Source organism: Pseudomonas frederiksbergensis (assembly GCF_001874645.1).
Lineage (GTDB): Bacteria > Pseudomonadota > Gammaproteobacteria > Pseudomonadales > Pseudomonadaceae > Aquipseudomonas > Aquipseudomonas frederiksbergensis_B.
Genome location: NZ_CP017886.1, coordinates 4449972 through 4507642, shown reverse-complemented (window position 1 = coordinate 4507642; position 57671 = coordinate 4449972). Strand labels below are relative to the sequence as shown.

Annotated in this window: 51 protein-coding genes, 4 tRNA genes and 1 pseudogene (2 of these 56 cut by a window edge); 25 read left to right on the top strand and 31 right to left on the bottom strand. The window is 59.1% G+C overall.

The genetic code is table 11. The features are described from left to right. The 7 genes from minD to BLL42_RS21525 all read left to right on the top strand — a co-directional run. Positions 1–26 carry the 3' portion of a septum site-determining protein MinD gene (gene minD / locus BLL42_RS21550; protein WP_054593514.1) on the top strand. 787 nt of this gene lie to the left of the window's left edge, so only the last 26 of its 813 coding nucleotides appear in the window; the start codon falls outside the window, past its left edge; the stop codon is at positions 24–26. Further along, positions 26–280: a cell division topological specificity factor MinE gene (minE, locus tag BLL42_RS21545; protein WP_019693048.1), complete on the top strand. Its 255-nt coding sequence runs from the start codon at positions 26–28 to the stop codon at positions 278–280. Before minD ends, minE begins: the two co-directional genes overlap by 1 nt. A gap of 187 nt (positions 281–467) precedes the next feature. Further along, the gene (locus BLL42_RS21540; RefSeq protein WP_071553988.1) at positions 468–1103 is read left to right on the top strand and encodes an RluA family pseudouridine synthase; all 636 of its coding nucleotides are present in this window, start codon (positions 468–470) and stop codon (positions 1101–1103) included. Between the two features lie 57 nt (positions 1104–1160). Further along, positions 1161–2267, top strand: a complete 1107-nt coding sequence (locus tag BLL42_RS21535; RefSeq protein ID WP_071553986.1) for a hypothetical protein — start codon at positions 1161–1163, stop codon at positions 2265–2267. Positions 2268–2359: 92 nt separating this feature from the next. Beyond that, positions 2360–3649 carry a M18 family aminopeptidase gene (locus BLL42_RS21530; RefSeq protein ID WP_071553984.1) on the top strand — a complete coding sequence of 430 codons (1290 nt, stop codon included), beginning with the start codon at positions 2360–2362 and terminating at the stop codon, positions 3647–3649. Positions 3650–3776: 127 nt separating this feature from the next. Continuing rightward, on the top strand, positions 3777–3953 hold the full coding sequence (locus BLL42_RS30225; protein ID WP_167368545.1) for a hypothetical protein: 177 nt from the start codon (positions 3777–3779) through the stop codon (positions 3951–3953). A 78-nt stretch (positions 3954–4031) separates the two neighbouring features. Next, the gene (locus BLL42_RS21525) at positions 4032–6188 is read left to right on the top strand and encodes a mechanosensitive ion channel family protein (RefSeq protein ID WP_071553982.1); all 2157 of its coding nucleotides are present in this window, start codon (positions 4032–4034) and stop codon (positions 6186–6188) included. Positions 6189–6615: 427 nt separating this feature from the next. On the opposite strand, the gene phnR is transcribed toward BLL42_RS21525, so the two are convergent. After that, positions 6616–7329 (bottom strand): phosphonate utilization transcriptional regulator PhnR, encoded by a 714-nt coding sequence (gene phnR, locus BLL42_RS21520; protein WP_071553980.1) that lies wholly within the window; start codon positions 7327–7329, stop codon positions 6616–6618. Positions 7330–7690: 361 nt separating this feature from the next. On the opposite strand from phnR, the gene BLL42_RS21515 reads away from it, so the two are divergent. The 6 genes from BLL42_RS21515 to BLL42_RS21490 all read left to right on the top strand — a co-directional run bounded on the left by BLL42_RS21515 (position 7691) and on the right by BLL42_RS21490 (position 13031). Then, on the top strand, positions 7691–8767 hold the full coding sequence (locus BLL42_RS21515) for an ABC transporter substrate-binding protein (protein WP_071553978.1): 1077 nt from the start codon (positions 7691–7693) through the stop codon (positions 8765–8767). A gap of 130 nt (positions 8768–8897) precedes the next feature. Then, positions 8898–9704, top strand: coding sequence for an alkaline phosphatase family protein (locus tag BLL42_RS21510; RefSeq protein ID WP_071553977.1), 807 nt, complete (start codon positions 8898–8900; stop codon positions 9702–9704). After that, on the top strand, positions 9701–10546 hold the full coding sequence (locus BLL42_RS21505; protein ID WP_071553975.1) for an ABC transporter permease: 846 nt from the start codon (positions 9701–9703) through the stop codon (positions 10544–10546). The genes BLL42_RS21510 and BLL42_RS21505 overlap by 4 nt, the downstream gene beginning before the upstream one ends. Next, positions 10533–11333: an ABC transporter permease gene (locus tag BLL42_RS21500; RefSeq protein WP_071553973.1), complete on the top strand. Its 801-nt coding sequence runs from the start codon at positions 10533–10535 to the stop codon at positions 11331–11333. The genes BLL42_RS21505 and BLL42_RS21500 overlap by 14 nt, the downstream gene beginning before the upstream one ends. Further along, positions 11330–12334, top strand: a complete 1005-nt coding sequence (locus BLL42_RS21495; protein WP_071553971.1) for an ABC transporter ATP-binding protein — start codon at positions 11330–11332, stop codon at positions 12332–12334. Before BLL42_RS21500 ends, BLL42_RS21495 begins: the two co-directional genes overlap by 4 nt. A 43-nt stretch (positions 12335–12377) precedes the next feature. After that, positions 12378–13031 (top strand): HAD family hydrolase, encoded by a 654-nt coding sequence (locus BLL42_RS21490; RefSeq protein WP_071553969.1) that lies wholly within the window; start codon positions 12378–12380, stop codon positions 13029–13031. A 100-nt stretch (positions 13032–13131) separates the two neighbouring features. Here the strand turns inward: BLL42_RS21490 and BLL42_RS21485 are convergent, their stop codons facing one another. Beyond that, entirely contained in the window at positions 13132–14094 is a 963-nt protein-coding gene (locus BLL42_RS21485; RefSeq protein ID WP_071553967.1) for a zinc-binding dehydrogenase, read from the bottom strand. A gap of 221 nt (positions 14095–14315) precedes the next feature. Between BLL42_RS21485 and BLL42_RS21480 the strand changes: the two genes are divergently transcribed. Further along, positions 14316–16403, top strand: a complete 2088-nt coding sequence (locus tag BLL42_RS21480; RefSeq protein WP_167368544.1) for a carboxy terminal-processing peptidase — start codon at positions 14316–14318, stop codon at positions 16401–16403. Between the two features lie 127 nt (positions 16404–16530). Then, positions 16531–18305: pseudogene (locus tag BLL42_RS21475) on the top strand (bifunctional diguanylate cyclase/phosphodiesterase). A gap of 78 nt (positions 18306–18383) precedes the next feature. Here BLL42_RS21475 and BLL42_RS21470 read toward each other — a convergent pair. The 7 genes from BLL42_RS21470 to bamJ form a co-directional block, all read right to left on the bottom strand. Continuing rightward, positions 18384–18782, bottom strand: a complete 399-nt coding sequence (locus tag BLL42_RS21470) for a hypothetical protein (protein WP_071553963.1) — start codon at positions 18780–18782, stop codon at positions 18384–18386. Positions 18783–18785: 3 nt separating this feature from the next. After that, complete coding sequence (locus BLL42_RS21465) at positions 18786–23648, bottom strand: RHS repeat-associated core domain-containing protein (RefSeq protein WP_071553961.1); 4863 nt, start codon at positions 23646–23648, stop codon at positions 18786–18788. Positions 23649–23877: 229 nt separating this feature from the next. After that, positions 23878–24279, bottom strand: coding sequence for an SEL1-like repeat protein (locus BLL42_RS21460; RefSeq protein ID WP_071553959.1), 402 nt, complete (start codon positions 24277–24279; stop codon positions 23878–23880). Then, on the bottom strand, positions 24280–24651 hold the full coding sequence (locus BLL42_RS21455) for a hypothetical protein (RefSeq protein WP_019693066.1): 372 nt from the start codon (positions 24649–24651) through the stop codon (positions 24280–24282). Continuing rightward, positions 24648–24989 carry a helix-turn-helix domain-containing protein gene (locus BLL42_RS21450; protein ID WP_071553958.1) on the bottom strand — a complete coding sequence of 114 codons (342 nt, stop codon included), beginning with the start codon at positions 24987–24989 and terminating at the stop codon, positions 24648–24650. The genes BLL42_RS21455 and BLL42_RS21450 overlap by 4 nt, the downstream gene beginning before the upstream one ends. A 115-nt stretch (positions 24990–25104) precedes the next feature. After that, positions 25105–25560, bottom strand: a complete 456-nt coding sequence (locus BLL42_RS21445; protein WP_071553956.1) for a YkvA family protein — start codon at positions 25558–25560, stop codon at positions 25105–25107. Between the two features lie 293 nt (positions 25561–25853). Next, positions 25854–26567, bottom strand: a complete 714-nt coding sequence (gene bamJ / locus BLL42_RS21440) for a BamJ family beta-barrel-assembly machinery protein (RefSeq protein WP_071553954.1) — start codon at positions 26565–26567, stop codon at positions 25854–25856. 270 nt (positions 26568–26837) lie between these two features. Here bamJ and BLL42_RS21435 point away from each other — a divergent pair, with 270 nt between their 5' ends. Then, positions 26838–28646 carry a di-heme-cytochrome C peroxidase gene (locus BLL42_RS21435; protein WP_081427318.1) on the top strand — a complete coding sequence of 603 codons (1809 nt, stop codon included), beginning with the start codon at positions 26838–26840 and terminating at the stop codon, positions 28644–28646. Positions 28647–28674: 28 nt separating this feature from the next. After that, positions 28675–29811, top strand: a complete 1137-nt coding sequence (locus tag BLL42_RS21430) for a catalase family protein (RefSeq protein ID WP_071553950.1) — start codon at positions 28675–28677, stop codon at positions 29809–29811. Positions 29812–29947: 136 nt separating this feature from the next. Here the strand turns inward: BLL42_RS21430 and BLL42_RS21425 are convergent. From BLL42_RS21425 to BLL42_RS21410, 4 genes are all read right to left on the bottom strand, one after another. Next, positions 29948–30024 (bottom strand) — tRNA-Asp (locus tag BLL42_RS21425). Positions 30025–30043: 19 nt separating this feature from the next. Beyond that, a tRNA-Val gene (locus BLL42_RS21420) sits at positions 30044–30119 on the bottom strand. 186 nt (positions 30120–30305) lie between these two features. After that, positions 30306–30382 (bottom strand) — tRNA-Asp (locus tag BLL42_RS21415). A gap of 19 nt (positions 30383–30401) precedes the next feature. Further along, positions 30402–30477 (bottom strand) — tRNA-Val (locus BLL42_RS21410). 160 nt (positions 30478–30637) lie between these two features. Here BLL42_RS21410 and rdgC point away from each other — a divergent pair. From rdgC to sugE, 3 genes are all read left to right on the top strand, one after another. After that, a complete protein-coding gene (gene rdgC, locus BLL42_RS21405; RefSeq protein WP_071553948.1) occupies positions 30638–31558 on the top strand; it encodes a recombination-associated protein RdgC in 921 nt (306 codons plus the stop codon). A 146-nt stretch (positions 31559–31704) separates the two neighbouring features. After that, positions 31705–32670, top strand: a complete 966-nt coding sequence (locus BLL42_RS21400; protein ID WP_071553946.1) for a bile acid:sodium symporter family protein — start codon at positions 31705–31707, stop codon at positions 32668–32670. A gap of 118 nt (positions 32671–32788) precedes the next feature. Beyond that, positions 32789–33106 carry a quaternary ammonium compound efflux SMR transporter SugE gene (sugE, locus tag BLL42_RS21395; protein WP_071553944.1) on the top strand — a complete coding sequence of 106 codons (318 nt, stop codon included), beginning with the start codon at positions 32789–32791 and terminating at the stop codon, positions 33104–33106. A gap of 61 nt (positions 33107–33167) precedes the next feature. Here sugE and BLL42_RS21390 read toward each other — a convergent pair whose 3' ends face one another. The 4 genes from BLL42_RS21390 to BLL42_RS21375 all read right to left on the bottom strand — a co-directional run bounded on the left by BLL42_RS21390 (position 33168) and on the right by BLL42_RS21375 (position 37981). Then, entirely contained in the window at positions 33168–35042 is a 1875-nt protein-coding gene (locus tag BLL42_RS21390) for an MFS transporter (protein ID WP_071553942.1), read from the bottom strand. A gap of 84 nt (positions 35043–35126) precedes the next feature. After that, on the bottom strand, positions 35127–36278 hold the full coding sequence (locus BLL42_RS21385; protein WP_071553940.1) for a TDT family transporter: 1152 nt from the start codon (positions 36276–36278) through the stop codon (positions 35127–35129). A 106-nt stretch (positions 36279–36384) separates the two neighbouring features. Continuing rightward, positions 36385–36696 carry a cupin domain-containing protein gene (locus BLL42_RS21380; RefSeq protein ID WP_071553938.1) on the bottom strand — a complete coding sequence of 104 codons (312 nt, stop codon included), beginning with the start codon at positions 36694–36696 and terminating at the stop codon, positions 36385–36387. Between the two features lie 88 nt (positions 36697–36784). Next, positions 36785–37981 carry an MFS transporter gene (locus BLL42_RS21375; RefSeq protein ID WP_071553936.1) on the bottom strand — a complete coding sequence of 399 codons (1197 nt, stop codon included), beginning with the start codon at positions 37979–37981 and terminating at the stop codon, positions 36785–36787. Positions 37982–38072: 91 nt separating this feature from the next. On the opposite strand from BLL42_RS21375, the gene BLL42_RS21370 reads away from it, so the two are divergent. Together BLL42_RS21370 and BLL42_RS21365 are read left to right on the top strand one after the other, a co-directional pair. Next, positions 38073–38612, top strand: coding sequence for a TetR/AcrR family transcriptional regulator (locus BLL42_RS21370; protein ID WP_071553934.1), 540 nt, complete (start codon positions 38073–38075; stop codon positions 38610–38612). A 229-nt stretch (positions 38613–38841) separates the two neighbouring features. Continuing rightward, positions 38842–42312: a hybrid sensor histidine kinase/response regulator gene (locus tag BLL42_RS21365; protein ID WP_071553932.1), complete on the top strand. Its 3471-nt coding sequence runs from the start codon at positions 38842–38844 to the stop codon at positions 42310–42312. A gap of 49 nt (positions 42313–42361) precedes the next feature. Here the strand turns inward: BLL42_RS21365 and BLL42_RS21360 are convergent, their stop codons facing one another. Then, positions 42362–43726 (bottom strand): DNA recombination protein RmuC, encoded by a 1365-nt coding sequence (locus BLL42_RS21360; RefSeq protein WP_167368571.1) that lies wholly within the window; start codon positions 43724–43726, stop codon positions 42362–42364. A gap of 175 nt (positions 43727–43901) precedes the next feature. Next, positions 43902–44225, bottom strand: a complete 324-nt coding sequence (locus BLL42_RS21355) for a hypothetical protein (protein ID WP_071553929.1) — start codon at positions 44223–44225, stop codon at positions 43902–43904. A 1019-nt stretch (positions 44226–45244) separates the two neighbouring features. Between BLL42_RS21355 and BLL42_RS21345 the strand changes: the two genes are divergently transcribed. The 3 genes from BLL42_RS21345 to BLL42_RS21335 all read left to right on the top strand — a co-directional run bounded on the left by BLL42_RS21345 (position 45245) and on the right by BLL42_RS21335 (position 47646). Further along, positions 45245–45469: a hypothetical protein gene (locus BLL42_RS21345; RefSeq protein ID WP_007898912.1), complete on the top strand. Its 225-nt coding sequence runs from the start codon at positions 45245–45247 to the stop codon at positions 45467–45469. A gap of 277 nt (positions 45470–45746) precedes the next feature. Then, positions 45747–46229, top strand: a complete 483-nt coding sequence (locus BLL42_RS21340) for a hypothetical protein (RefSeq protein ID WP_071553927.1) — start codon at positions 45747–45749, stop codon at positions 46227–46229. 145 nt (positions 46230–46374) lie between these two features. After that, positions 46375–47646 (top strand): OmpP1/FadL family transporter, encoded by a 1272-nt coding sequence (locus BLL42_RS21335; protein WP_071553925.1) that lies wholly within the window; start codon positions 46375–46377, stop codon positions 47644–47646. Positions 47647–47733: 87 nt separating this feature from the next. Here the strand turns inward: BLL42_RS21335 and BLL42_RS30790 are convergent, their stop codons facing one another. The 12 genes from BLL42_RS30790 to BLL42_RS21280 form a co-directional block, all read right to left on the bottom strand. Then, positions 47734–47856 carry a hypothetical protein gene (locus BLL42_RS30790; protein ID WP_269086201.1) on the bottom strand — a complete coding sequence of 41 codons (123 nt, stop codon included), beginning with the start codon at positions 47854–47856 and terminating at the stop codon, positions 47734–47736. Beyond that, positions 47853–49061 (bottom strand): MFS transporter, encoded by a 1209-nt coding sequence (locus BLL42_RS21330; RefSeq protein WP_071553924.1) that lies wholly within the window; start codon positions 49059–49061, stop codon positions 47853–47855. Before BLL42_RS21330 ends, BLL42_RS30790 begins: the two co-directional genes overlap by 4 nt. A gap of 67 nt (positions 49062–49128) precedes the next feature. Beyond that, positions 49129–49533, bottom strand: a complete 405-nt coding sequence (locus tag BLL42_RS21325; protein ID WP_071553922.1) for a MarR family winged helix-turn-helix transcriptional regulator — start codon at positions 49531–49533, stop codon at positions 49129–49131. Positions 49534–49602: 69 nt separating this feature from the next. Further along, positions 49603–50334: an adenosylcobinamide-GDP ribazoletransferase gene (locus BLL42_RS21320; RefSeq protein ID WP_071553920.1), complete on the bottom strand. Its 732-nt coding sequence runs from the start codon at positions 50332–50334 to the stop codon at positions 49603–49605. 2 nt (positions 50335–50336) lie between these two features. Then, the gene (gene cobC, locus BLL42_RS21315) at positions 50337–50912 is read right to left on the bottom strand and encodes an alpha-ribazole phosphatase family protein (RefSeq protein ID WP_071553918.1); all 576 of its coding nucleotides are present in this window, start codon (positions 50910–50912) and stop codon (positions 50337–50339) included. Beyond that, positions 50909–51964 (bottom strand): nicotinate-nucleotide--dimethylbenzimidazole phosphoribosyltransferase, encoded by a 1056-nt coding sequence (gene cobT, locus BLL42_RS21310; protein ID WP_071553916.1) that lies wholly within the window; start codon positions 51962–51964, stop codon positions 50909–50911. The genes cobC and cobT overlap by 4 nt, the downstream gene beginning before the upstream one ends. Next, the gene (gene cobU, locus BLL42_RS21305; RefSeq protein ID WP_071553914.1) at positions 51961–52482 is read right to left on the bottom strand and encodes a bifunctional adenosylcobinamide kinase/adenosylcobinamide-phosphate guanylyltransferase; all 522 of its coding nucleotides are present in this window, start codon (positions 52480–52482) and stop codon (positions 51961–51963) included. Before cobU ends, cobT begins: the two co-directional genes overlap by 4 nt. Before the next feature lie 37 nt (positions 52483–52519). Continuing rightward, on the bottom strand, positions 52520–53971 hold the full coding sequence (locus tag BLL42_RS21300) for a cobyric acid synthase (RefSeq protein ID WP_071553912.1): 1452 nt from the start codon (positions 53969–53971) through the stop codon (positions 52520–52522). Continuing rightward, the gene (gene cobD / locus BLL42_RS21295; protein WP_071553910.1) at positions 53968–54960 is read right to left on the bottom strand and encodes a threonine-phosphate decarboxylase CobD; all 993 of its coding nucleotides are present in this window, start codon (positions 54958–54960) and stop codon (positions 53968–53970) included. The genes BLL42_RS21300 and cobD overlap by 4 nt, the downstream gene beginning before the upstream one ends. Next, positions 54953–55861 (bottom strand): adenosylcobinamide-phosphate synthase CbiB, encoded by a 909-nt coding sequence (gene cbiB / locus BLL42_RS21290; protein ID WP_071553908.1) that lies wholly within the window; start codon positions 55859–55861, stop codon positions 54953–54955. Before cbiB ends, cobD begins: the two co-directional genes overlap by 8 nt. Further along, the gene (gene bluB, locus BLL42_RS21285; RefSeq protein ID WP_071553906.1) at positions 55858–56508 is read right to left on the bottom strand and encodes a 5,6-dimethylbenzimidazole synthase; all 651 of its coding nucleotides are present in this window, start codon (positions 56506–56508) and stop codon (positions 55858–55860) included. The genes cbiB and bluB overlap by 4 nt, the downstream gene beginning before the upstream one ends. Then, positions 56505–57671: the 3' portion of a cobyrinic acid a,c-diamide synthase CobB gene (locus tag BLL42_RS21280; protein ID WP_071553904.1), read on the bottom strand. The gene runs 171 nt beyond the window's last position; 1167 of the gene's 1338 nt are visible here — the last part of the coding sequence; its start codon lies off the right edge, out of view — the gene reads right to left on this strand; it ends in the stop codon at positions 56505–56507. The genes bluB and BLL42_RS21280 overlap by 4 nt, the downstream gene beginning before the upstream one ends.

Here is a 57671-nt window from a genome sequence, read left to right as displayed (position 1 = left end):
TCGAGCGCCTGTTTGGAGGTAGATAATGAATCTTTTTGACTTCTTTCGTGCCAACAAAAAAGTAAGCACCGCGTCGGTAGCGAAAGAGCGTCTACAGATCATCGTGGCGCATGAACGCGGCCAGCGCAGTACCCCTGATTACCTGCCAGCCTTGCAGAAGGAACTGGTCGAGGTGATCCGCAAGTACGTCAATATCGGGTCCGACGACGTGCACGTTGCACTGGAAAACCAGGGCAGTTGCTCGATTCTGGAACTCAATATCACCCTGCCAGATCGCTGAGTCGATTCGGCTGGAGCCACGGCGGCTCAGACTCTTCAGTCTCCCTGTAGGAGCTGCCGCAGGCTGCGATCTTTTGATCTTCTCTTGATCTAAAAAACAAGGTCAAAAGATCGCAGCCTGCGGCAGCTCCTACATTGGACATTGAGGGTTCTGAGCCGCCGTTGGCGTTTGTTACGAGGCTGTTTTAATGCCGCTGTCGAATATCCGCATCATCCATCAGGACGCCGCCGTACTGGTGGTGAACAAGCCTACCCTGCTGCTCTCCGTGCCCGGTCGCGCCGATGACAACAAGGACTGCCTGATCACCCGACTGCAAGAAAACGGCTATCCGGAAGCTCGCATCGTCCATCGACTCGACTGGGAAACCTCCGGGATCATCCTGTTGGCCCGCGACCCGGACACCCATCGCGAACTGTCTCGACAGTTTCACGACCGCGAAACCGAAAAAGCCTACACCGCACTGTGCTGGGGCCAGCCGGAACTGGACAGCGGCAGCATCGACTTACCGCTGCGCTACGACCCGCCGACCAAGCCTCGCCACGTGGTGGACCATGAATTCGGCAAACATGCGCTGACCTTCTGGCGCGTGCTGGAACGTTGCGGCGACTGGTGCCGGGTGGAACTGACGCCAATCACCGGTCGCTCGCATCAGTTGCGCGTGCACATGCTGTCTATCGGTCATCCGCTGTTGGGTGACGGACTTTACGCTCACCCTCAAGCCCTGGCTGCCTGGCCACGCTTGTGCCTGCACGCCAGTATGCTCAGCTTCACCCACCCACAAAGTGGCGAACGGCTGCGCTTCGAGTGCCCGGCACCGTTTTGAACGATAGTGATCAGCCCGTCGCAGCAGCCATCGATAATCGTAAGGACATGGAACCCGGTGACGCATAAAGCCCCCGACTCAACCGCCCTCGCAAAAGCGCCGCAACAACTGCTGTACCTGGTGTATGGCGACCAGGACGTTTACCGCAAAGAAGCCAAGTTCAGTATTCTGACCGCTTTGTCGCAGCTCAAGAAAGGCGAGTCCCTGTGCATCAGGATCTTTACTGACAGACCTGAAGACTATGCCGGCTGGCCCGTTGAAACCCTGGCCCTGAATGAGCAAACCTTGACCTCATGGCAAGGCGAGAACGGCTACCACCATCGCCGCAAGGCCTGCGCCATTGCTGCCGGGTTGAAGCTGGCTGAAAAAACCCTGTTCGTTGATACCGACACGCTGTTCCTCGAAAACCCCACTCTGATCCTCAAACGAATTCAGCCTCAGCAGTATCTGATGGATTGTTTCGAGTACGACTGGAGCTACGTCTGCAAACGCCCGGACTACGTGAAACTCGGCACGTGCCTACAGGCCCACGGCATCAGCCCCAACAACAGTTTCAAGCTTTACAACAGTGGTCTGTGCGGTGTCACGGACAGCGATACACCGTTGCTGGAAGAGACGATCAATCTGATCGATGAATGGACTCAAGGTTCGTTCGATATCCATACCATTGAACAAATTGCCCTGTCATTCGCCATGCGCGACAGCCCCGTGCAAGAGGTGAAGAAGTCCATCTATCACTACTTTGCCGAGAAAAGATTCTTTCACGCCATGCACAAGCACTTCTTTGCCCTGCATGGCGAACAGTTCAGCCCGCAGTTGCCGGGACTTTGCCGTGAGGTTCCTCGCAGTAAACCGTTCCCTTCAGCCTTGCAGCGCCTGCGAATCAAATGGCAATTGCGCAACAAGCGTGGAAGCTTGAGGAAGGTCGGTCGCGATCTTCTGTACGGAAGTGCCGTGCCTGATCACCCGTATTACGCGGTCTGCCGACATGAATGGTGGGAAAGCGCGTCTCGGGAAATTCTGCGCTGGGACGAGAGCCAAAAGAGAACGTTCTTGCCACTGGGTCAGGACCACTGGCCGAAACAATTGCCCAAGCCAACAAAACCGGGAGATAAGCAGGCAATCATTGCGTATCTGCAAAAGCGATTATCCGAAACGAGCTAGCGGGCCTGCCTCGTGACAGTCCCATCAAAGCACTTGCCCAATGCCCCGAGCCAATACGTTAAACTCGCGGCACTGCTGTCTGGAGCCACTTTATGCGCGAAGAGTTGAACCAAGGCCTGATCGACTTCCTCAAGGCCTCCCCTACCCCATTCCATGCCACCGCCAGCCTTGTTCAGCGCCTGGAAGCGGCGGGTTATCAGCGTCTTGACGAGCGCGAGCCCTGGACTACCGAAGCCAATGGTCGCTACTACGTCACGCGCAACGACTCCTCGATCGTTGCCATCAAGATGGGTCGCAACTCCCCGCTGCACGACGGCATCCGCCTGGTCGGCGCCCACACCGACAGCCCATGCCTGCGGGTCAAGCCACAACCGGAACTGCAACGTCAGGGTTTCTGGCAGTTGGGCGTCGAAGTCTATGGCGGCGCATTGCTCGCCCCCTGGTTTGACCGTGACCTGTCGCTGGCCGGTCGCGTGACCTTCCGCCGCGACGGCAAGGTCGAAAGCCAGCTGATCGATTTCAAGGCACCGATTGCCACCATTCCCAACCTGGCCATTCACCTCAACCGTGAAGCCAACATGGGCTGGGCGATCAACGCACAGACCGAGCTGCCGCCGATCCTTGCGCAATTTGCCGGTGACGAGCGTGTGGACTTCCGTGCCGTGCTCACTGATCAGTTGGCCCGGGAACACGGCCTGAATGCCGACGTGGTGCTCGATTACGAGCTGAGTTTCTACGACACCCAAAGCGCCGCCGTCATCGGCCTGCACGGCGACTTCATTGCCGGTGCGCGCCTGGACAATCTGCTGTCGTGCTACGCCGGCTTGCAAGCCTTGCTGACGGCTGAAACCGATGAGACCTGCGTGCTGGTGTGCAACGATCACGAAGAAGTCGGCTCCTGCTCGGCGTGCGGTGCCGACGGCCCGATGCTCGAACAAACCCTGCGTCGCTTGCTGCCTGAAGGCGACGAGTTCGTCCGCACCATTCAGAAATCGCTGCTGGTCTCGGCCGACAACGCCCACGGTGTGCACCCTAACTATGCCGACAAGCACGACGCCAACCACGGCCCGAAACTCAATGCCGGTCCGGTGATCAAGGTCAACAGTAACCAGCGCTACGCCACCAATAGCGAAACTGCAGGGTTCTTCCGTCATCTGTGCATGGCCGAAGAAGTTCCGGTGCAAAGCTTCGTGGTACGCAGCGACATGGGCTGTGGCTCGACCATCGGCCCCATCACCGCCAGCCATTTGGGCGTGCGCACCGTGGACATCGGCCTGCCGACGTTTGCCATGCACTCAATCCGTGAACTCTGCGGCAGCCATGACCTGGCGCACCTGGTCAAAGTGTTGAGCGCTTTCTACGCGTGCCGCGAGTTGCCGTAACCGCTTGAAAAGATCGCAGCCTTCGCCAGCGCCTACGCCGGACACAAACGCTGTAGGAGCTGCCGCAGGCTGCGATCTTTTGAAAAACACCTAGACTTACATCACCTCCCAGGACAGGGCTGTCGCCATGATCTCGATGTCTGTTTTCAACTCCATGCTCATTCCAATACTCTCGGGAATGATCCTGCTGGCCATCGGCTTCAACTTTCGCGACAAAAATGCCGGGGTGTTCTCTATGTGGATCGGCATGCTGCTGATCCTCGCCACCGTGATTTACAAAATCCTCGCCAAACTGAACGAATAAAAGCATCCACTGCGCTCGCATTGGTTCTGCCCCGCTCGTACACTCCCTCGACCTGCACCTGTTGAGGTTGACCACCTAGTGTTCGCTCGTCTTTTCGTCCTGCCGTCTACGCTGTTCATCTGCCTGTTGATGCTGCTTCCCATGGCACCTGCTCAGGCCGTCGGCCTGCCGAGCCTGCTCAACGGCTCACCAAAAGCCCAACCGGAAGCGACCGAACCGTTGGGGCAATCGCTGGACGAAGTGATCAAATCACTGGAAAACGATCAGCAACGAGCCAAGTTGCTGGCCGACCTGAAGAAACTCCGCAATGCCACTAAAAAAGCCCAGACACCCGAAGAAGACGGTGTGCTTGGCTTGATCGGTGGCACCCTGGCCAGCCTCGAAAAACAGTTTTCCGGCGCCGACAGCCCGCTCACTCGCTGGTCCGAAGAATTAGATCTGGCCAAGGATGAACTGAGCGCACTGATGCTGCCGGCCAGCGAATGGCTGCCGATGCTCTTTGCCTTCGCCCTGATTCTGATGCTTTGGAGCCTGCTCGCCGCCGCGCTGATCTGGCTCGGCCATCGCGTCAGAACGCGCTTCGGCCTTACCGAAGAACTGCCGCAGCACCCCAAGACCTGGGACATGCTGCGCTTTGCCCTGCGCAAACTCGGCCCTTGGCTGATCGCGCTGCTGATTACCGTCTACATGAGCTACGCCTTGCCATCATCGCTGGGTAAATACCTGGCCATGGTGCTGGCCTATGCGCTGGTGGTCGGAACCTGCTTCTCGGCGATCTGCGTGATCGCGTTCTCCGTGCTCGACGGCCCGCATCGGCATCGTGCCCTGTACATCCTGCGGCACCAGGCCTTTCGCCCACTGTGGCTGATCGGCAGTTTTGCGGCCTTCGGTGAAGCCTTGAACGACCCACGGATGGTCACCAGCCTCGGTATTCACCTGGCCCACACCACCGCGACCATCGCCAATGTGCTGGCAGCGATTTTCACCGGTCTGTTCATTCTGCGATTCCGCCGGCCCATTGCCCACCTGATCCGCAACCAGCCGCTGTCGCGGCGCCTGACTCGCCGCGCACTGAGCGACACGATCGAGATTCTCGGAACCTTCTGGTACCTGCCAGCGCTGGTACTGGTGGCGATTTCGCTGTTCGCCACCTTCGTCTCGGCCGGCGACACCAGCACCGCGCTGCGCCAATCGCTGATCTGCACCGTGCTGCTCGTGTTGTGCATGGTCATCAACGGATTAGTCCGCCGCCATGCACTCAAGCCGCAACGCGGGGTAAAGCGTCACGCACTTTACTCGGACCGCCTCAAGAGTTTCTTCTATACCCTAGCGCACCTTAGCGTATGGCTGGCGTTCATCGAACTTGGCTTGCGGGTCTGGGGCATGTCGCTGATCCGCTTCACCGAAGGTGAAGGCCATGAAGTCAGCGTCAAACTGTTCAGCCTGGGCGGTACGCTGATCTTCGCGTGGCTGATCTGGATTCTCAGCGACACCGCCGTGCACCACGCCCTCACCCGCTCACGCAAAGGCCAAGCCAATGCGCGGGCGCAAACCATGATGCCGCTGATCCGCAACGTGCTGTTCGTGGCGATCTTCATCATCGGGATGATTGTCGCGCTGGCCAACATGGGCATGAACGTCACGCCGCTGCTGGCGGGTGCCGGCGTGATCGGCCTGGCCATCGGTTTCGGCGCGCAGTCGCTGGTTGCCGACCTGATCACCGGGCTGTTTATCATCATCGAAGACTCCCTGGCCATTGATGACTACGTGGACGTCGGCGGCCACCTGGGCACCGTCGAAGGCCTGACTATCCGCACCGTGCGCCTGCGGGACATCGACGGCATCGTGCACACCATCCCGTTCAGTGAAATCAAAAGCATCAAGAACTACTCACGGGAATTCGGCTACGCGATCTTCCGGGTGGCGGTGCCTTACAACATGGAAATCGACGACGCGATCAAATTGATGCGCGAAGTCGGCCAGAAAATGCGCACCGACCCCATCCAGCGCCGCAACATCTGGTCGCCGCTGGAAATCCAGGGCGTCGAGAGTTTTGAATCCGGCAGTGCCATTCTGCGCGCACGGTTCAAGACTGCTCCGATCAAACAATGGGAAGTTTCAAGAGCGTTCAACCTGTCGCTCAAACGCCATCTGGATGAAGCCGGGCTGGATCTGGCGACGCCGAGGATGAGCATTCAAGTGGTGACGGCCGGCGGCGGTTTAGAGAAGGAATAACGCAAAAAGCAGACGCAGAGCGTGGGAACGATCAGCATCTAAAGCCGTACACGCCCCAACCACTCAACAGGCCGAGCGTTAGCTCGCCTGCAGCCTTTGATCTTGATCCACCCGCCCCATCGGGAGGCTGAGTGGAGGTGTTCATCAGGGGGTTGGCGCGCAGCGCCGTACGGCGCAGCCGGACACATCGAGAGGAGGTCGTCGCGAAGCAGACCGTAGGCGATGCCCCCTGATGAATGCCGGAGCGAAGGAACGCCGAGCCTAAGCGAGGGGCCGGACGCTCGGGGCGAGACCTTTTGGTTCCTTTTGTGGCGTCTGACAAAAGGGACTCGCCGTAAGGGCGAAACCATAAGCCGCCGTTACCGAAGTGCAGGATATACACACAACCCAAACCATGCCCCAGGCCGAGCGGTAGCTCGCCTAGACCTCAGACCACATCCACCCCGACATGAATCGCATCATGCCGCCAAAACTCCAGATCACAATCGATCAACCGCCCATGCTGATCATAATTGACCCGCGCAATCCGTAACCCCGGACTCCCCAGCGACACCCGCAACGCCGCCGCCGCGTCCACCGGCAACGAGGTCGGTACAATCTCGAACCGCACCCGCCCATAGTGCAAGTCGTAATGCCGCGCATACAACTCGGTAATCGACTGATTGAGATCGAACGCCAGAATCCCCGGAAAAAACTGCGGATTCAAATAGTGCTCGACATACAAAACCAACCGCCCATCAATACGCCTTGAACGGCAGATCTGAATCACGCTCGACAACGCTGGCAACTGCAACCAGGCACACACCGCCGCTGACGCCGGTTGCAAGCGCGCCGAAATCACCTCGGTCGACGGCACCCGCCCCTGCGCACTGACCATCGCGTGAAAGTGACTGCGCTGTATCAGGTTATAGGCCAGTCGCGGTGGCGAGACAAACCAGCCGCGCCGCTCCTCGCGATAAATCTGCCCCTGCGCCTCCAACTGCAACAACGCCTCACGCACGGTGATCCGCGTGGTCCCGAACAACTCACTGAGCTTGCGCTCGGCCGGCAGCTTGCTCGCGGGCGCCAACAGACCGTGGTCGATCTGCTCCTGGAGCACCTGGCCGATGGCTGTCACCGCTTTCGTTGCCTCTTCGCGCATCAACGTTACCTATCTGGACTAGACCAGCACTGTTTCGGGGCAGGACTGCGCTAAAAAACGCGTCCTGAAACGTATTGCAAGCCTAGGCAATCCATATGACTGATCGATGACAAAGTCGCCGAACGGCTGATCCAGTTCTTTGCAAATAAGCGGCCAAATCCTTGCAAACCGGCCTTCTGACCATGGTCTACGCTTAGCTCGCAGCCTGTACTCCCGAGCGAAAAGAATGCGAGCGCGCCTGATACCGACATCAAAGTGTCATCCAGCTCACCTAAATTGGCTCAGGTATTGCTGACCTAGACCAACCCAACCGCAAACGTAGATAAAAGCGCAGCGTTGAATACGCCCAAAGGAGCTTCGGATGAAACAGCTTTTCCTGGCATCACTGTTAGGCTCGACCATTGCCATGTGCACCGCAGCCATGGCGGCTGATACCGATTTAAAAGCCTTGGAAACCGCAGCGAAGGCGGAAGGCACCGTCAACAGCGTCGGCATGCCCGATGACTGGGCCAACTGGAAAGGAACCTGGGAAGACCTCTCCAAAAAGTACGGTCTCAAGCACATCGACACCGACATGAGCTCGGCCCAGGAAGTGGCCAAGTTCGCTGCCGAAAAAGACAACGCCAGTGCTGATATCGGCGACGTCGGCGCCGCCTTCGGCCCGATCGCAGTCAAGCAAGGCGTGGTTCAACCGTACAAACCAAGCACCTGGGCGCAAGTTCCGGACTGGGCCAAGGACAAGGACGGTAACTGGGCGCTGGCCTACACCGGCACCATCGCGTTCATCGTCAACAAGAAGCTGCTGCACGGTTCCGAAGCCCCGACAAAGTGGGCTGACCTGAAAACCGGTAAATACAAGGTGTCCATAGGTGACGTGAGCACCGCTGCACAAGCCGCCAACGGTGTACTGGCCGCCGCCATCGCCAACGGCGGTGATGAAAAGAACATTCAACCCGCCCTGGAGATGTTCGCCGAGATCGCCAAGCAAGGTCGCCTGTCGCTGGCCAACCCGACCATTGCCACCATGGAAAAGGGTGAAGTCGAAGTCGGTGTGGTCTGGGACTTCAACGGCCTGAGCTATAAAGCCAAGATGGTAAACCCGGATGACTACGTTGTGCTGATCCCGTCCGATGGTTCGGTGAAGTCCGGCTACACCACCATTATCAACAAATACGCCAAGAATCCGAACGCTGCCAAACTGACCCGCGAGTACATCTTCAGCGACGCCGGCCAAATCAACCTGGCGCGCGGTAATGCTCGCCCGATTCGTGCTGAAACGGGCCTGAAACTACCGGCTGATGTAGAGAAAAACCTGATCCCTGCCGCGCAATACGAAGCAGCCAAGCCTAAATCGATCAAAGATGCCGACGCCTGGGAGAAAACCTCCAAGGCCCTGCCGCAGAAGTGGCAGGAAGAAGTCATCATCAATATGCAGTAATGCTGCATCCGTAGGAGCCGCCGAAGGCTGCGATCTTTTTCTCGGGCTCTCTTGAGTTTCAAGGCAAAGATCAAAAGATCGCAGGCTTCGCCAGCTCCTACGGCCACCTGATTCTGGAGTTTCCTCCCCCATGAAGCACAACGTCATCCTTGTGGTGCTCGACGGCCTGAACTACGAGGTCGCGCGGCATGCCATGGGGCATTTGCAGGCCTACGCCAACGCCAAAAAAGCCGCACTCTACAAACTCGAATGCGAACTTCCGTCTCTCTCGCGCCCACTCTACGAATGCATTTTGACCGGCGTTACGCCGATCGACAGCGGCATCGTCCACAACAACGTGTCGCGCCTGTCCAACCAGCGCAGCGTGTTCCACTACACCACCGCCGCCGGGCTCAGCACCGCCGCTGCGGCCTACCACTGGGTCAGCGAGTTGTATAACCGCTCGCCGTTCATCGCGGCCCGCGACCGCCACACCGACAACACTGAACTGCCGATCCAGCACGCGCATTTCTACTGGTCCGATCACTACCCCGATTCGCACCTGTTCGCCGATGCCGAAAACCTGCGTCTGCGCCATACGCCGAACTTTCTGTTGGTTCACCCCATGAACATCGACGATGCCGGGCACAAGCACGGCCTCGACACTGCGCAATACCGCAACAGCGCCCGCTCGGCCGACATCATCCTCGCCGACTACCTGCAAGGCTGGCTCGACGCCGGTTATCAGGTGCTGGTGACCGCCGACCACGGCATGAACAACGACCGCTCCCACAACGGCCTGCTCGCAGAAGAACGTGAAGTACCGCTGTTCGTCATCGGTGATGCCTTCAGCTTCAATCCCGACGCCGCCCCCAAACAAACCGAACTGTGCGGCACGGTCTGCGAGTTGTTGGGTGTTGCCCACGACAAACCTGTCTGCCGGGAGCTGCTCAAGTGAACTCAATCACCCGTGGCAAATGGCTGGCGGCGTTGTGCCTGGTGCCCTTCGCCATTTTCTTCATCGTGTTCCAGATCGCCCCGCTGTGCTGGGTGCTGATCAACAGTGTGCAATCGGAAGAGTTCGGTTGGGGCCTGGCCAACTTCAACAAGATCTTCAGCTCGAAGTTCTATATGCAGGCGATCCAGTACAGCCTTGAGATCAGCTTCTGGTCCAGCGTGTTTGGTATCGTCATTGCGATCCTCGGCAGTTACTCGCTGCGCCGGGTCGACTCAAAGCTTCGCAACTTCGTCAACGCCTTCGCCAACATGACCAGCAACTTCGCCGGCGTACCACTGGCCTTTGCGTTCATCATCCTGCTGGGGTTCAACGGCAGCTTCACCATCATGCTCAAACAGGCCGGGATCATTCAGGACTTCAACCTGTACTCGAAAACCGGGCTGATCATCCTCTACACCTACTTCCAGATACCCCTTGGCGTGCTGCTGCTTTACCCGGCGTTCGACGCCCTGCGTGAAGACTGGCGCGAATCGGCGGCCCTGCTCGGCGCCAACGGCTGGCAGTTCTGGCGACACATCGGTTTGCCGGTGTTGACCCCGGCCTTGCTCGGCACATTCGTGATCCTGCTGGCCAACGCCCTCGGTGCCTATGCCACGGTTTACGCCCTAACCACCGGCAACTTCAACGTGCTGCCGATCCGCATCGCGGCGATGGTCTCGGGCGACATTTCCCTGGACCCGAACATGGCCAGTGCCCTGGCCGTTGTGCTGGTGGCGTTGATGACCCTGGTAACGGTGGTCCATCAGTTGCTGTTGAAGAGGAGCTACCATGTCTCGCGCTGAACTGGGCCCCGCCGGTGTCTATCACCGAGTGGTGGTTTACCTGCTGTTTGCCATTCTGTTGTTGCCGCTGGCCGGGACGCTGATCTATTCGATCGCCAGCAGTTGGTCGGCAACCGTTCTGCCCAGCGGCTTTACCTTCAAGTGGTACATCCAGCTGTGGAGCGACCCGCGTTTTCTCGGTGCCTTCGGCCAGTCGCTACTGGTCTGCATCGGTGCGCTGATTTTGTCAGTGGTGCTGATTCTGCCGCTGCTGTTCGTGGTGCATTACCACTTCCCGAAACTCGACGCGCTGATGAACATCCTGATCCTGCTGCCCTTCGCAGTGCCGCCGGTGGTGTCTTCGGTGGGGCTGTTGCAGCTCTATGGATCGGGACCATTCGCGATGGTCGGCACACCGTGGATTCTGGTCGGTTGCTACTTCACCGTGGCGCTGCCGTTCATGTACCGGGCGATCACTAACAACCTGCAGGCGATCAACCTGCGCGACTTGATGGACTCCGCCCAACTGCTCGGTGCCAGCACCTGGCAGGCGGCATTCCTGGTAGTGCTGCCGAACCTGCGCAAGGGCTTGATGGTGGCGTTGCTGTTGTCGTTCTCGTTCCTCTTCGGCGAGTTCGTGTTCGCCAACATCCTCGTCGGCACGCGCTACGAAACCCTGCAGGTCTACCTCAACAACATGCGTAACAGCAGCGGTCACTTCACCAGCGCACTGGTGATTTCCTACTTTTTCTTTGTGCTGGTTCTGACCTGGGCGGCCAATATCTTGAACAAGGACAAAAGCCAATGAGCTATGTCAGCGTCCAACACCTGCAAAAAAGCTATTCACAAACAGGCTCCGCCGGCACTCCGGTGTTCAGCGACATCAACTGCGAAATCCAGAAAGGCGAGTTCGTCACCCTGCTCGGCCCCTCCGGTTGCGGCAAGTCGACCCTGCTGCGCTGCATCGCCGGGCTGACAGCCGTGGACGACGGCAAGATCCTGCTCGACGGCCAGGACCTGGTGCCGCTGAGCCCGCAGAAACGCGGGATCGGCATGGTATTCCAGAGCTACGCACTGTTCCCCAACATGACCGTGGAGCAGAACGTCGCCTTCGGTTTGCGCATGCAAAAGGTCAACGCCGACGACAGCCGCAAGCGCGTGCTCGAAGTGTTGCAACTGGTGGAGCTGAACGACTTTGCCAGCCGTTACCCGCATCAATTGTCTGGCGGCCAATGCCAGCGTGTCGCCCTCGCCCGCTCGCTGGTCACCCGACCACGCTTGCTACTGCTCGATGAGCCGCTGTCGGCACTCGATGCACGAATCCGCAAACACTTGCGCGAGCAGATCCGGCAGATCCAGCGCGAGCTGGGGCTGACCACGATTTTCGTGACGCACGATCAGGAAGAAGCCCTGACCATGTCCGACCGGATCTTCCTGATGAACCAGGGCAAGATCGTCCAGAGCGGCGATGCGGAAACGCTCTACACCGCGCCGGTCGATGTGTTTGCCGCCGGCTTCATCGGCAACTACAACCTGCTCGACGCCACCAGCGCCAGCAAGCTGCTGCAACGCCCGATCAATGGCCGCATAGCGATTCGCCCGGAAGCCATCGAACTGAGCCGCCATGGCGAGCCCAATGCGCTTATCCGCAGCCACAGCCTGCTGGGCAACGTGATCCGCTATCGAGTCGAGGCCCGTGGCGTGGAACTGGTGGTGGATGTACTGAACCGTTCGGCGGCCGATCTGCATGCCGACGGTCAACGGCTGGCACTTTCCATCGATCCGACGGCCCTGTGTGAGGTAGCCTGATGTTTTCGCTGTGCACACTGATGTTAAAGAGAGAGCAGCACTGATGGCTTTGGCAATTTTTGATCTGGACGAAACCCTGATCCACGGCGACTGCGCCTCGCTGTGGAGCGAGCAGATGGTTCGCCTCGGTTGGGTCGACGGCGAATCGTTCTTGCGTCGCGACAGGGAATTGATGGATGCCTATGGCAAGGGTCATCTGGCCATGGAGGACTATATGGCCTTCAGCCTGGAACCGCTGGCCGGACGCACCCCGGAAGAAGTCGAGCACCTTGTGGCGCCATGGGTCGAGGACGTAATCGAACCGATCATCTTCAGCGACGCCTGCAAAGCCATCGCCGAGCACCGCAAGGCCGGCGACCGGATTCTGGTGATCTCCGCTTCGGGCACACACCTGGTCAAACCCATTGCCAAACGCCTCGGCATTGACGAGATCCTTGGTATAGAGCTGGAAGTGACTCACGGGGTCTACAGCGGCAACACAGTCGGCACCCTGACTTATCGCGAAGGCAAGATCACTCGCTTGCTGGAGTGGCTGGACGCCGAAGAGGAGAACCTTGAAGGCGCGAGTTTCTATTCGGACTCACGCAACGATCTGCCGTTGCTGATCAAAGTCGACCATCCGCATGTGGTCAACCCGGATCCGGTACTGCTCGAGCACGCTGAAAAGGCCGGCTGGCCGATTCATCTCTGGACGTAAAAGCAAAAGATCGTCCGAACGCGGCCCGAGCCTTCGCCAGCGCCTACGTGGACCACACTTCCTCTGTAGGAGCTGCCGCAGGCTGCGATCTTTTCGCGGCTTAGACCAGACTCTCGTCAATCACCAGCACCAACTTGCCCGACACCTGATTGGTCGCAAGCTCGGCAAATGCTGCTTCAGCGTCCTTGATCAGGAAGGTCCTGGCCAGTTGCGGGCTCAGGCGCCCTTCGGCGAACAGCGGCCAGACATGCAGGCGTAGATCGCTGAACAGATCGGCCTTGAACTGCTCGTCGCGGCTGCGCAGGGTCGAACCCAGCAACTGAATCCGTTTGGCCAGTACTTGCGCCAAATCCAGCTGCGCTTCACGCCCCCCCATCAGACCGATCAACACCCAGCGGCCGTCGCGCGCCAGTAACTTCAGGTTCAGCGCGGCGTAGTTGGCGCCAACCGGATCGAGGATCACATCGAACGGCCCCAGGTCACGCAAACCCTCCAGCCCATCGGTGCGTACCACCCCGCCTTGCGCACCCAGCGCCTCGCAGTAGGCCAGCCGATCCGCGGAACCGACGCTGACCCAACACGGGTTGCCGAATGCCTTGCATAGCTGAATGGCAGCTGAACCCACTCCACTTGCCCCGGCGTGCAGGAGAACTTTCTCACCCGGTTTGAGCGCAGCCAATTGGAACAAATTCAGCCAGGCGGTGCTGTAGACCTCTGGCAACGCTGCCGCTTCGACCAGCGACAAGCCCTCGGGCACGGGCAATACGTGACGGCCATCGACCACCACTTCTTCGGCCATCCCACCGCCCGCCAACAGTGCACAGACCCGGTCACCGACCTGCCAGGACGACCCCGCGCCGACCTCGCTGATCACGCCTGAACACTCCAGACCCAGGACCTGACTGGCTCCCGGTGGTGGTGGATAGAGCCCCGCTTTCTGTAACAAATCGGCTCGATTGAGGCCCGCTGCCACCACTCGAATGCGAACTTGTCCTACGTCACACGTCGGACTGGGCTCTTCAACCCACGCCACTCGACCTTCAACGCCTTGCAATGCTTTCACAGTGCCTCCATAGTGAGTCTGGACTGAGCCCGATGCTGTAGCGCCGGGTTTTTTTGCATTATGCGACCGACCCAAGGTCGTACGAAAACTCACCGAGTGGTGATCAGGCTGTTTTGACTCAGCATGATCGAGACGCGAGCAGTTTGCGTAGAGCCTTGTGGAACCGGCGACTTTAAAGACGGCCTAATATGCGTTATCAATTGCCCCCGCGTCGAATCAGCATGAAGCATTTGTTCCCCAGCACCGCACTCGCGCTTTTCATTGGCCTGGGCAGCTTGTCGCTGTCGCCCACTACGTTCGCAGCCAATAGCTGGGACAACCTTCAGCCCGATCGTGATGAGGTGATTGCCAGCCTTAACGTCGTCGAGTTGCTCAAGCGCCACCATTACAGCAAGCCGCCGCTCGATAACGCGCGCTCCGCGATCATCTACGACAGCTATCTGAAGCTGCTGGATCCGTCGCGCAGTTATTTTCTGGCCAGCGACATTGCCGAATTCGACAAATGGAAAAACCAGTTTGACGAGTTTCTCAAAAGCGGCGACCTGAACGCCGGGTTCACCATCTACAAGCGCTATCTGGACCGCGTCAAAGCGCGTCTGGACTTCGCCTTGGTCGAGCTGAGCAAAGGCGTCGACAAGATGGACTTCACCACCCGGGAAACCTTGCTGATCGATCGCAAGGACGCCCCGTGGCTCAAGACCACTGCCGAGCTCGACGACCTGTGGCGCAAACGCGTCAAGGACGAAGTGCTGCGGATGAAGATCGCCGGCAAAGACTCTAAACAGATTCAGGAAACCCTGACCAAGCGCTACAAGAATCAGCTGTCGCGCCTGGATCAGACCCGTCCGGAAGACATCTTCCAGGCGTACATCAACAACTTCGCCATGTCCTACGACCCGCACACCAACTATCTGTCACCGGATAACGCGGAGAATTTCGACATCAACATGAGCCTGTCGCTGGAAGGCATCGGCGCCGTGTTGCAGAGCGATAACGACCAGGTGAAAGTCGTACGTCTGGTGCCGGCAGGCCCGGCGGACAAGACCAAACAGGTTGCACCGGCCGACAAGATCATCGGCGTTGCCCAAGGCAGCAAAGAAATGGTCGACGTCGTCGGTTGGCGCCTGGACGAAGTGGTCAAGCTGATCCGTGGACCGAAAGGCACCGTGGTGCGCCTGGAAGTGATCCCGGCCAGCAATGCGCCAAACGACCAGACCACCAAGATCGTCTCGATCACCCGCGAAGCGGTAAAGCTTGAAGATCAGGCGGTGAAGAAGTCGATCCTCAGCCTCAAACAGGACGGCAAGGACTACAAGCTCGGCGTCATCGAGATCCCGGCCTTCTACCTGGACTTCAAGGCCTTCCGCGCAGGTGATCCTGATTACAAGAGCACCACCCGCGACGTCAAGAAGCTGCTGACCGAACTGCAAAAAGACAAGGTCGACGGTGTGGTCATCGACTTGCGCAACAACGGCGGCGGTTCCTTGCAGGAAGCCACCGAGCTGACCAGTCTGTTCATCGACAAAGGTCCGACCGTGCTGGTACGTAACGCCGACGGCCGGGTCGATGTACTGGAAGACGAAAGCCCGGGCGCCTTCTACAAAGGCCCGATGGCGTTGCTGGTCAACCGCCTGTCTGCTTCGGCTTCGGAGATTTTCGCCGGCGCCATGCAGGACTACCACCGCGCGCTGATCATCGGCGGCCAGACCTTCGGTAAAGGCACCGTGCAAACCATCCAGCCGCTGAACCATGGCGAGCTGAAACTGACGTTGGCCAAGTTCTACCGGGTTTCCGGGCAGAGCACCCAGCATCAGGGCGTGCTGCCGGATGTCGACTTCCCGTCGATCATCGACACCAAGGAAATCGGCGAGAGTGCCCTGCCGGAATCCATGCCGTGGGACACCATTCGCGCGGCCATCAAACCGGCAGTCGACCCGTTCAAACCGTACCTGGCGCAGCTCAAGTCCGAGCATGACGCTCGTTCGGCCAAAGACGCTGAGTTTGTATTCATTCGCGACAAACTGGCGCTGGCCCAGAAGCTGATGGCAGAAAAAACCATCAGCCTCAATGAAGCCGAACGTCGCGCGCAACACGCCGATATCGAAGCCAAGCAGCTGGTGATGGAAAACATCCGCCGCAAGGCCAAGGGCGAAGAGCCGCTCAAAGAACTGAAGAAAGAAGACGAAGACGCCATCGCGGCCGAGCCAGAAAAGACCAAACCGGAAGACGATGCCTACCTGAGCGAAACCGGGCGGATTCTGCTGGATTACTTGAAGCTGAACACCGCGGTCGCCAGCAACAAAAAGTGATGGCAATTTAATGCTGACGCTCCCCGGATCGTCATCAAACAGTCATCATTCTGTCGTGAAATAAAGGACTGGGCGCGCTCTCTGAAAAAGAGCGGGCCCAGTCCTTTTTTTATCGCCAGAGATCGCCATGACCACGACCGAACAGCTGAGTGCCTTGAGTTCAATTCTGGCTCAAAGTGGCTTGCACAGCCTGTTCCAGCCGATCGTTTCACTGTCCGAACGACGCATCCTCGGTTACGAAGCCCTCAGTCGCGGTCCCTCCAACAGCCCTCTGCATTCGCCCATCGCGTTGTTCGCCGTGGCCCGCCAGGCTGGCCGTCTCAGCGAACTGGAAATGGCCTGCCGACACAGCGCCTGTCGTCGCTTCAATGAACAACAGTTACCGGGCAAGCTCTTTCTCAATGTCTCTCCCGAATCGTTGCTCGAAGCCGGCCACCAACCCGGTAGAACCCTGCAAATGCTCCAGGACTTCGGCATCCCGCCCAGTCAGGTGGTGATCGAGCTTACCGAGCAAACCCCGACCGACGATTTTCAGTTGCTGCAAAACGCGCTGCATCACTACCGAGCCATGGGTTTTTCGATTGCATTGGATGACTTGGGGGCCGGGTATTCGAGCCTGCGACTCTGGTCGGAGTTGCGTCCGGATTATGTGAAGATCGATCGGCATTTCATCGATGGCATTCATCAGGATGCGCTCAAGCGCGAATTCGTCGGCTCGATCCTGCAGATCGCCAAAGCCTCGCGGGCACAAGTCATTGCCGAAGGTATCGAACTGCCGGAAGAACTCGCGGTGTTGACCGAGATGGGGGTCGACCTGGTGCAGGGCTATCTGCTGTGCCGTCCGCAGGAGCATCCGCCACGGGACGCCCGGACAATGATGCCCAAGCACGACAGCAGCGCAGTGGCGCTCAACGATGAAGGCAGTGACCTCAGCGCCCTGCTCAACGAACATCCGGCGGTTGACCGCGATACACCTACCGCTGACGTACTGGAAGCCTTCCGTCGTCAGGCCAACCTGAACTCGCTGGCAGTGCTCGACGAACTCGGTCAGCCCTGTGGCATCGTCCACCGTCATTCGCTGTCCGATGCGCTGCTCAAGCCGTTTGCCACCGACCTGTTCGCGCGCAAACCGATCAGCCGACTGATGAACGACGACTTCCTCGCCGTCGAGCTCAGCCAGTCGCTGCAACAGGTCAGCCGCCTGATCACCAGCCGCGCCCGGCAGCGCATCGAAGAGGATTTCATCATCACCCTCAACGGCGGCTATCTGGGCCTGGGTCGGGTAATCGACGTGCTCAAACTGATTACCGAACTGAAAATCCAACAAGCCCGCTACGCCAATCCGCTGACCCTGTTGCCGGGCAATGTGCCGATCCAGCAGTGCTTGACCCGGCTGTTGCAACAGAGCCGCGAGTCAGTGATCTGCTACGTCGACATCGACAGTTTCAAGCCGTTCAACGATATCTACGGCTACGGCCGCGGCGACGAAGTCCTGCTGTGTCTGGCGCAATGCCTGAACGACCGCGTCGACCCCAGCCGCGATTTCGTCGGCCATATCGGCGGCGATGATTTTCTGCTGGTCCTCGGCCCGGAAGACTGGCGCAAGCGCCTGAACCAGCTGCTCGAGGACTTCCACAGCCAATGCCGACGCTTCTACCGCAGCGAACACCTCGAAGCCGGCTGCTTCATCGCGCCCAATCGTCAGGGCGTGCGCCAGGAATTCGCGCTGCTGTCGCTGTCGATCGGCGTGGTGCATTTACACCCACAGGCCTGCGGACAACTCGACGCCAGCCAACTCGCAGAAATGGCCTCACAGGCCAAGCACCATGCGAAGAATGTGCAGGGGGTAGTGTTTATGTGATTGATAGTTTGGGGGTAGCACCTCAACTGCATAGTTTGTAGAAATTGGCGCGTTGGTAATCGGATGCATAGCGGTTTTAGATTAAAAAGCCCTCTCCATTTTTTATTTTTCCGGACTCGCTACTCATCCGAAATGTCTGATTCGACCCAGCGCATATAGAAGTCTCTTTGCACATTCGGGTCGTTGGTCAAATTTTCCTCTTCATAATCGAATATATTCACCACATCGCTTCTCAAAGCGTACTTCCCCATTGTGAGTTCATATGCTTTTACTCCGAGCGACATCTGAGAAGACATGCTAGAAGGATGCACGTTTATTTTGGCGCCCTTACACAAAAATACCACATCAGGGTGACCCTCTCTAACATGCCCGAAACATTTGTAAAAGTCCGTTCCAGAATAAATTTTGCTATATCCATCCGCCATAACAAAATTAATGGTCAACTTTTTCGAGTCGCAGAAAAGCTTAGCAAGCTCACGCCTACCGTTTTTGATAACTACAATCTCTACACAGTCCACTCTCTACTCCTTGTTTGGATTCAAGATAGTGTAACGCGCGCTACGACCATCAGCACCAATGGGCGTAACACCTAAAATATCCTTACGTCTAATACCACCTTGTATTGCTATCTCTCGCTCACTTGGAAATTTATACTTCTTGCCTAACTCAATCTTCAGATCTCTACCCGGGATCATCCGCATCGTGTACAAAAAGCCACTTCTCATATTGAATTTCGTCGCAAAATCTATTCCTACGTCTCTAACGGGAGAGGTACTAACAAAATTGCTCGGAGGCTTGTTACTATCAAGCGAGTGAAGCAGTAAATCATTGCTATCCCCCTTAGGTTTAAAACCTTGTTCAAAAATCTCATCGGGATGACGTCCATCCCCACGATATAAATACTTTTCTTCTGGATATGTGGGAAGTTTAGCCTCACCCTCATCAACCCCCGCCTTCCCCGCCGGATTTTCCGCCTCCCCCGGCTTCTTGCACTTACCTGCCCCCGGGCAGTCACTCAACCCCAACGGATCCACCCACCCCGTCGGATTCGGGGTGTACTGATACCCGTTAATCCCACCCGCCAGCTTGCTCGGGTCGGGTGTCAGGTAGCGGCCGATATCTGGATTGTAGTAGCGATGCCGGTTGTAATGCAGGCCTGATTCGGCGTCGAAATACTGCCCCTGAAACCGCAACGGCTGCTCACGCTGTTCTTCGCCAAAGTGCTTCAGGCTGGCGAGTTTGCCGTAGGCCTTGTAGGTCGCGGACCAGACGATCTCGCCGCTGTAGTCGGTGAGCTCTTGCGGTGTGCCGAGGTGGTCGAGTTGGTAGTAGAACGGGCAGGCCTTGCGCGGGCCTTTGCCGTCGAGCATGGCCAGGGGGCGGAAGCTTCCGGGTTCGTAGAGGTAGCTGCGGTAGTGTGCTTTGCCGCTTTCGGCGACGAGGTTGTCGCCTTGCCAGAAGAACCCGGTGGTGTGGCCGTCGACGGTTTTGGCGATGCGACGGCCAAAGGCGTCATAGCGGTAGCTGGCGGTTCTGCCGTCCGGCCGCGTGACGCCGATCAACCGGTGCTGGCAGTCGTAGCGGTATTCGGTGACGAGTTTCTGCGCGGTGCCACGACGCTCACGGATCAGGTTGCCGAAGGCGTCGTAGTCATAATGGCGGTCGCCTTGCAGCAGCAGGCGATTGCCTTTGATCGTCGCCAGCCCCGGACGATCCTGCATCTGCAGGTTGCCAGCCGGGTCATGGCCGAAGCTTTCCGGGTGTGGATCGCGGGAATGGCGTACACGAACCAGGCGGTTCAGCGGATCATAGTGATAATTGCGCTGGCCGTGACGACTGTCGGCGATGAGGTCGAGGTTGCCGTTGGCGCTGTAGACGTAATCGCGGCGATAGCGTGGTTGCTCAGCGAGAGAGACGGCGTGGGCGTGCAACCGGCCCTGTTCATCGTAATGATACCGACTGAGCAGTTGGCCCTGCTGGCGTTGCTGCTCGCGTCCAGCGTCAAAGATGTGCGTGGTCAGCCGCGTGCCGTTGAGGTCGATGGCGGTCAGCACCCCGCCCTTGGCGTGGTGGTAGTCGAGCGTACTGTTGTCCGGCAGGCGCAGCTGATCGAGTTGACCGCAAGCGTTGTAACGATAACGCAGGGTGCCCCAGCCTTGATGCTCAGTGATCAACCGGTCTTGCGGGTCGTACTCGAACTCCAGCGGCCAGTCGTTGCCGTCAATGACGCTGACCAGCCGGCCTAAGGCATCGTAGTGGTAATTGACCTGGTTGCCGTCAGCCAGGGTTTTGACCAACAGACGTCCAGCGGTATTACGTTGATAACCCGTAATCCACCGTGAACCATCGTCGCCAAACTCGGTTTTTTCCAGCAGATGGCCGTTGAGGTCATAGCGGTACGCGGTGCGTCGACCATCAAAACCGGTCTCTTGCTCGATCAGCCCGTTGACGCCGTACGCCAGCTGATACTTTTCGCCTGCTTCGTTTTCGATCTCGCTGAGCAACAGCCGTGCGTTGTCATAGCGATAGCGCAACTGAGTGCCGTCGGCGTTGATCCGACGGCTGACCAGGTGCAGGTCATCGGCGTATTCGTAGCGCGTGACCTGGCCCGACTCATCGCGCTCGGCGCTGAGCTTGCCGTAGGCGTTATAGCTGAAGGCGCGGGTGACACCACCGGGCAAGGTGGTCTGGATCAGTCGGCCGACAACGTCCCATTGATACCGGGTGACTGCACCGTGTGCGTCCTGACGATGGCTTTGCCGACCCAACGCGTCGTAAGCGAAACACCACCGACTACCGTCCGGTCGTTGCTCCTCGGTCAGTTGCCCGAGGTTGTTCCAGGTGAGGACGTGACAACTGTTATCCGGATAGCGGATCGACAACAGTCGGCCCCGATCATCGTACTGGTAATGGGTGATGTGCCCATCAGGGTCGATGTGTTCGGTGATATCACCCTGAATGTTTCGCTGGTACTTCCAACGCGCCTTGCCCCGACGCATCACCCGAACAAAACCGTTGTGATACTCGTAGTAAGTCGGTTCGTCTTCTGGCGCAATGACCTCCAGCAACCGCCCGGCTTCGTTATAGGTATATTGGGTGACGCCGCCGAGAGGATCTTTTTCGGCCACCAACTGACCGTTATCGTCGTACGCCTTAAGGTGTTCGGCACCGTCCGGCCCGACCTTGCGCACCAACCGTGCCTGCTGGTCGTGGACGTAAACCTCTTCGCTGCCATCGGCGTTGTGTACCGTGACGCTGCCGTCGTCGTCCCAGACGTAGCGCGAATCCATCTGCGCAAAACTCGCCCAGTGACGCACGCAGCGAGCGGCTTTGCCTTCGCGCTCCCACTCCCAGAAAAAACTCGCGCCGCCGGCCAGTTGCCGCTGGAGAATCACCGCCTGAGCGTCGTAGTCGTAGCGCTCGCTTTCGCCAGCGGCGTTGATGGCTTCGATCAGTCGATGGCGGTCGTCATAGCGATAGGCGACCAGGGTTAGCTCGGTGTGCCAGGCTTCATCCGGATTCGCCGCCGCACGATAGACTTGATAGTCGACGGCGATCAGATGTCGTCGGTCGTAACACAACAACAAGGCGCGACCAGCACCGTTGTCCAGCCGTTTGATCCGCGCCTGGCGATCGCGGGTGATGCGCAGACGGTTGTGGTAAGGGTCGCTGATGGCCGTGAGGTTACCGTCACGAAAATGGTAGAAACACGTCGCCTCACCGGCTTGGGCGAGGATCAGTTCATCGACGTCGTCGCCCAGGTAAATCGCCGCCCGCGACAGGCTGTTGTGGATCGTCGGACGTTCGGCGCTGGGTTTGGGGAAGCGCGTGCGGCGGTTTTCGTGGTCGATCCAGACGACGTTATCGCCGTCGATTTCCAGGCGATGCGCCAGCGAGTGGCTCCAGCCAAACCCCAGCCCGCTGTCGATCTCCACCGCGCTGGTGCGGTACAAGCGGGTGAAGGCGAACGGCAGCACGCCGTCCAGTTCGCCGTCGGTGAGGGTCAGCAGTTCTTCACCGGTGACCATCGACACCGGGCAGTTGTGGGTGGCGGTTTTATCCGTAGTGTCGGCGCTGGCACCGTTGGGATTTTTCGCCTGATCCGGGGCGTTGTCGTGATGCTCCTGCTTGCTCAGGCGGGTCCTGGGCCCAGATTTGTCGCGTGCGATGGCCGCCGGATTTTTCACGTAAAGGGTCGGCGCGTCACCAGGGCTAATCTTCAACGGCACGCGGGGCGTCGGTGCGAGCGGCGCCTTGTGTGCGCTCACCATCAGCGGCTTGAGCGCATCGGCGTGACTGTTGAAACGCTGGTTGCTCGACACCAACGCCAGCCGGACGCTCAAGGCTGCCAGCCACTTTCGAGCACGCTGTGACTTGATCTTCCCCAGCACTTTGGCGCTCACGCCTGCCCCAAGCCCCATCGGCCCGGTCACGCAAGCCAGCAGCAATCCGATCAGCACGCCCGTGCGAATCTCGGCCATCACTTCGGCTTCGTACTGCGGCGGCAGCATCCGCAGCCAACTGGTGACGGCCGTCAGATAGATGAACAGAAACGGTTCATCGCTGAGCACCAACAAGCCATTGGCAATCGCTTCTGCGGAAGCGTTGAGCAGGGTTTCGAGCTCGGCCTGGGTCAGGTACTCGAGGAGTTTTTCACTGTTGGCTTGCAGGTCGGCCAGCAGTTGATAGAGCTGCTGAACGTCATCCCAGAGGTCGAGCAAGGCGCTTTCAACACCCCGTTGATCTGCCTGCTGCAACGCGTTGTAGCGCTCGATAAAACCGCGTTGCGAAAAGCTCGCCCACAACGGCTGGAACTCGTTCGTCCACTCGCTTCGCAGCCAGTCTTCAAGATCGGCAATGGTGGTTTGATAAGAGGCGTAGAGCGCCTTGACGTGATCCTGAGAGACGTTGGGGTAAAAGGTGATTCGGTGACGCTGCCCACGCCAGCACTCGGGGACTTCAAGGAGGCCGCTGGGGCCGATAATTACGTGGATTGGCTCGCCGTCCACCTCATCCCCACCCGGCCCATCGATCAAAACTTCAAGCATCACCGGGGTATTGCCGATCGGCACGAAACGCGCAGCCTGGAACATGTGCACCAGGGTCAATGATCCGCCGGCCGGACAGGACGCAACGGTGGCGCTGATCGGTGTGGTCGAATGCTTCGGTGCGGCGAGGCTGACTTCGCTGCCGACCTTGAACACCTGCTCGACATCCAGTGCTGCGCCCGTCCAGAAACTTTCGGCCCAAGAATCGTAATCGCTGAGGCAGTGCCGAAAGTCATTGAAGACCGCCGCAATATCCGGGCTTCTCGGGTTCAGCGCAGCAATGACCAGATGGCCAATGGCGGTGTTCAAGGTCTGCAGTTTTTTTGGATCGAGCATTCACAATCCTTCGCGCGGTCGCTGTGGGACGCGAGACTGTGCGGGGATTTCGCGGGGAATGAAGTCAGGACAAACGGAGGATGATGTAGGGTATTTCGTTAAAGCCGAGGGAATGGGTCAATCAAGCAGAGCGGGCACTGCTTTATCGGCGAATACCTTACAAACGCCTGTAGGAGAGTGCTTACCCGCGATCGCGGGCAAACCGGGTCAGCCCGCGTGAGAGTGGCCGTCAAACATCACGTGACGCCAGCTCCTTGAGCTTGATCTCGGCCAGCGGATGTCCGGCCTTGGCCGCCATCTGCCACCAACGCGCTGCCTCGGCAGCGTCAGGGGCCTTGCTCGGTGTTCCGGCAAGGCTGATCACGCCGACCTGATAGGCCGCTTTACCATCCCCCGCCCGTGCGGCAAGACGCAACAAACGTACGCCCTCCTCGCGGGCACCGAGACCTTGACCACGGAACGTCAGGATGTGGCCATAGAAGCTTTGCGCGCCGACATCGCCGAGGTTCGCCATGCGTGCGAACTGGCCTTCAAGCCAGCTCCAGCCGCGTGGCTGGCGGACAAACCAAGACCAATGAAACAGCCTGCGTGCCAGCCAGTAACTGGCACGGGCTTTGAGTCGCCAAAGCATTCAGGCCTCCGCAGATTCGGGGTATTCGTACTCAAACACCCGCACCACTTCCGACGCATGCCAGGACGCGGCAGCCACGCCATCGGAAGGCCCGGAGAAACGCCCCAACCGCTCGACGCATTCGAAGAACCCGGTGCGCGGCAAACGGCTAGCGCCCTGGCTGATGACCAGCGAACTGCGCAGTGGCTGCTCGGCCCGAGCATCCAGAGCCGCCAGATGCTCAAGGGCGGCAGTCAAGGTTTGCATGGCCGGGCTTGGTAACTGCAAACGCTCAAGCAAGGCGCGATAAGTCAAAAGATGACGCTGACGGCGGGCCTGATCCAGCTCGCCGATTAAACCGTCCCAATGTTGACGACTGATGCGTACGCTCACGATTCATCCCTCCATCCCGGCACCGTCAACTCCCAGGCCAGGCTGCGGCGAATCGCAGCGTCAGGTTGACGCTCGCCACTTTCAATCAAGGCCAGATAAGACGGGCTGATGCCTACCGTGCGGGCCAGCGCCTCGATGGCGATGCCCTTCCCTTCGCGCAAACTGCGTAGTTGATCCAGACCCGGAAGAACCTGGTCTGCTGTGGCCGCGTGGCGGACTGTAGCTTCACGCGGTGGCTGTTCAGTGACGCCTGCTGCTTTCAATAACGCTTGATACTGAGCCCACGGCAGAACCGCGTATTCGGGTTCGCCATCGCGTGCAATTATCTGAATATCCATGACTACCCCGTAGGACAACAACACTTAGCGAGTCGGCACCTTTCCCTAGAAGTGTAATCCTAACAGCCGCCAAGGTCGCGAGGGGGTATCAATCTTTGGAGGAGCCTGAATCGGCTCAGTTTTTTTTCGGGCCTTGCAGTTGCAATTGCTCTGGCGTATCAGGCAGACGCTCTATGATCGCGAGCTTTTCCGGCTGTTGACGGTCGCGCCAGGCTCGGAAAGCGCTCAGTTCGTCATCGAGGGTTTTCATCACCCAGGCCAGCACAGCGATGTCATCCAGCATGCCAAATACCGGGATGAAATCCGGAATGGCATCAAGCGGGCTAAGGAAGTACATCAGCCCCGCCACCACTGTCAGCATCGACTTGCGACTGATGTCCCGATACTCGCCGCGCCAGTACGCCAGGCACAATGCCTGCAGCAATCGCAGGTCGTCTTTAAGCTTGCCCAACCGGTCGCCCTGGCTCGCACCTTTTCTGGCGACGGCAAACAACAGGGCCGGTAAACGCCCACGACTGAGCAACCTTCCAGCCAAAGGTAGAAATCGAGCGAAATTCCAGGGTGCTTTCATCATTTCTCCCGCTGAAATGTTATCCACACAAATTGTGGATAACCTTGTGAACAGAGCCGCTTTTCACGCCTGAAGGCCCCGCTTTACAAGGGCTCAGCTCAGATCGGGCGTTTTTTACTCACATAAAAAAACCCAACATTTCATTGACTTGGCAACCTACTGCGTTTAGCTGAGGCGCCCTCAATGCTATGACTCCACTGCACGGCGTCCGTTCGCTTGAATTGTCGACCGCTGGACGCCAGATGCAACAACGCCCCGTATGAACGGGGCGTTGTTTTTATACCAGACGCTGATTACTTGGCAGCGTCTTGTTTTGCCGGATCTTTGATCGCCAGCAGTTCCAGGTCGAATACCAGCACCGAGTTGGCCGGGATTGCCGGGCTAGGGCTTTGTGCGCCGTAGGCCAGATCACTAGGGATGTACAGTTTGTACTTCTCGCCTACGTGCATCAGTTGCAGACCTTCAACCCAACCCGGGATCACGCCGCTAACCGGCAGATCAATCGGGCTGCCGCGCTCGACGGAGCTGTCAAAAACGGTGCCGTTGGTCAGGGTGCCGGTGTAGTGAACAGTCACGACGTCGGTCGGCTTGGGCTGAGGGCCGTCGGCTTTCTTGATCACTTCGTACTGCAGGCCGGAAGCCGTGGTAGTGACACCGGCTTTCTTGGCGTTGTCTTCGAGGAACTTCTTGCCGGCAGTTGCCGACTCTTCGCTCATTTTGGCCAGACGCTCTTCAGCGCGCTTTTGCAGCGCAGCGAAAGCTTCAACCAGTTCGTCATCCTTCAGTTTCTGTTCTTTCTTGCCGACGGCATCTTCGATGCCTTGGGCTACGGCTTTGGAATCCAGATCATCCATGCCTTCCTGAGCCAGGCTCTTGCCCATGTTCAGGCCAATACCGTAGGAAGCTTTTTGCGCCGGGGTTTTCAGCTCAACGCTGGTCTGCGAGTCACAACCCGCAAGTACCAGGCTAACCAGGGCCACCGCCGCCGCCAACCGATGCTGTTTCATGCTATTTCCTTGTTCATGCGCCTAAAGGGCAATCGAATAAAGCCGCGAGCTTATCAGGCCGCCACGACCAATGGCTACCGGCATGAGAGCAGGAAAGCTCCGATAAGTTCAGGTCTTTTAACGCATTTTGCGAGTAGTGGTCATGAAGCTTCTGTCAGCGTCTTCTCAGTGCAATAGACGTCGGTTCCTACAACGTCTGGCGTAATGGCCACTTGCCGCATACCCGGACCTAAGGCATAACAAGGCTATAAATCGACAAGGATGTTTAACGTGCGCCTCTTGATCCGTGTGCTGCTGCTGATAATCACCCTGCTGGCAGTCGCTCTGGCGGTGGTCCTGTATTACGTCGCCAACCCGAAACTGCCGGTCTATACGCCAGTCGAACAGGTGCATTACCTCGAGCAGTGGGACACCGCCGACCGCCAGACTTACTACTTCACCCCGCAGGGTGCACAGGTCAAGGGCTTGCGCTACAACTGGTTCACAGCACTTGAACTGCCGTTCTCGGAGCAACGTTTTGCAGTGCCCGAATACCTGGCACGCTTTGGCTTTCTAGTGGATCCCGCGCAAAAAACCACGCTGAACAACCCAGGCAACCTGCCCGTCGGTTTCGCCCGTCATCAGAATCCAGGCAGTAAAGAAGAGTTTCTGGATATTACCTGCGCCGCCTGCCACACCGGCGAGCTGCGCTTCAAAGGCCAGGCAGTACGCATCGACGGCGGCTCGGCACAACACGTATTGCCTTCCAGCGTCCCCACTCTGCGCGGCGGCAGTTTCGGTCAGGCATTGGTCGCAAGCCTCGCCTCGACCTACTACAACCCCTGGAAATTCGAACGCTTCGCACACAACGTACTGGGTCAGGACTATGACGCCCAGTACTCACAACTGCGCCAGGACTTCAAAACTTCGCTGGATTCCTTCCTGCGCGCTGCCTGGAATGACACCCACCGCGGCCTCTATCCCACCGAAGAAGGTCCAGGCCGTACCGACGCTTTCGGCCGTATCGCCAACGCCAGTTTCGGCGACGCTATTTCGCCGAACAACTACCGAGTGGCCAATGCCCCGGTGGACTACCCGCAGTTGTGGGATATCTGGAGCTTCGACTGGGTACAGTGGAACGGCTCAGCCCAACAACCCATGGCGCGCAACATCGGTGAAGCCCTGGGCGTCGGCGCAACGCTGAACTTCTTCGATGCTGCCGGCCAGCCGCTCAAGGGCGATGATCGTTACCCTTCCAGCGTGCGAGTACGTGACCTGCAACTGATCGAAGAGACCCTGAAGCGACTCAAACCTCCGGCCTGGCCCGAAGCATTGCTCGGCAGCATCGACAAACCACTGGCCGCCAAGGGCCGCACGCTGTTCGGCGAAAACTGCGCCGGTTGCCATGTACCGAAGGTGACGGCGACCAATGGCCGGCCTGAGCAGAATTTGAAAATGTTGCCGGTGGATGTCATTGGCACCGACCCGAGTGCTGCCAACAACATTGCCGACCACCGTTTCGACCTGAGCGCGCTCAAATGGGACCTGGCCGAACTGGCGAAACTGGATGTCAAATTGCACCCGACACCCACTGGGCCACCGGACCTGAGCAAGCTCTCGGTTGCCAAAGGACTGGCTTACGTAACTGCCTTCGTAGAGAACCGCGCTTACCGTGACGCCAACGTCACAGCTGAAGAGCGCCCCGCCATGGATGGACTCGGCCTGCCGATTGGCGTTCGAGAGCTACGAGCGTACAAGGCCCGACCGCTGGCAGGCGTCTGGGCGACCGCGCCGTTTCTACACAACGGTTCGGTACCGAACATCTACCAACTGCTCTCGCCGCAGGATGAGCGCGCAACCACCTTCTACAAAGGCACGTTCGAATACGACCCGCAGCACCTGGGTTATCGCACTGAAGCCTTCAGCAACGGCTTTGTGTTCGATACGCAAATCACCGGCAACCACAACAGCGGCCACGAATTTCGTACAGGTCAACGGGGCAATGGGGTCATCGGCCGCCTGCTGCAGCCACAAGAGCGCTGGGCGTTACTGGAATACCTGAAGGTGCTAGGCGGTCCGCTGGAATCGCAACTGCCATGACCATCACCCCGGCCCAAAGGACTCGTGCATGTTGATCACTCTTTGGCTGCGCATCGGCGTATTGCTCGGCAAGACCCTGCTGTTCTTGTTGGGCGTCGGCTTGCTGGGCTGGGCAGTGGCGACGGCCTGGTTCGCCTGGCATTACAGCGGCCCGGTCTCAGCCAAAGAACACATCCCGACCGATGAAGCGGCAATGACGCAGGACATCATCCAGACCGCCGTGCGCATCGTCGACCAGCACCGCGAAAACACCCGCTACCTGCGCGATGCCCACGCCAAGGCTCATGGCTGTGTAAAAGCCGAAGTTCAGGTACTGGCCGATTTGACGCCTGAACTGCGCCAAGGCGTTTTCGCCGAAGCAGGCAAAACCTGGCAAGCGACCCTGCGACTGTCCAACGGCAACGCTTATCCACAATTCGACAGCGTCCGCGATGCCCGAGGTATGGCGATCAAATTGCTTGATGTGCCGGGAAAACAGTTGCTCAAGGATCAGCAGAGCCGCGGCGAGCAGGACTTCGTGATGTTCAGCCATCCTAACTTCTTCGTCAGCAACGTCGCCGAGTACCGTCAGAACATTGCAGCTCAGGCCGACGGCAAGCAAGTCATGGCGTTCTTCCCGAATTGGGATCCGCGTAGCTGGCAGGTTCGTCACCTGTTCATTGCCTTGGCGACCTTGGCGCCAGTGCCAGCCAGCCCGACCCAGACCACTTACTTTTCCGTCTCGCCGTATAAATTCGGTACGGCCAATGCCAAGTTTCGCGTTGCGCCAGATCCTGAAAGCTGCCCCAGCTATACCCTGCCTGCACAGAATCAAGCGCTGCCAAACTTTTTGCGCAGCGCACTGAATCAACAACTGTCGACAGATCGGGTACCCGCGTGTTTTGTCTTGCAGGTCCAGCGCCAGGACCCAACCCGACACATGCCGATCGAGGACACCAGCATCGAATGGCGTGAAAGCGATGCACCGTTCGAAACCGTGGCGCGGATCCAGATTCCCGCCCAGGACTTCGACACGCCAGCGCTGAACCTGCAATGCGACAACCAGTCCTTCAACCCCTGGTTTGGTCTGGAAGCTCATCGTCCTATCGGCGGTATCAATCGGCTACGCAAAGCGGTGTACGAAGCGGTCAGTGATTACCGGCACGCGCGCAATACCGAGCAATAGACCAGAATGAAAAAAACGACCCAGGGTCGCTTTTCTATTAGGGGCCATGACTTAACAAAACCCCAGACAGCAAAAAGCCCGCATTAAGCGGGCTTTCTGTGGTGACCTGGCGTTCAGTGTTCCAGGTTACCGAATATGGCGCAGCGGACGGGACTCGAACCCGCGACCCCCGGCGTGACAGGCCGGTATTCTAACCGACTGAACTACCGCTGCGCGTAGCGTTGAAAGTAAATGGTGGGTGATGACGGGATCGAACCGCCGACATTCTGCTTGTAAGGCAGACGCTCTCCCAGCTGAGCTAATCACCCTTTACCTTCGTTGCGGGGCGCATTGTGCCACAAAAATTCATAACGTGCTGATTTAATTAAGAAAAATATTAAAAAAGCTGAATTTCGATGAAACAGTGCACTTCGCGTGGAACTCTTACAGCAAAAAGCCCGCGTTAGCGGGCTTTCTGTGGTGACCTGGCGTTCAGCGTTCCAGGTTACCGAATATGGCGCAGCGGACGGGACTCGAACCCGCGACCCCCGGCGTGACAGGCCGGTATTCTAACCGACTGAACTACCGCTGCGCGTAACACTGAATGCGAATGGTGGGTGATGACGGGATCGAACCGCCGACATTCTGCTTGTAAGGCAGACGCTCTCCCAGCTGAGCTAATCACCCTTCACGTTCGGTGTGGCGCGCATTCTACGGAGCAGCCCCACCTCTGGCAAGCACTTTTTAAAATAATTTTTTCAGGCCTTCCAAAGGCTTAGCTGAGGGTTGGCCTATGACGCTGCGCGGAGAATAATGCCCCCCTTTGTATAAAGGAGAGACTCACCCCATGTGGTTCAAAAACCTGCTTATCTATCGCCTGACCCAAGATCTGCCTTTTGATGCTGAGGCGTTGGAAACTGCACTGGCCACCAAACTGGCGCGTCCATGTGCAAGCCAGGAGTTGACCACCTACGGTTTCGTCGCGCCGTTTGGCAAAGGCGAAGATGCACCCCTGGTGCATGTCAGCGGAGACTTCCTGCTGATCGCCGCACGCAAGGAAGAACGCATTCTGCCAGGCAGCGTCGTGCGTGACGCAGTCAAGGAAAAGGTCGAAGAGATCGAAGCCGAGCAGATGCGCAAGGTCTATAAGAAGGAGCGTGACCAGATCAAGGATGAAATCATCCAGGCGTTCCTGCCGCGCGCCTTTATCCGTCGTTCGTCGACCTTTGCCGCCATCGCACCCAAACAGGGGCTGATCCTGGTCAACTCCGCCAGCCCGAAACGCGCCGAAGACCTGCTTTCCACTCTGCGTGAAGTGATCGGCACGCTGCCGGTACGTCCGCTGACGGTAAAAATGTCCCCGACCGCTACCATGACTGAGTGGGTCACCACCCAGAAAGCCGCCGACGACTTCTTCGTACTGGATGAGTGCGAACTGCGCGATACCCACGAAGACGGCGGCATCGTTCGTTGCAAGCGTCAGGACCTGACCAGCGAAGAAATCCAGTTGCACCTGAGCACCGGTAAAGTGGTCACTCAGTTGTCCCTGGCCTGGCAAGACAAACTGTCTTTCGTCCTTGACGACAAGATGGTGGTCAAGCGTCTGAAGTTCGAAGACCTGCTGCAGGATCAGGCAGAACAGGACGGTGGCGATGAAGCCCTCGGCCAACTGGACGCCAGCTTTACGCTGATGATGCTGACCTTCGGCGAATTCCTCCCGGCGCTGGTTGAAGCGTTGGGCGGCGAAGAGACTCCGCAGGGGATCTGATCGCGCTAATGGGCGCCGGTCGAATCGGCGGCGCCTGAAAGAAAAAGATCGCAGCCTGCGGCAGCTCCTACAGAGAAACGCTTAAATTCTGTAGGAGCTGCCGCAGGCTGCGATCTTTTTGCAGACGATATAGGAAGGAACAGGTCATGCGTGCACTGGCAGCACTGAGTCGCTTTGTCGGCAACACTTTCGCTTACTGGGTCTTGATCTTCGCCGTGGTGGCCTTCCTGCAACCGGGGTGGTTCATCGGCTTGAAAGGCGCGATCGTGCCGTTGCTGGGACTGGTGATGTTCGGCATGGGCCTGACCCTCAAACGTGAAGACTTCGCTGAAGTTGCCCGCCATCCATGGCGCGTGGCGCTGGGCGTGGTCGCACATTTCGTGATCATGCCCGGCGTGGCATGGTTGCTCTGCCAGGCGTTTCACCTGCCGCCAGAAATCGCCGTCGGGGTAATTCTGGTCGGTTGTTGCCCGAGCGGTACCTCATCGAACGTGATGACCTGGCTGGCCCGCGGTGACCTGGCGCTGTCAGTAGCGATTGCCGCCGTCACTACCCTGCTCGCCCCATTGCTGACGCCGACCCTGATCTGGTTACTGGCCTCCGCCTGGTTGCCGGTATCGTTCATGGAACTGTTCTGGTCGATCCTGCAGGTGGTGTTACTGCCGATCGTGCTCGGCGTGGTCGCCCAGCGTGTGCTGGGAGATCGGGTGCGCCACGCGGTGGAGGTGCTGCCGTTGATTTCGGTGGTGAGCATCGTGATCATCGTCGCCGCCGTTGTCGCGGCGAGTCAGGCAAAGATTGCCGAGTCCGGCCTGCTGATCATGGCTGTGGTGATGCTGCATAACAGCTTTGGTTTTCTGCTGGGTTACTTCACCGGACGCGTGTTCAAGCTGCCGTTGGCGCAACGCAAATCCCTGGCCCTGGAAGTTGGCATGCAGAACTCCGGCCTGGGTGCGGCGTTGGCCAGCGCCCACTTCTCGCCACTGGCGGCGGTGCCAAGCGCGCTGTTCAGCGTTTGGCACAATATTTCCGGGGCGTTGCTCTCGACCTATTTCCGCCGGATGAGCGAGAAACAGGACCGCGAACTGGCAGCCCAACAAGCAATCGACTGATCCTCGAACTTGATCCCCTGGTTAATCATGGGCACTATAGTGCGCATCGCGAGGACGACCTCGCGGCTCGATCGAGTTATTAATCTGGGGACGACCCCGTCAATCGATGGAGGTCTTCATGCCTTGGATCATTCTGTTTTTCGCCGGCCTGTTTGAAGTCGGCTGGGCCGTAGGCCTGAAATACACCGACGGCTTCAGCCGCCCTCTTCCCACCGTACTGACTGTCGGCGCCATGGTGATCAGCCTGGGGTTGCTGGGTCTGGCCATGAAGGATCTGCCGTTGGGCACTGCCTACGCAATCTGGACCGGCGTTGGCGCGGTGGGTACGGTCATCGCTGGAATCATCCTGTTTGGTGAATCCATGGCGCTGTTCCGCCTGGCCAGCGTCGCGCTGATCATTGTCGGGTTGATTGGCTTGAAAGTCAGCGCCGCCTGACGAATACCCAACAATGAAAACGCCCGCAATCATGCGGGCGTTTTTTTTTCAGCCAGTAAACCTAACGAACCACGCCACGCAGCTCGCCGACCAGTGCTTGCAACTGTGCCGGTTGCGCGACCTCAACCGCCACCGCCGGCCCGGCCACCAGGGTCACCCGCGACCAGAGGCGGTGGAACAACCCCTTGTTCGGATCACGACTGAAGAAGCTGCCCCATAACCCTTGCAAGGCCAATGGAATCACCGGCACCGGTGTCTCTTCCAGTATCCGCGTCAGCCCGCCTCTGAACTCATTGATTTCGCCATCGGCGGTCAACTTGCCTTCCGGGAAGATACACACCAACTCGCCATCCTTCAGGTACTGGGCAATGCGCTTGAAGGCCCGTTCGTAAATCTGGATGTCTTCCTGGCGCCCGGCAATCGGAATGGTCCCCGCAGTACGGAAGATGAAGTTCAGCACCGGCAAGTTGTAGATCTTGTAATACATCACAAAGCGAATTGGCCGACGCACCGCGCCACCAATCAGCAAGGCATCGACGAACGATACGTGGTTGCAAACCAGCAACGCCGCGCCTTCATCAGGAATCAGCTCAAGATTGCGGTGCTGAACGCGGTACATGGAATGGCTCAGCAGCCAGATCATGAAACGCATGCTGAATTCGGGAACGATGCTGAAGATGTAGGCGTTTACACCAATGTTCAGCAGCGACACCACCAGGAACAGCTGGGGAATCGACAGTTTGGCGAGGCTCAGCAGCACAATCGAGACAATCGCTGAAACCACCATAAACAGTGCGTTGAGGATGTTGTTGGCCGCGATCACCCGCGCCCGCTCGTTTTCGGCGGTGCGCGACTGAATCAATGCGTACAGCGGCACAATGTAGAAACCGCCGAAGATCCCCAACCCGAGAATATCCAGCAACACCCACCACGTATGGCCAAAGCCGAGCACTTCGATCCAGCCATGACCTTGAAGGCTTTCCGGGATACCGCCGGAGTGCCACCAGAGCAGCAAGCCAAACACCGTCAGCCCAAAAGAGCCAAACGGCACCAGACCGATCTCGACTTTGCGTCCGGAGAGTTTCTCGCAGAGCATCGAACCCAGTGCGATACCGACCGAGAACACCGTCAGAATCAGCGTCACCACGGTCTCGTCGCCGTGCATCCACTCTTTGGCATAGGCCGGGATCTGCGTCAGGTAAATCGCCCCGACAAACCAGAACCACGAGTTGCCGACAATCGAACGTGAGACTGCGGGCGTTTGCCCAAGGCCCAGACGCAAGGTCGCCCAGGACTGACTGAAGATGTTCCAGTTCAGCCGCAGCTCAGGGGTCGACGCCGCCGCGCGTGGAATGCCGCGGCTGGCCAGATAGCCCAGCACCGCGACACCGATGATCGCCGTGGAGACGATCGGTGCGTAGTGACCGGACGACATCATGATCCCGGCGCCGATGGTCCCGGCCAGAATCGCCAGGAAGGTGCCCATTTCCACCAGACCGTTGCCGCCCACCAGCTCTTCTTCGTGCAGGGCCTGTGGCAGGATCGAGTACTTCACCGGGCCGAACAGCGCCGAGTGGGTACCCATGGCAAACAGCGCCACCAGCATCAGCGACAGGTGATCGAACAGGAAACCGACTGCGCCAACCGCCATGATCGCGATCTCACCGAGCTTGATCAGGCGAATCAGCGCGTCCTTGGCGAACTTTTCACCGAACTGCCCGGCCAGCGCCGAGAACAGAAAGAACGGCAGGATGAACAGCAGCGCACACAGGTTGACCCAGATAGAGCGGTCACCCTCGATCGTCAGCTTGTACAAAATGGCGAGGATCAACGACTGCTTGAAAATGTTGTCGTTGAACGCCCCGAGGGACTGCGTAACAAAAAACGGCAGAAACCGCCGCTTGCGAAGCAAGGTGAACTGCGAAGGGTGACTCATCTTCCATGTCCCTGTGTGGCTTGGAGGCTCTTATTGGAATGTCGTACAGCGATCCAGGCCACAACCTTACCTAAACTTTGCGAATTATTTCGTTAATCCGGCAATACACGGTGAAACAAACAACTCGCCGCGCCAGGCGCCTTGAACGGTGCGCTTGGAGACGATCAGCCACATGATCGCCAGTGCGACCACCAATACGCTGCCAAAGAGGCTGAAAAAGCTCAGGTTCAAGGTGCTCGCCAGCTTCAGTGTGGCCAGCGAATAGACGCCCAGCGGGAAGGTAAACCCCCACCAGCCGAGGTTGAAGGGAATCCCGCCACGCAGGTAACGCAGGGTGATCAACACCGCCATCAACATCCACCACAAGCCGAAGCCCCACAGTGTGATCCCGGCGACCAGGCCCAGCCCGGCGGCAATTTCACCGATACCCGGCAAGCCATTGGCGGCAAAAATCGCTGGCGCGTCGCTGCCCAGCAGCAACATACCCAACGCCCCGGTGCCGATCGGCCCCAGCGCCAGCCAGCTCGACGCCGCCATGTTTTCGTGGGGTAGTTTGTGCAGGGCCATGCGCAGCAGCAGGATGGTCAGGATGCTGAACGCCACCGGCAGCGAGAACGCCCACAGTACGTAGCTGGTCACCAGCACCACCAGTTGCGAGTGGGCGTCAGTCAGGTGCGGCGCAAGCAAGCCACCACTGGCCGCTGCGACTTCCGCAGCCACCACCGGCAGCAGCCAGACAGCGGTCATCTGGTCGATGCTGTGCTCCTGACGGGTGAACATCATGTACGGAATCAAGATGCCGCAGGCCAGCGACATGGCAACGTCCAGCCACCACAACACCTCAGCCAAGTGCACTACGCCCTCCCCCCAACGCGGCAAACCGAACAGCAGGAAGCCATTGATGATGGTCGCCAGGCCCATGGGAATGGTGCCGAAAAACATCGAAACCGTGGAATGGCCGAATATCCGTCGCGCCTCGTCGAAGAAAAACGCCCAGCGTGCGGCATACAACCCGCTGAACAATAGAAACAGGAAAATGTTGAACATCCACAGGCCTTCGGCGAAGGCATGCAAACCGGGGATTGACACCGGCAATTGGGCGAGCGCCAGGGACAGGACCCCGGTGCCCATGGTCGCGGCGAACCAGTTCGGGGTGAACTGGCGAATTACTTCGCGAGGGTGCTGCAAATGGCTCAAAGGCCGGTTAACGGTTTTGTTGCTGTTGGGGCATTGCATCGTGAACTCCTGTCCTCGGGTGAGGTGGAACTCATGGTAGAACCGAATCGAATATCTATATAACGGGTAATTTCTCTAACTGTTATCTGTTTTGCAGATATAGGCATTAAACACTGCCTTGCGTCTCAATCACCAATACCCGCGCCGCACCTTGCGGATGGGCAACGTGTTCGGTGCCGACTGCTGCATAAAAGATATCACCGACTTCCAACAGCGTAGCCTGCTCGACACCGTTCTCCCGATAACGCATCTGCACCTGCCCATCGAGCACGACAAACACTTCCTGACCGTCGTTGACGTGCCATTTGTACGGCTGATCGGTCCAGTGCAAACGGGTGGTGATGCCATTCATGTTGGCAATATCCAACGCGGCCCAGGCGCGGTCACCGGTGAACGATTTGCTGCGGATGATCTTCATAAGGGGGGTCAATCCTTTGAGTAAAAACCAAGCGGTTACGCATCAGGCGCCAAGGCTAACTCAAGCGCACAAGGACGTCTCTGCCGCACTAGGCATTTCCCGCCACCCCACAGAGTTTGCCCGGTCGCTGACGCATCAATTCCAGCAACGCCCCCAGCGACAGTACGATCAACACCGCGCCATAGCCATCGGTGGTGGCGATCAGGCCGAAGGTCCGGGTCAGGTTGCCTGCCGCAAGCGATGGCAGGCAGAACGCCAGGTAACTCAGCACGTAGAACGCCGACATCAACCCCGCGCGTTCATGGGGCAGGGCCAGCGGTAACACGCTGCGCAAGGCGCCGAGAAAGCCGGCACCAAAGCCACTGCCGGCCACCAGGGTAGCGAAGAAAAACAGCGGCAGGCTGGCGTTGTGCACGGCTGTCAGAATCAGCGCGATGCCGATCGCCAACAAGCTCGCGCCCAAGCGCAGGGCTTTGTCTGCCGGGCGATTGCGCAACGAGAAGATCATCAACGCGCCACTGACCGTCAACACGGCCACCAGACTTCCGCCGATCAGGTTCGAGGTTGAACCGGTCGCCGCACGAACCAACGATGGCGCCAGCGACAGGAAGAATCCACCCACCGCCCAGACGGCCACATCCACCGGCAGCGCCAGCCACAGCGCCCGTCGCGCCCGAGGCGGCACATGCAAGGTTGGACGCAGCGATGCCCAGGCGCCGGGTTGCCGACTGACACTTTCTGGCAGACGCCAAACGTACAGGGCTTGCAGCAGGAACAGCCCAAATAGAACCCAGTAGGCCAACTGCAGGGGTTGCGGCGCGTACTCCGCCAGCACTCCGCTGCCCAATGCCCCGCACGCCATGCCCAGAAGCGGCGCAACGCTGTTCACCAGCGGTCCTTGCTGTCGGTCGGTATCGAGCAACGCCGCGCCGAGTACGCTGGTGGCCATGCCGGTGGCGAAACCCTGAAGCACCCGCGCAGCGATCAGCCAGGCCACACTGTCGGCATTGACAAACAGCAACATCGCCAGCATTTCCAACAGTAATGCAGCGAAGATCACCGGCTTGCGCCCCAGGTGATCCGACAGCGAACCGACCGTCAGCAGCGCCGCCAGCAGGCTCAAGGCATACACCCCGAAAATCAGCGTCAGGGTCGCCGGAGAAAATTGCAGCGCTTGCTGGTACAGGTAATAAAGCGGTGTTGGCGCGCTGGAAGCGGCGAGAAAACTCAGTAAGGTGATCGCCAGGAACACCAGACTGGAACGGCTTGAGACAGAACTAAACATGGGCACACCCCGCAAAAGCTAATTTTTTGCTTTTGCGGAGCGTGCTACTGGCTTCGGCTTAAAGCAAATTCTTTGTGTTAAGGTTCGATGCATGGCTATTAAAGAAGGTTTACGCCCGGGCGGTCGTAGTGCTCGGGTCCAAGAGTCGATTCATTCGGCAGTGCGTGAACTCCTCGAAGAGCAGGAGCGCTCAACCGTGACCGTGCCGCAAGTCGCCGCCCGCGCAGGCGTTACGCCGTCGACGATCTACCGACGCTGGGGCGACTTGTCGGCACTGCTGGCCGACGTCGCGCTGGCGCGCATGCGTCCTGACAGCGAACCGGCCAAGACCGGCAACCTGCGTGGCGACCTACGCGCCTGGGCCGAGCAGTATCTGGACGAGATGAGTTCGGAACCCGGTCGCAACATGATGCGTGACGTACAATCGAGCGCCACGCCGGGGTATTGCGTAAGCATTCTCAGCGGTCAATTGCAAACGATTCTGGACCGCTATCCAAATGAGCCAAAGCCCAGTGTCGACCGACTGATCAACATGGCGGTGGCGCCGACAGTGTTCCGCATCCTGTTCGCGTCGACAGCACTTGAAGTTGAAGAGTTGCATCGGTTGATCGATATCGCACTGGCCCCGTAGGAGCTGGCGCAGCCTGCGATCTTTGCAGCAGTCGCAACCGCAAGATCAATAGATCGCAGGCTGCGCCAGCTCCTACGGGAGATTACGATCCACCGCAGAAATACGGGGCCCGCCCCACCCTGCGACACCCCACCACGCCACGACCTTGGTCGACACTGACTAACCGAAGTGGTCGTGCGAGACTGTCAGACCGGGCTTGCGTCCCGGGTGTCTTTTGCCTGGAGTTACCATGTCGCTGTCCAGCGGGCTGATTGCCGCCGTCGCCCTGGCCTATATGGCCATCATGTTCGCCATCGCCTTTTACGGCGACCGCCGCGGCACGCCGCTGCCGCCGCGAATGCGTGCCTGGGTGTACAGCCTGTCGCTGGCGGTCTATTGCACCAGTTGGACATTCTTTGGCGCCGTCGGTCAGGCCGCCGAACAACTCTGGTCGTTTTTGCCGATTTATCTGGGGCCGATCCTGCTGCTGGTGTTCGCGCCGTGGGTCCTGCAAAAAATGGTGATGATCAGCAAGCAGGAAAACATCACCTCGATTGCCGACTTTATCGCTGCCCGCTATGGCAAGTCGCAATCGCTGGCGGTGGTGGTGGCGCTGATCTGTCTGGTGGGCGTATTGCCCTACATCGCCCTGCAGCTTAAAGGCATCGTCCTCGGGGTAAACCTGTTGATCGGCGCGGGCCCCGACGCCATGGGCACCCGTGCCCAGGACACGGCGCTGATTGTGTCGCTGATTCTGGCGCTGTTCACCATCGTCTTCGGCACCCGCAACCTCGATGCCACTGAGCACCACCGTGGCATGGTGCTGGCGATTGCCTTCGAAGCACTGGTCAAGCTGTTCGCCTTCCTCGCGGTCGGCGCCTTCGTCACGTATGGTTTATACGATGGCTTCGATGACCTGTTCGATCAGGCCATGCTCGCGCCTCGCCTGGAGGAATACTGGAAAGAAACCATCAACTGGCCATCGATGGTGGTGCAGACCGGCGTGGCGATGATGGCGATCATCTGCCTGCCCCGACAGTTCCATGTGACCGTGGTGGAGAACATCGAGCCGCAGGATTTACGCCTGGCGAAATGGGTGTTCCCCGTTTACCTCGCACTCGCTGCACTGTTCGTGGTGCCGATTGCGCTGGCCGGGCAAATGCTGCTGCCGAGTTCGGTACTGCCCGACTCCTTCGTCATCAGCCTGCCACTGGCCCAGGCCCATCCGGCACTGGCGTTGCTGGCGTTTATCGGCGGCGCATCGGCCGCCACCGGCATGGTGATCGTTGCCAGCGTGGCGTTGTCGACCATGGTCTCCAACGACATGCTGCTGCCATGGCTGCTACGCCGGAAAAATGCCGAGCGGCCGTTCGAGGTGTTCCGCCACTGGATGCTTTCGGTGCGTCGGGTGAGCATCGTGGTGATTTTGCTGCTGGCCTATGTCGCCTATCGCCTGCTCGGTTCAACCGCCAGCCTGGCCACCATCGGACAGATCGCGTTCGCCGCAGTGACCCAACTGGCGCCGGCGATGCTCGGCGCGCTGTACTGGAAACAGGCCAACCGCCGCGGGGTATTCGCCGGTCTCGCCGCCGGGACCTTCCTCTGGTTCTACACCTTGATCCTGCCGATCGCCGCCCGTAGCCTGGGTTGGTCGCTACACAGTTTTCCGGGGCTGGGCTGGTTGCACGGCAATCCGCTGAACCTGCCGATTTCCCCGCTGACCCAAGGCGTGGTGTTGTCGCTGGCCGGTAACTTCACCTTGTTCGCCTGGGTGTCGGTGCTGTCCCGCACACGGGTCTCGGAACACTGGCAGGCCGGGCGTTTCATTGGTCAGGAGATCAGCGCACGGCCGAGCGCGCGTTCGATGCTGGCGGTGCAAATCGACGATCTGCTGCAACTCGCGGCGCGTTTTGTCGGCGAAGAACGGGCACGCCAGAGCTTCATCCGCTTCGCCTACCGTCAAGGCAAAGGCTTCAACCCGAATCAGAATGCCGATGGTGAATGGATCGCTCACACCGAACGCTTGCTCGCCGGTGTACTGGGGGCTTCATCGACCCGCGCCGTAGTAAAAGCGGCCATTGAAGGTCGGGAAATGCAGCTTGAGGACGTGGTGCGAATCGCCGACGAAGCCTCGGAAGTGCTGCAATTCAACCGCGCCTTGCTGCAAGGTGCGATCGAGAACATCACCCAAGGCATTAGCGTGGTCGACCAGTCACTGAAGCTGGTGGCCTGGAACCGGCGCTACCTTGAACTGTTCAACTACCCGGACGGCCTGATCAGCGTCGGCCAGCCGATTGCCGACATCATTCGCTACAACGCCGAACGGGGCCTGTGCGGCCCCGGCGAAGCGGAAGTCCACGTTGCCCGACGTCTGCACTGGATGCGTCAAGGGCGCGCCCACACCTCGGAGCGCTTGTTTCCCAACGGTCGAGTAATCGAGCTGATTGGCAATCCAATGCCTGGCGGCGGGTTTGTCATGAGTTTCACCGACATCACCGCGTTTCGCGAAGCCGAGCAGGCGCTGACCGAAGCCAACGAGGGCCTGGAGCGACGCGTCACCGAGCGCACCCATGAACTGTCGCAACTGAACATCGCGCTGACCGAAGCCAAAGGCACCGCCGAGTCGGCTAACCAGTCGAAAACCCGCTTCCTTGCAGCCGTCAGCCACGACCTGATGCAGCCATTGAACGCCGCGCGGCTGTTCTCGGCCGCCCTTTCCCACCAGAACGACGATCTCTCCCGCGAGACTCGGCAACTGGTGCAGCATCTGGACAGTTCGCTACGCTCGGCCGAGGACTTGATCAGCGACCTGCTCGACATCTCGCGCCTGGAAAACGGCAAGATCAACCCGGATCGCAAGCCATTTGTGCTTAATGATTTGTTCGACACCCTCGGCGCCGAATTCAAGGCGCTGGCGCAGGAGCAAGGGCTGAAATTCCGTCTGTGCGGCAGTCGCTTACGGGTCGACAGCGATATCAAACTGCTGCGGCGGATACTGCAAAACTTCCTGACCAACGCCTTTCGCTACGCCAAAGGCCCCGTACTGCTGGGCGTACGACGCAAGGGCAATCAGCTGTGCCTGGAGGTCTGGGACCGTGGCCCGGGGATTCCCGAAGACAAACGCCAAGTGATCTTCGAAGAGTTCAAGCGCCTCGACAGCCACCAGACCCGCGCCGAAAAAGGTCTGGGCCTGGGCCTGGCGATTGCCGACGGCTTGTGCCGAGTGCTCGGCCATCAACTGCAAGTCCGTTCCTGGCCAGGCAAAGGCAGTGTGTTCAGCGTCAGCGTGCCACTGGCCCACGCGCAAACCAGTGCGCCGAATAAAGTTGCCGAGCTCAATGGCCGACTGCCGACGGGGGCGCAGGTGCTGTGTATCGATAACGAAGACAGCATTCTGATTGGCATGAACAGCCTGCTCTCGCGCTGGGGGTGTCAGGTGTATACCGCACGCAATCGCGATGACTGTGCCGCACTGCTCAGCGACGGCATGCGCCCACAGCTGGCGCTGGTCGATTACCACCTCGACAATGGCGAAACCGGCACCGAGTTGATGGCCTGGCTACGCACCCAACTGGGTGAGCCGGTGCCAGGTGTGGTGATCAGCGCTGACGAGCGACCGGAGATGGTTGCCCAGGTGCATGCGGCCGGCCTGGAGTACCTGCCGAAACCAGTGAAACCGGCGGCGTTGCGGGCATTGCTGAGTCGACATTTGCCGTTGTAAAGATCGCAGCCTTCGGCAGCTCCTACAAATCTGACTGCGATCTTTTGATTTATTCCGGCAATTGCGCCAATCCATCGACATCGGTCATCGCCCGTTCCAACAGATCTGCCGGCAAGCTTTTGCTGGCCCGTGCGCCGAGCAATTTGAGCTGCTCGCTGCGGCTGACCAGATTACCGCGGCCTTCCGTCAGTTTGTTGCGTGCGGCGCTGTAGGCTTTGTCCAACTGCTGCAAGCGATTACCGACCTCGTCCAGATCCTGGATAAACAGCACAAACTTGTCATACAGCCAGCCTGCACGCTCGGCGATTTCCCGGGCATTCTGGCTCTGGCGCTCCTGCTTCCACAGGCTGTCGATGACGCGCAACGTCGCCAGCAAGGTCGTCGGGCTGACGATGACGATATGGCGATCGAAGGCTTCCTGAAACAGGTTAGGCTCAGCCTGCAATGCCGCGGAAAAGGCCGCTTCGATGGGCACGAAGAGCAAAACGAAATCCAGGCTGTGCAATCCGTCCAGACGCTTATAGTCCTTATCGGACAGGCCTTTGACATGATTACGCAACGACAGCACATGCTGTTTCAGCGCCGCCTGACCCAGCGCGTCATCGTCAGCTGCCACGTATTGCTGATAAGCCGTCAGACTGACCTTGGAATCGACCACCACCTGCTTGTCGCCCGGCAGATAAATCAGCACATCGGGCTGGAAGCGCTCGCCATCCGGCCCCTTGAGGCTGACTTGAGTCTGGTACTCGCGGCCCTTCTCCAGGCCTGCGTGTTCCAGCACCCGCTCGAGAATCAACTCGCCCCAGTTGCCCTGGGTTTTCTGTCCCTTGAGCGCTCGCGTGAGGTTGGTTGCCTCGTCGCTCAAGCGCAGGTTCAGTTGCTGCAGACGCTCCAGCTCCTTGGCCAGCGAGAAGCGCTCGCGGGCTTCAGCCTGATAGCTTTCCTCGACGCGTTTCTCGAAGGATTGAATGCGTTCTTTCAACGGGTCAAGCAACTGACCCAAGCGCTGCTGGCTGGTTTCGGCAAAGCGCTGCTCGCGCTCATCGAAAATCTTCCCGGCCAACTCGGCAAACTGCGCCCGCAGCTCATCCCGCGAGCCTTGCAGGTCGCTCAGGCGTTGCTGATGGCTTTCCTGCTGCTCACGCAACTCGGCATTCAGTGACGCGGCCTGAGCGTCCAGCCGTCGTAACTCGGCTTCTTTACTGCTGCGTTCCAGGTTCCAGGCATGGGCCGCATCACGGGCGTTGTCGCGCTCAATTTGCAACAGTTCGACTTCACGGCGCACGGCAGCCAGATCGGCTTGTTTGGCGGCGTTGGCCTGACTCAGGTCGCTGATTTCATCACGGCAGGCATCGAGTTGCGCATTAAGACCGTCCTGCGCCAATTGCGCAGTCCCCAAGCGCTCTTCAAGCAGCGACAGCTCAGACTGCCCGGTGCTCAAGCGTCGCTGCAGTTGCCACGCCAGCACCAACAACGGCAGCGCAGCACCCGCCAGACCGAGCAATACACTGGTCACGTCCATAGCCATGACGACTCCTGCCGATGAATTAAAGCGCGAAGGTTAACCAAGCCGTCGGGGCTTGGACAGCTCAGTCTTCGATCTGACCGAGTTCCTGCCGGGCACGCCGGTCGCCGGCACGCGCGGCTTGGCGCAGCAGGTCCTGGCCAATGCGCCGATCCCGGGCATTGCCGCATTCGCGGCACATCAATTGCCCCAGACGACTTTGCGCAGCCACCACCCCTTCACGAGCTGGAGCCTTGAGCAAACGCCCGGCGAAATGTTTGATGTTGGGGTTATCGCCCAGGCGAGGGCTGTCGAGCAGCCATTCGGCGACTCGCATCGAAAAGCGCTTGGGTGGAGTAACACCCGAGGTTATGGAGGTAACAGAGGTTGGTACTGAGCGAAACTTCATAAAACACTGTGGGACGGATCGGAAGGCGCGCCACTCTACTCCTTTTTTCGTGCGGGTAAAGTCGAAAAAAGCCTGCACGCCCGTCCTAGAGCAAGCGCTTGGGACAATCCACAGAAGCTGTGGATAACTCAGTGGACAACCCGTCCTGAACTCGCCAGAAGCCCTGTGGAATGGGGCCCGCAGTCAAACTGACGATTTTTTCACCAGTAAAAAAAAGCGATGTTTTTCATTGACTTAAATTTCCACTACAGGCACCCACCGCGCTTGAAGGTGAAATGACAGGCGGATGACAGCCCGCGCAACTAATGTGCACAAGTACCTTTGAGGTGGTTATATCACCGCTCTTTTTTCGTGCGTTTTACAGGCAATCGGTCACATCGAGCCCCACCGTACCTGAGTTTCAAGCGAGGCGATGACTGACGCCACCGGACACTTGGCGACCCAATTGTGTGCTTTACTGTTGCCGCGACGTTTTACCCGCGACTGCAGATGCTCCAGATACGGCAAATTCCCATCAGCGAGCAGAGCGATTCAAGCACAAATAAAGGTTTTTTTGCCTAACACACTTCCTTTCTTGAATTCAATCCGTTAGTATCCGCGGCGTTAGTACCAAGCTGAAAGTCAATTCTGGTCGAACAACTCCTGCGGTATACCTTCCCTAAAGAGAAGCCTCTACCGACATCACGGGATCGACCACCTCGATGGTTTCCAGGTAACGCTTGCGACAACACCGCCTTTGAATCGAAAGCAAAGGGTGTTGCGAAGCTCACTTACTCTGACCGAACCAACCTGCAAATTGATCAGGATCTTCACCCTGGGCCCAGAACCTTTGCCCTTGATGTGTTGCCTGCCCTCCTAAGTACCTACCTGCCGGCCCAAGCGCGCAAAAATCATAGCGCTTCAACTGGCTGCTTTGTTCCAGTCGGGTTCTTCGTTCGATCAATGGTGATCGACGTTACTGGAACGTTTTAACGTTGCACGGTTCTTATCCGTGTCATTTGTAGGAACACCCAATAACCATGTCTACTCAAATCCACACTCAGGATGCCATTCGCACCCTAACCAACGCTTTTGCACCAATGAACTGCCTGATCATGGCTGCTCGCAAAGGCTGCTTCAGCTTCACCCTGGTCAATGAACACGGCATCGCTCGTCACAGCGAACGCCTGTACCCCGATCAATACTCCAGCGCCGAGCCGCTGCAGGCCGTGATCGAGCGTACCCGTCAGGCACTGGTTGCCTGAAGCACCAGAAAGGCTGAAAACTTCAAAAGCCCTGCCTAAAAAGCAGGGCTTTTTATTGCCTGATATTTCTCCATTTGCTGTACCGGCTTAAGCACCAAGCGATATAACGGTTATAACTCGGTGCCGGTAATATTTTAAAAACAGGCCTTTACGGCACGAATATGACACTACACTTCAACTCAAGCGGCTTGATCCGCTTCCGGCGATCCTGAGTCGATCCACCGCTGCCAAGCCCCCCTTTCAGGAATCGCCGCCCACTTCACGTTTCGAGGGCTTTATGGGTATCGCCGCCAGCGAACTGTGCCGTTATGTGATCCGTCCGACATTGATTTACCTCGGGCGCCACAGTACTACAGCCGAATCCCTGCTACTGGGTGTTGCCGCCAGTCAGTCCGCTCTCGGTTCCGCCCTGCATGACCGCCGCGGGCATGGCCTGTACCGGATTGCCGAACCTCGTCACCAGGCGCTTTGGGATCACTACCTGGCACTGGACCCGGAGCGCGCCAGCCTGGTTCGCGGCCTCGCCAGCCAGCATGCATTTCTTAGCGGCCCGCACCTCGAACTGACCGTCAACCTGCGCTACGCCACCGCCATCGCCTGGCTATTAATAGAAGAACAAAACACCCCGCTCCCCGAAGCCGATGACCTGCTGGGCATGGCCCGAATCTGGCGCCAGACCTTCCAGCCGCAAGGTCGTCTACGTGACTTCACCTGCGCCTGGCAAACCTGTGTATCACCACTGAATCAGATCGCCTGTTAACCGGGCAATTTGCAAGATCGCGCATATAGACGCGAATTTGGTCTGATTGTCCTACAAAAGCGCTCTATCTCAAGCCATACAGCCTATAGCGCTGGAACGAAAATGTTGGTAATTTTCGCCCCGGTGATCATCAGGAGTTCTAATAATGAAAAAAGTAATACTCAAAACCACCCTTAGCCTCGCCGTTACCTTGGCATCCACGCAGATCTTCGCAAGTGGCTTTGCCCTCAACGAACAGAGCATCAGCGGGATGGGGACTGGTTTTGCGGGACGCTCTTCATCTGCCGATGACGCAAGTACTGTATTTGGCAACCCTGCCGGCATGTCGCGAATCAAGCGCCAGGAAGTCACTGGCGGGCTGGCAGCTATCGATGCTTCGAGTGATATCAAAGACGCCAAAGGCGCCCATCCGGGTACCAACAAAGGCGACATGGTGCCATTCACAGCCGTTCCGATGGGCTATTACGTCAAGCCGATCGATGATCACTGGGCATTCGGCCTCGGCGTCTATGCACCTTTTGGTCTGATTACCAACTATGAAAGTGGCTTCCAGGGTGGCGGCTTCGGCAGCAAGAGTGAAGTCAAGGTTGTGACTTTCCAACCTACCGTCAGCTACGCCTTTAACGACAGAGTATCGATCGGTTTCGGCCCGACCATTAACCGCATCGGCGGCACGCTCGAGTCGGATGTACCGCTCTTTGGCGATACCCACGTCAAAATCAAAGGCGACGATACCGCTCTGGGCTATAACTTCGGGGTCCTGGTGCAAGCAACCGACACGACTCGCGTCGGCCTGACCTACCACTCGAAAGTGAATTACAAGCTCGAAGGTCATACCGATATCACCGCAGGCGCCAATGCTCCTTCCGCCTTCCTGCAGAGCAATCGATACGATGCTTCGCTGAAAATCGAAACACCTGAATCGGTCGACTTCTCCGTAACACAACAGCTGACGGATGCGTGGACCCTGTATGCAGGTTCCACCTGGACTCGCTGGAGCCGCCTGAAAGACATCACCGTGAATAACGAAGGTGTAACGGCGGCACAAGGCGGTGCGTTGTCCCCTGCCCTGTTCGGCACCATTACGGAAGAGCAGAACTGGCACAATACCTGGGCCTACGCCATCGGTACTTCCTACCAGTTGAACAAGCAGTGGGTATTGCGCACCGGCCTGACCTTTGACCAGTCGCCTACCAACAATACTGACCGTTCCCCACGTATTCCTACGGGTGACCGCACTATCTTCAGCCTTGGTGCCGGCTACAATGTCACCAATGATCTGACCATCGACGTCGCCTACTCCTACCTCAAGGAAGAAGCTGTCACGGTGAATCGCTCCAACGCAGTCGACAGTTACAGCGCCAAGTACGAAAACAGCGCCAATGGTTTTGGTGTCGGCGCTACCTACCGCTTCTGATTCACGGCGAGCCTGAACAACTCACCCGCTGAATTGAAAAAGCCCCGCTCTCTTGTACAGAGGCGGGGCTTTTTAGTAGGCGCTGACTCAGCAAGAACCCATACCGAGTTGCATCAGTGCCAGACCGCCCTGATGCCAGCCCCACCAGGCCAACGCCAACAGCAGCGCGCCAGCTCCGGCGGCGGCGAGCCATGCTCCGCCCCTGCTCATGCAACACTCGCCTGAGCCTGCAACCGCGCCACCGGGCGCTCGCGCACGGGCCAGTTCAAGGCTGCCGCCAACAGACTGAGGAGAATCGCTACCTGCCAGATCAAGTCATAGCTTCCTGTTCGGTCGTAAACCACTCCACCCAACCAGCCGCCAAGGAACGAGCCCAATTGGTGGAAGAGAAAAACGATACCACCGAGCATAGAGAGGTTTCGTACACCAAACAGCGTCGCTACCGTGCCGTTGGTCAAAGGCACCGTCGACAGCCAGAGGAACCCCATGGCCATGCCGAACAGATAAGCACTGGTTTGCGTCACCGGTGCCCAGATGAACAGACCAATCACCACCGCACGCAGCACGTAGAGCCCTGTCAACAGACGCGGCTTGGACATGCGCCCGCCGAGCCAGCCCGCAGTGTAAGTCCCGAAGATATTGAACAGGCCGATCAACGCCAGCACCGTGGTGCCGACACTCGCGGGCAGGTGCTGATCGACCAGATAGGCGGGCAAATGCACACCAATGAACACCACTTGAAAACCGCAGACAAAAAAGCCGAACGCCAGCAGCCAGAAACCCGAGTGCGAACACGCCTCATGCAGCGCCTCGGACAAGGTTTGCTCATGCCCGAGCACTGGCAGCGGTTTGTCCTTGAGCATCCTGACCAGCGGCACAATCAACGCCACCAGCATGCCCAGCACCATCAACGCGGTTGACCAACCGAGCCAGCCGATCAACCCCAGCGTGCCAGGCAACATGGCGAACTGGCCGAAGGAGCCGGCAGCGCTGGCGATCCCCATGCCCATGCTGCGTTTCTCCGGCGGCACTGCACGTCCCACCACGCCAAGAATCACCGAGAACGACGTACCGGACAGACCGATGCCGATCAACAGCCCGGCACTCAACGACAGCGACCAGGCCGAGTCGGACAAGCCCATGAACACCAAACCCACCGCGTACAGCACACCACCGACCAGCACCACTTTCGCCGCGCCGAAGCGGTCCGCCAGCGCCCCCGTGAATGGCTGCGCCAGCCCCCAGATCAGGTTCTGCAGAGCGATGGCAAAAGCGAACACTTCACGCCCCCAGCCGAACTGCGCACTCATCGGCGGCAAAAACAGCCCAAAGCCATGCCTCACGCCAAGCGACAGCGCAAGAATCAGTGCGCTCCCGAGTAGAACCCAACCGCTGGTACGCCACATCGATGTCATTCTTATTCTCCAGTAGCGGGTATATACCCACTTAAATTCGGGCTAATGCTCGGAAAAGCCCGCCGCCTCAGGCCAGTTCATCCAGCAAGGCCAGCAAGATTGCGCGCTTCTCCGCGCCCAGACGGTCGATCAGCCGCTGCTGTGCCGCTTCCCAAGCCGGTAAGGCCGCTGCCAAGCGTTCACGCCCGGTTTCGGTCAGTTGCACGATGCGATTGCGCTGGTCTTCACCCTCAACCAGCATCACCAGCCCTTCTCCCTCCAGCACCCGCAGATTGCGCCCCAAGGTGCTGCGATCCAGCCCCATGGCTTCCGCCAGGGTGGAAATGCTCGGTTGATCGAGACGCTGCAAATTGCACAGCAAGGAATACTGCGCAACGTTGATCCCGAAGCCGTCGAGGGCGCCGTCGTAATGCCTGCTGACGCCACGAGCGGCGCGACGCAGATTGGTGCATAAACATTGAGAGGCTAGCATAGTGCGTGTATATACCCGCGATTGACAGAAAGCAAGATGTGAATATCGAATGACCGTAGGAGCTGCCCTTTAGAGCAGTGCCAAACCCACCAGTACCGCCATTTCCAGCAGCTCCAGCAACGCCCCTGCGGTATCGCCCGTGGTCCCGCCCAGACGCCGCAGCATCACCTGGCGCAACCAGAAGAACATCAGAGCCGCCAACACCAGTGCAACCATACCGCTCCAGCCACCGATCAGCACGCACGCCAGCGCACCGAGCAACAACACCTGCAGACCGGTCTTGCGCGGCAGATGATCGGCCAGCGCCTGCCCCAGGCCACCAGAGCGCACGTAAGGTGTATTCAGAAACAACCCCAGCAAGGCACTGCGACCGATTACCGGTGCGAGGATCAAACCGGCCGTGGAATGCTGATCGATCAATGCCAGTAACGCCGTGAACTTGAGCAACAGCACCAACATCAATGTGACCACCGCGATCGGCCCACTGCGCGGATCTTTCATGATAGTCAATGTGCGTTCGCGATCGCCAAAACCGCCGAGCCAGGCGTCGGCGCTGTCGGCCAGACCGTCGAGGTGCAAGCCACCGCTGAGCACTACCCAGACACTCAACAGCAACGCCGCGTGCAGCAACGCGGGTGTACCGAGCAACAGCCAGTTCAGCACCCACAATAGCCCGCCAAACAGCAGCCCCACCAACGGATAGAACAGCAGCGAGCGCCCTAGTTCCTGAGGCGCCGGCATGCCCGGCAGACGAATCGGCAAGCTGCTGAGAAACTGCAAGGCGATCCAGAACGGCAGCATGTTCAACCCTCTTCCTTGAGCACCGCATCAGCCTCGACGCGCAACGAAAACAGCGCGCCATGACCCACTTCAACGTTGAGCAACTGTTCACGCGGTAATCCACGCGCCCGGGCCAATAACAAACGCATGACCCCACCGTGACTGATCAGCAGCACCCGCTCGCCTGCACAGGCCTGATGCAAGCGCTCGACGGCCGCCAGCACCCGCGCGGAAAATGCGCTCACCGGCTCACCCTCGGGCGGCGTGAATCCGTAGGGATCAGCCCAAAACGCCCCTAACGCTTCGGCGTCGGTTTCCATCAACGCAGCGGCACTCTGTCCTTCCCAGGCGCCGAAGTGCAGCTCCTGCAGATCTTTCTCCAACACGACCGGCAAGCCCAACCGCTCGCCCAGTTCCTCGGCAAAACGCGCACAACGTTGCAGCGGCGAGCTGACCAGGCGATCCCATGGACCTTGGTCAATCACCGCCGCGCGCATCTGCTCCCAACCCTTGGCTGTCAGAGCGTCATCCAGGCTGCCACGCAACCCGCCCCCGAGTTCGGTTTCGCCGTGGCGCAGCAAATCCAGACGCAACGTCATGCCGGGCGATCGGCCACAGCCGCTTCAGCGAAAGTCGCCATTTGCCCGTGCAGGTCGCAGGCCAGACGCAGCAACGGCACCGCCAGAGCGGCACCACTGCCCTCGCCCAGACGCAAGCCGAGATCCAGCAAAGGCTCAGCATTCAGCGTTTCCAGTACATGCCGATGACCTGGCTCGGCTCCACGATGACCGAACAGCAGCCACTCGCGGCAAGCCGGATTCACGCGCACCGCGACCAATGCTGCAACACTGCAAATAAAGCCGTCGACCAGCACCGCCAATCCTTCTTGGGCGCAGGTCAGATAAGCGCCGGCCAGCGCGGCGATTTCAAAACCGCCGAGATTGAACAACGTCTGCAACACGTCACCGCGCTGAACGGCATGCAACGCCAGGGCGCGCTCAATCACCTGGGCTTTATGGCTGACACCTGCCGCGCTCAAACCGGTGCCCGGCCCGGTCAAATGCGCCACCGGGCAATCGAGTAATGCACAAGCCACAGCGCTGGCGGCAGTCGTATTGCCGATACCCATCTCGCCACCGATAAACAACTCGGAGCCCTCATCGATCGCCCGCAACACGCTGTCGCGGCCGGCCTGCAAGGCTTGCTCGCCCTGGGCTTGCGTCATCGCCGGGCCGTGAACGAAGTTTGCAGTGCCTGGACCGATATGCAGATGACGTACACCCTGCAGATTCAACGAAGGTGTAACGGTACCGAGGTCGACCACTTCCAGTCGCGCCTCAAGTTGTCGCGCCAATACGCTGATCGCCGCGCCACCGCTGACGAAGTTGTGCAGCATCTGCCCGGTGACTTCCTGCGGGAACGCCGAAACCCCTTCGGCAACCACCCCGTGATCACCGGCGAAAATCGCAATCCACAGCTGATTCAGGCTCGGTTTGACCCGGCCCTGCAACCCCGCCAGTTGCACCGCCACCGATTCCAGCTGCCCGAGGGAGCCTGCCGGTTTGGTCAGTTGCTGCTGTCGGGCCGCCGCTTGCTCATGCGCTTGCGCATTGATTGGCTTGCACGGGTTCAACCACCAGGAATGAGTCATAACGCAGTACCTTTCAAAGTCAGGGGCAGGCCGGCGACGGTCAACACGACACGCTGACAGCGCTCAGCCAGGGCTTGATGCAACCAACCGGCTTCATCGACATAGCGGCGAGTCAATTCGCCCAGCGGCACGACACCCAGACCGGTCTCGTTGCTGACAAAAACAATTTCCCCCGGCAGCGAGGCCAGGCAATCCAACAGGGCTTCACGCTCATGCGCCAGACGCTCGGGATCCTCAAGCATCAGCAGATTGGTCAGCCATAAGGTCAGGCAATCCACCAGCAGGCAACGCTCGTCGCTGGCGGTTTCGCGCAGCACCCGGGCCAGCTCCAGCGGCTCTTCAATCAGCGCCCATTCAGGCGGACGGCGCTCGCGGTGATGAGCCACCCGGGCATTCATTTCGCCATCCAGCGGCTGGCTGGTGGCGATGTACGTCACCGCCAGAGCGCTTTCGCCGGCAAGCTTTTCAGCCAGACGGCTTTTACCGGAGCGGGCTCCGCCGAGGATCAATTGCAACATAGTCATCAACCTCTAAATGGCGGTGTAACAACCGACCTCAAACTCCACAGAGTTCACGCAACAGCCCAGTGTCCAGATGCTTCTCCACCAAATCAGCCAAGCGCTCGATATCGCGCTCGCGCAAGGCGTGGTAATCGACTTCCTGCACGTCCCGCAATCCGGCCCAGCGCAACAGCGCGCTGCACGCAGCCGGAGATTCGAACAGACCATGCAAATACGTGCCAAGCACCTGTCCGTCGACACTTTGGGCACCGTCGCTGCGACCGTCATCCAGCAACACCGCCGCCTGCTCCAAAGCAATACCGGTGGTGACGCCAGCGTGAATTTCATAACCGCTGACTTCCGCGCTCTCCAAAGTCAGACGCCCGCGCACATTGCGCAGCTGCTTCTCTTCTTCGAGCACCGTTTCAAACGCCAGCAAACCAAGACCGGCACTGGAACCCGCCGCACCCTCCAACCCTAGCGGGTCATGCAACTGCTCACCGAGCATTTGCAGGCCGCCGCAGATCCCGAGCAACTTGCCGCCGTAACGCAAGTGGCGGGTAATGGCCGCGTCCCAGCCGTTGGTGCGCAAGTAGTGCAGGTCGCTGCGCACGCTTTTCGAGCCGGGCAGGATGATCAGGTCGGCAGGCGGAATCGGCTGTCCCGGTCCGACGAATTGCAGATCGACCTGCGGGTGCAGACGCAGCGGATCGAAGTCAGTGTGGTTACTGATTCGCGGCAACACCGGCACCACGACTTTGAGCACCTGCTCGGCTTTATCGGTCTGTCGCTGATCGATGCCGTCTTCAGCTTCCAGGTGCAGGTCCATGACATACGGCAGTACACCGATCACCGGTTTGCCGGTGCGCTCTTCCAGCCAGTCCAGGCCCGGTTGCAGCAAGGCGATGTCTCCGCGAAAACGGTTGATGATGAAGCCTTTGACCCGCGCCTGCTCAGTGGCTGACAGCAACTCCAGCGTGCCCACCAAGTGCGCGAATACCCCGCCGCGATTGATGTCGGCGATCAGCACCACCGGACAATTCACGGCCTCGGCGAAGCCCATGTTGGCAATGTCGCCGGCACGCAAATTGATCTCGGCGGGCGAACCTGCGCCTTCGACCATCACCACCGGATAGGCTGCACTCAAGCGTTCGTGAGAAGCGAGCACCGCTTGCATGGCGATGGCTTTGTAGTCGTGATAGGCGACCGCGTTCATGGTGGTCACGGCACGTCCGTGAATGATCACTTGCGCGCCGGTATCGCTGTTGGGTTTGAGCAGCACCGGGTTCATGTCAGTGTGCGGCTCAAGGTTGGCCGCCTGAGCCTGCACGGCTTGAGCGCGACCGATTTCGCCGCCGTCGGCGGTCACCGCGCTGTTGAGTGCCATGTTCTGCGGCTTGAACGGAGCCACGCGAACACCCTGGCGCGTCAGCCAGCGGCACAGCGCCGTTACCAGGGTACTTTTGCCGGCGTCCGAGGTGGTGCCTTGCACCATCAGCGTGGTCATAGGGTTTCCTTGGCGTAGGCGTCGAAAGCGTGCTCGAGGCGCTGCCAATCGGCTTCATCGGCCGGCAAGCCAAACCGCAGGCTGCTGTTGTGGGCGAACAGACGCAGCAAGATGCCTTGCCTGGCCATGAACTCATGCAGCTGCTCTGCGCGCTCGGTGATCAACCATTGAAACAAGGCACAACCACCTTGCGGCTTGAAGCCGTGACGCTCAAGGACTTCAGCCAGACGCTGACTGGCCTCTTCAGTGCGCTCGCGCTGGCGAGCGTGCCCTTGGGTGTCACGCAAACAGACCTGACCCAACACCCGGGTTGGCCCGCTGACCGCCCAAGGGCCGACCTGCTCGGCGAGCAGCTTGAGCAACTTGCGCTCAGCCAGTACGAAGCCCAATCGCACCCCGGCCAGACCGAAAAATTTGCCGAACGAACGCAAGACGATCAAGCCGACCTGATCGGCATAAGACGACAGGCTTAGCTGCGGGGTGTTGTCCATGAAGGCTTCGTCGACTACCAGCCAGCCGCCGCGCTGCGCCAACCGTGCATGCCAGTCGAGCAGGCGTTCCGGGGTCAGGCTCAGGCCGGTGGGATTGTTCGGATTGACCACCACCAGCACGTCGAGGCTATCGAGGAAAAAGTCGACTTCCTGCTCCAGCACTTCACGCACGATGTAGCCGTTGCGGCGCCAGGCCTCGGCGTGCTCGGCATAACACGGCGAGAGCACGCCGACTTTGCCGGTTCGACGCAGACGTGGCAGCAACTGGATAGCCGCCTGAGAGCCAGCGACCGGCAGCACCTGCGTGGCGCCGTAGTATTCGCGCGCGGCCTGCTCCAGGCCGTCATCGGTTTCCGGCAAACGCGCCCAGGCCCGCAACGGGATGTCCGGGATCGCCCACGGCCAGGGTGCCAGACCGCTGGACAAGTCGAGCCAATCGGCTTCGGCGATGCCGTAATGCAACGCCGCCTTGCGCAAGCGGCCACCGTGCTCAAGCATAAAGCTCGGCTCCCACACAGAGAATCAGCAGCCACAACCCTACCCCGCGCTGAACCAGTTGCCAGCCGCGATCGATGGAATTGGCGTCTGCCGGCAGACCTTCGCCCAACTGAGGACGCTGATGCAGCTCACCGTGATAGATCGCCGCCCCCCCCAACTCGACCCCCAGGGCGCCAGCGCCAGCGGCCATCACCGGCCCGGCGTTCGGGCTGTCCCAGGTTGGCCCCTGCGTGCGCCAGCATTTGAATGCCAAACGGGTTTTGCCCAGCAGCGCGTAGGTCAACGCCACCAGACGCGCCGGAATATAGTTGAGCACATCGTCGATTTTCGCCGCCGCCCAGCCGAAGCGCTCAAAGCGTTCATTGCGATAACCCCACATGGCGTCCAGGGTATTGCTCAGCCGATAGAGCACCACCCCCGGCGCACCGGCGACAGCAAACCAGAACAGTGCGGCGAATACGGCATCGCTGCCGTTTTCCAGAACTGATTCAGTGGCGGCGCGGGCCACTTCGGTCGAGTCCAGCTCACTGGTCTGGCGGCTGACCAGATAGCCGACACGCTTGCGTGCTTCATCCAGGTCGTCACTGCGCAGCGCTTGAGCTACCGGCTCGACGTGCTCACCGAGGCTGCGCAGGCCAAGGGCGCAATACAACGCGAGAATCTCGATGATCCAGCCGATGTAAGGCAGCCAGGACAATGCAGTGATCAACAGGGTCAGCGGCAACACCGCAATCACCCAGGCCGTGACACCGTGACTGCGCCAGCCACGGCCGGCGGAGTTGAAACGTTGCTCGATACGATCGGCAAAACGGCCGAACGCCACCAGCGGATGCCAGCGCTTGGGTTCGCCCAGCAGCGCGTCCAGCGCGACCCCGGCGACACTCAGCAACGCCACACTCATTGACTCACTCCCCAAAAATTTTCGTACAACAGTTCACTCAGCGGACGCGCCTGCGCCCAGCCTTCAAGGACCAGCATCGGCGCCGGGTAAAACGCCTTGACCGGTCCCAGGCACAACACCGCCAGCGGCTTGGCCCCCGGCGGCAGGCCGAGCAAATCCGCCAATGCCTGCGGTTCGAACAACGAGACCCAGCCCATGCCCAGACCTTCGGCACGGGACGCCAGCCACAGATTCTGGATCGCGCAGGACAACGACGCCATGTCCATTTCCGGCAAGGTCCGACGACCAAAGATATGCCGCTCGCGATCATCCATCAGCGCGGCGACCAGCACTTCGGCGCAGTCGTTGATGCCTTCGACTTTCAGCTTCATGAATTCGTCGGTGCGTTCACCCAGCGCCTGCGCAGTGTGTACCCGCTCCTCTTCCACCAGTTGCTGGATCTTGCCGCGTAACGCTCGGTCGCTGATGCGGATGAATCGCCAGGGCTGCATCAAGCCGACACTCGGGGCCCGATGCGCCGCTTCGAGCAATCGCCGAAGCAGTTCGGGCTCGACGCTGCCGCCACTGAAGTGACGCATGTCGCGACGTTCGGCAATCGCGCGATAAACCGCTTCGCGCTCGGCCTCGGAAAATGCGTTGTCGGTCATGGCTGCTTCGCGGGCAAGCCCGCCCCCACAGGGTTCAGGTCTGGCGCAAACAGCGCGGCGATCGCCGATGGATTGGACGGGAAATAAAAGTGCACATAGGACGCCGTCATCCGCCCGTCACGGAAAACCGCCTCGGCACCGCGCCCGCCGTTAGGGCTCAGACCACGAGCGATTGGCTCAAGCTCGGTGCTGGTCAACGAATGGTGATAAGTGTGGCCGCGCAGCGCGCCTTCGGGCAATTCGACCGCTTGCAGGGCCAACGCCGCCAGGCGTTTTTGCATCACCGCATCACCCGCCAGCAGCCCCACCAACTCAGCCCGCGTGCCATCGACATCGGTCAGTGAGTCGAGCAAATACAGCATGCCGCCGCATTCGGCCAGCAACGGTTTGCCGGCAGCATGGTGCGCGCGAATGGCATCGAGCATTGTGCTGTTTTCAGCCAACGCCACATGGTGCAATTCCGGATAGCCACCGGGTAGGTACAGGCTGTCAGCTTCTGGCAGTTCGCGGTCATGGATCGGCGAGAAGAATCGCAACTCGGCGCCCATCGCCCGCAACAAATCGAGGCTCGCGCCATAAGTGAAGGCAAACGCTTCGTCGCGAGCCACGGCAATTCGCACACCGGCCAACAATGGCTCGGCAACGATCTCTTCCGGCGCAGCGAACTCGACGGCAGGCGGCAACGCCACTTCGCAGCTGCTGGCCAACGCTTGGGCGGCTGCGTCGAGGCGCAGATCGAGGTCATTCAATTCACTGGCTTGAACCAATCCAAGATGACGGCTCGGCAGTTCGATCCCGGTTTCCCGGGACAAGGCACCATACCAACGCAGGCCTTCGGTCAGGCTGCCTTCGAGCAGTTGCGCGTGACGCAAGGTGCCGACGCGGTTGGCCAACACACCGGCAAACGGCAAATCCGGCTGATAACGCGCCAGCCCCAACGCCAGCGCACCGAAGGTCTGAGCCATGGCAGTGCCATCGATCACGCCCAGTACTGGCACGCCGAAGTGCCGCGCCAGATCGGCGCTGGACGGCGTGCCATCAAACAGGCCCATCACGCCTTCGATCAAAATCAGGTCAGCCTCAGCGGCCGCTTCCCACAACAAACGGCGACTTTCCTGCTCACCGACCATCCACATGTCCAATTGATAGACCGGCGCACCGCT

Coding starts and splice junctions, on each gene's coding strand:
- BLL42_RS21325 (WP_071553922.1), bottom strand. CDS start 49,533: ATGCTAGCCTCTCAATGTTTATGCACCAATCTGCGTCGCGCCGCTCGT.
- BLL42_RS21515 (WP_071553978.1), top strand. CDS start 7,691: ATGAAACAGCTTTTCCTGGCATCACTGTTAGGCTCGACCATTGCCATG.
- bamJ (WP_071553954.1), bottom strand. CDS start 26,567: ATGAAACAGCATCGGTTGGCGGCGGCGGTGGCCCTGGTTAGCCTGGTA.
- cobU (WP_071553914.1), bottom strand. CDS start 52,482: ATGTTGCAATTGATCCTCGGCGGAGCCCGCTCCGGTAAAAGCCGTCTG.
- BLL42_RS21530 (WP_071553984.1), top strand. CDS start 2,360: ATGCGCGAAGAGTTGAACCAAGGCCTGATCGACTTCCTCAAGGCCTCC.
- BLL42_RS21335 (WP_071553925.1), top strand. CDS start 46,375: ATGAAAAAAGTAATACTCAAAACCACCCTTAGCCTCGCCGTTACCTTG.
- BLL42_RS21320 (WP_071553920.1), bottom strand. CDS start 50,334: ATGCTGCCGTTCTGGATCGCCTTGCAGTTTCTCAGCAGCTTGCCGATT.
- BLL42_RS21500 (WP_071553973.1), top strand. CDS start 10,533: ATGTCTCGCGCTGAACTGGGCCCCGCCGGTGTCTATCACCGAGTGGTG.
- bluB (WP_071553906.1), bottom strand. CDS start 56,508: ATGACCGACAACGCATTTTCCGAGGCCGAGCGCGAAGCGGTTTATCGC.
- BLL42_RS21300 (WP_071553912.1), bottom strand. CDS start 53,971: ATGACCACGCTGATGGTGCAAGGCACCACCTCGGACGCCGGCAAAAGT.
- BLL42_RS21540 (WP_071553988.1), top strand. CDS start 468: ATGCCGCTGTCGAATATCCGCATCATCCATCAGGACGCCGCCGTACTG.
- cbiB (WP_071553908.1), bottom strand. CDS start 55,861: ATGAGTGTGGCGTTGCTGAGTGTCGCCGGGGTCGCGCTGGACGCGCTG.
- BLL42_RS30225 (WP_167368545.1), top strand. CDS start 3,777: ATGATCTCGATGTCTGTTTTCAACTCCATGCTCATTCCAATACTCTCG.
- BLL42_RS21385 (WP_071553940.1), bottom strand. CDS start 36,278: ATGCAATGCCCCAACAGCAACAAAACCGTTAACCGGCCTTTGAGCCAT.
- BLL42_RS21495 (WP_071553971.1), top strand. CDS start 11,330: ATGAGCTATGTCAGCGTCCAACACCTGCAAAAAAGCTATTCACAAACA.
- BLL42_RS21490 (WP_071553969.1), top strand. CDS start 12,378: ATGGCTTTGGCAATTTTTGATCTGGACGAAACCCTGATCCACGGCGAC.
- BLL42_RS21380 (WP_071553938.1), bottom strand. CDS start 36,696: ATGAAGATCATCCGCAGCAAATCGTTCACCGGTGACCGCGCCTGGGCC.
- BLL42_RS21330 (WP_071553924.1), bottom strand. CDS start 49,061: ATGACATCGATGTGGCGTACCAGCGGTTGGGTTCTACTCGGGAGCGCA.
- BLL42_RS21445 (WP_071553956.1), bottom strand. CDS start 25,560: ATGAAAGCACCCTGGAATTTCGCTCGATTTCTACCTTTGGCTGGAAGG.
- BLL42_RS21400 (WP_071553946.1), top strand. CDS start 31,705: ATGCGTGCACTGGCAGCACTGAGTCGCTTTGTCGGCAACACTTTCGCT.
- rdgC (WP_071553948.1), top strand. CDS start 30,638: ATGTGGTTCAAAAACCTGCTTATCTATCGCCTGACCCAAGATCTGCCT.
- BLL42_RS21370 (WP_071553934.1), top strand. CDS start 38,073: ATGGCTATTAAAGAAGGTTTACGCCCGGGCGGTCGTAGTGCTCGGGTC.
- sugE (WP_071553944.1), top strand. CDS start 32,789: ATGCCTTGGATCATTCTGTTTTTCGCCGGCCTGTTTGAAGTCGGCTGG.
- cobD (WP_071553910.1), bottom strand. CDS start 54,960: ATGCTTGAGCACGGTGGCCGCTTGCGCAAGGCGGCGTTGCATTACGGC.
- BLL42_RS30790 (WP_269086201.1), bottom strand. CDS start 47,856: ATGAGCAGGGGCGGAGCATGGCTCGCCGCCGCCGGAGCTGGCGCGCTG.
- BLL42_RS21390 (WP_071553942.1), bottom strand. CDS start 35,042: ATGAGTCACCCTTCGCAGTTCACCTTGCTTCGCAAGCGGCGGTTTCTG.
- BLL42_RS21510 (WP_071553977.1), top strand. CDS start 8,898: ATGAAGCACAACGTCATCCTTGTGGTGCTCGACGGCCTGAACTACGAG.
- BLL42_RS21460 (WP_071553959.1), bottom strand. CDS start 24,279: ATGCTTTGGCGACTCAAAGCCCGTGCCAGTTACTGGCTGGCACGCAGG.
- BLL42_RS21450 (WP_071553958.1), bottom strand. CDS start 24,989: ATGGATATTCAGATAATTGCACGCGATGGCGAACCCGAATACGCGGTT.
- BLL42_RS21375 (WP_071553936.1), bottom strand. CDS start 37,981: ATGTTTAGTTCTGTCTCAAGCCGTTCCAGTCTGGTGTTCCTGGCGATC.
- BLL42_RS21480 (WP_167368544.1), top strand. CDS start 14,316: ATGAAGCATTTGTTCCCCAGCACCGCACTCGCGCTTTTCATTGGCCTG.
- phnR (WP_071553980.1), bottom strand. CDS start 7,329: ATGCGCGAAGAGGCAACGAAAGCGGTGACAGCCATCGGCCAGGTGCTC.
- BLL42_RS21430 (WP_071553950.1), top strand. CDS start 28,675: ATGTTGATCACTCTTTGGCTGCGCATCGGCGTATTGCTCGGCAAGACC.
- BLL42_RS21465 (WP_071553961.1), bottom strand. CDS start 23,648: ATGCTCGATCCAAAAAAACTGCAGACCTTGAACACCGCCATTGGCCAT.
- BLL42_RS21345 (WP_007898912.1), top strand. CDS start 45,245: ATGTCTACTCAAATCCACACTCAGGATGCCATTCGCACCCTAACCAAC.
- BLL42_RS21355 (WP_071553929.1), bottom strand. CDS start 44,225: ATGAAGTTTCGCTCAGTACCAACCTCTGTTACCTCCATAACCTCGGGT.
- BLL42_RS21365 (WP_071553932.1), top strand. CDS start 38,842: ATGTCGCTGTCCAGCGGGCTGATTGCCGCCGTCGCCCTGGCCTATATG.
- cobT (WP_071553916.1), bottom strand. CDS start 51,964: ATGACTCATTCCTGGTGGTTGAACCCGTGCAAGCCAATCAATGCGCAA.
- minE (WP_019693048.1), top strand. CDS start 26: ATGAATCTTTTTGACTTCTTTCGTGCCAACAAAAAAGTAAGCACCGCG.
- BLL42_RS21340 (WP_071553927.1), top strand. CDS start 45,747: ATGGGTATCGCCGCCAGCGAACTGTGCCGTTATGTGATCCGTCCGACA.
- cobC (WP_071553918.1), bottom strand. CDS start 50,912: ATGACGTTGCGTCTGGATTTGCTGCGCCACGGCGAAACCGAACTCGGG.